51 protein-coding genes (2 of these 51 only partly in view) are annotated in these 57,403 nt (G+C 57.6%); 28 read left to right on the top strand and 23 right to left on the bottom strand.

Annotated features, from left to right (window positions below; all coding sequences use genetic code 11):
• Positions 1-450 carry the 3' portion of an adenine phosphoribosyltransferase gene (locus ABRP31_RS08940; protein WP_027900957.1) on the top strand. 96 nt of this gene lie to the left of the window's left edge, so only the last 450 of its 546 coding nucleotides appear in the window; the start codon falls outside the window, past its left edge; it ends in the stop codon at positions 448-450.
• A gap of 172 nt (positions 451-622) precedes the next feature.
• On the opposite strand, the gene recR is transcribed toward ABRP31_RS08940, so the two are convergent.
• The 4 genes from recR to dnaX form a co-directional block, all read right to left on the bottom strand.
• A complete protein-coding gene (recR, locus tag ABRP31_RS08935; protein WP_027900956.1) occupies positions 623-1,225 on the bottom strand; it encodes a recombination mediator RecR in 603 nt (200 codons plus the stop codon).
• A gap of 74 nt (positions 1,226-1,299) precedes the next feature.
• Positions 1,300-2,334, bottom strand: a complete 1,035-nt coding sequence (locus ABRP31_RS08930) for an NADP-dependent oxidoreductase (RefSeq protein WP_087266376.1) — start codon at positions 2,332-2,334, stop codon at positions 1,300-1,302.
• 321 nt (positions 2,335-2,655) lie between these two features.
• On the bottom strand, positions 2,656-2,982 hold the full coding sequence (locus ABRP31_RS08925) for a YbaB/EbfC family nucleoid-associated protein (RefSeq protein WP_027900954.1): 327 nt from the start codon (positions 2,980-2,982) through the stop codon (positions 2,656-2,658).
• A 64-nt stretch (positions 2,983-3,046) separates the two neighbouring features.
• Positions 3,047-5,176 (bottom strand): DNA polymerase III subunit gamma/tau, encoded by a 2,130-nt coding sequence (gene dnaX / locus ABRP31_RS08920; RefSeq protein ID WP_349970614.1) that lies wholly within the window; start codon positions 5,174-5,176, stop codon positions 3,047-3,049.
• A gap of 174 nt (positions 5,177-5,350) precedes the next feature.
• On the opposite strand from dnaX, the gene ABRP31_RS08915 reads away from it, so the two are divergent.
• Together ABRP31_RS08915 and acpA are read left to right on the top strand one after the other, a co-directional pair.
• The gene (locus tag ABRP31_RS08915; RefSeq protein ID WP_349970613.1) at positions 5,351-6,103 is read left to right on the top strand and encodes a transporter substrate-binding domain-containing protein; all 753 of its coding nucleotides are present in this window, start codon (positions 5,351-5,353) and stop codon (positions 6,101-6,103) included.
• 105 nt (positions 6,104-6,208) lie between these two features.
• Entirely contained in the window at positions 6,209-7,891 is a 1,683-nt protein-coding gene (acpA, locus tag ABRP31_RS08910) for an acid phosphatase (protein ID WP_349970612.1), read from the top strand.
• A 129-nt stretch (positions 7,892-8,020) separates the two neighbouring features.
• Here the strand turns inward: acpA and ABRP31_RS08905 are convergent, their stop codons facing one another.
• Positions 8,021-9,067, bottom strand: coding sequence for a diguanylate cyclase (locus tag ABRP31_RS08905; protein WP_087267354.1), 1,047 nt, complete (start codon positions 9,065-9,067; stop codon positions 8,021-8,023).
• A gap of 203 nt (positions 9,068-9,270) precedes the next feature.
• On the bottom strand, positions 9,271-9,804 hold the full coding sequence (locus ABRP31_RS08900) for a DinB family protein (RefSeq protein WP_349970611.1): 534 nt from the start codon (positions 9,802-9,804) through the stop codon (positions 9,271-9,273).
• Between the two features lie 158 nt (positions 9,805-9,962).
• Between ABRP31_RS08900 and ABRP31_RS08895 the strand changes: the two genes are divergently transcribed.
• From ABRP31_RS08895 to ABRP31_RS08885, 3 genes are all read left to right on the top strand, one after another.
• Positions 9,963-10,847 (top strand): EthD domain-containing protein, encoded by an 885-nt coding sequence (locus ABRP31_RS08895; protein ID WP_349970610.1) that lies wholly within the window; start codon positions 9,963-9,965, stop codon positions 10,845-10,847.
• Between the two features lie 281 nt (positions 10,848-11,128).
• Positions 11,129-12,313 (top strand): MFS transporter, encoded by a 1,185-nt coding sequence (locus tag ABRP31_RS08890; RefSeq protein ID WP_349970609.1) that lies wholly within the window; start codon positions 11,129-11,131, stop codon positions 12,311-12,313.
• Between the two features lie 87 nt (positions 12,314-12,400).
• Entirely contained in the window at positions 12,401-13,075 is a 675-nt protein-coding gene (locus ABRP31_RS08885) for an NAD(P)-binding domain-containing protein (protein WP_349970608.1), read from the top strand.
• Positions 13,076-13,236: 161 nt separating this feature from the next.
• On the opposite strand, the gene ABRP31_RS08880 is transcribed toward ABRP31_RS08885, so the two are convergent.
• Positions 13,237-13,446 carry a DUF2945 domain-containing protein gene (locus ABRP31_RS08880; RefSeq protein ID WP_087267341.1) on the bottom strand — a complete coding sequence of 70 codons (210 nt, stop codon included), beginning with the start codon at positions 13,444-13,446 and terminating at the stop codon, positions 13,237-13,239.
• Between the two features lie 203 nt (positions 13,447-13,649).
• Between ABRP31_RS08880 and ABRP31_RS08875 the strand changes: the two genes are divergently transcribed.
• The 3 genes from ABRP31_RS08875 to ABRP31_RS08865 all read left to right on the top strand — a co-directional run bounded on the left by ABRP31_RS08875 (position 13,650) and on the right by ABRP31_RS08865 (position 18,629).
• Complete coding sequence (locus tag ABRP31_RS08875) at positions 13,650-14,828, top strand: GGDEF domain-containing protein (protein WP_349970607.1); 1,179 nt, start codon at positions 13,650-13,652, stop codon at positions 14,826-14,828.
• 125 nt (positions 14,829-14,953) lie between these two features.
• Entirely contained in the window at positions 14,954-15,289 is a 336-nt protein-coding gene (locus tag ABRP31_RS08870) for a hypothetical protein (protein ID WP_087267335.1), read from the top strand.
• Positions 15,290-15,620: 331 nt separating this feature from the next.
• Positions 15,621-18,629 carry a PAS domain-containing protein gene (locus ABRP31_RS08865; RefSeq protein WP_349970670.1) on the top strand — a complete coding sequence of 1,003 codons (3,009 nt, stop codon included), beginning with the start codon at positions 15,621-15,623 and terminating at the stop codon, positions 18,627-18,629.
• A 288-nt stretch (positions 18,630-18,917) separates the two neighbouring features.
• On the opposite strand, the gene ABRP31_RS08860 is transcribed toward ABRP31_RS08865, so the two are convergent.
• The 4 genes from ABRP31_RS08860 to ABRP31_RS08845 all read right to left on the bottom strand — a co-directional run bounded on the left by ABRP31_RS08860 (position 18,918) and on the right by ABRP31_RS08845 (position 23,206).
• Entirely contained in the window at positions 18,918-20,210 is a 1,293-nt protein-coding gene (locus ABRP31_RS08860) for a sorbosone dehydrogenase family protein (protein WP_349970606.1), read from the bottom strand.
• Positions 20,207-20,635 carry a DUF2231 domain-containing protein gene (locus ABRP31_RS08855; RefSeq protein ID WP_087267327.1) on the bottom strand — a complete coding sequence of 143 codons (429 nt, stop codon included), beginning with the start codon at positions 20,633-20,635 and terminating at the stop codon, positions 20,207-20,209. The genes ABRP31_RS08860 and ABRP31_RS08855 overlap by 4 nt, the downstream gene beginning before the upstream one ends.
• Before the next feature lie 634 nt (positions 20,636-21,269).
• Entirely contained in the window at positions 21,270-21,896 is a 627-nt protein-coding gene (gene yfcF, locus ABRP31_RS08850) for a glutathione transferase (protein WP_349970605.1), read from the bottom strand.
• 365 nt (positions 21,897-22,261) lie between these two features.
• On the bottom strand, positions 22,262-23,206 hold the full coding sequence (locus ABRP31_RS08845) for a LysR family transcriptional regulator (protein WP_087267321.1): 945 nt from the start codon (positions 23,204-23,206) through the stop codon (positions 22,262-22,264).
• Positions 23,207-23,476: 270 nt separating this feature from the next.
• Here ABRP31_RS08845 and ABRP31_RS08840 point away from each other — a divergent pair, with 270 nt between their 5' ends.
• From ABRP31_RS08840 to aldA, 4 genes are read left to right on the top strand one after another with little or no spacing between them, the layout of a single operon-like run.
• Positions 23,477-24,775 carry an MFS transporter gene (locus ABRP31_RS08840; protein ID WP_087267318.1) on the top strand — a complete coding sequence of 433 codons (1,299 nt, stop codon included), beginning with the start codon at positions 23,477-23,479 and terminating at the stop codon, positions 24,773-24,775.
• A 17-nt stretch (positions 24,776-24,792) separates the two neighbouring features.
• A complete protein-coding gene (gene rhmD, locus ABRP31_RS08835) occupies positions 24,793-25,977 on the top strand; it encodes an L-rhamnonate dehydratase (RefSeq protein ID WP_349970604.1) in 1,185 nt (394 codons plus the stop codon).
• 45 nt (positions 25,978-26,022) lie between these two features.
• Positions 26,023-26,823, top strand: a complete 801-nt coding sequence (locus ABRP31_RS08830) for an HpcH/HpaI aldolase/citrate lyase family protein (RefSeq protein WP_349970603.1) — start codon at positions 26,023-26,025, stop codon at positions 26,821-26,823.
• A gap of 18 nt (positions 26,824-26,841) precedes the next feature.
• Positions 26,842-28,275: an aldehyde dehydrogenase gene (gene aldA, locus ABRP31_RS08825; RefSeq protein WP_349970602.1), complete on the top strand. Its 1,434-nt coding sequence runs from the start codon at positions 26,842-26,844 to the stop codon at positions 28,273-28,275.
• Positions 28,276-28,348: 73 nt separating this feature from the next.
• Here aldA and ABRP31_RS08820 read toward each other — a convergent pair whose 3' ends face one another.
• Positions 28,349-29,200 (bottom strand): LysR family transcriptional regulator, encoded by an 852-nt coding sequence (locus ABRP31_RS08820; protein WP_349970601.1) that lies wholly within the window; start codon positions 29,198-29,200, stop codon positions 28,349-28,351.
• Between the two features lie 98 nt (positions 29,201-29,298).
• On the opposite strand from ABRP31_RS08820, the gene ABRP31_RS08815 reads away from it, so the two are divergent.
• Entirely contained in the window at positions 29,299-29,673 is a 375-nt protein-coding gene (locus tag ABRP31_RS08815; RefSeq protein ID WP_349970600.1) for a cupin domain-containing protein, read from the top strand.
• A 210-nt stretch (positions 29,674-29,883) separates the two neighbouring features.
• Here the strand turns inward: ABRP31_RS08815 and ABRP31_RS08810 are convergent, their stop codons facing one another.
• A complete protein-coding gene (locus ABRP31_RS08810; protein WP_349970599.1) occupies positions 29,884-30,864 on the bottom strand; it encodes a tetratricopeptide repeat protein in 981 nt (326 codons plus the stop codon).
• Positions 30,865-31,094: 230 nt separating this feature from the next.
• On the opposite strand from ABRP31_RS08810, the gene ABRP31_RS08805 reads away from it, so the two are divergent.
• Complete coding sequence (locus tag ABRP31_RS08805) at positions 31,095-31,253, top strand: DUF2986 domain-containing protein (protein WP_349970598.1); 159 nt, start codon at positions 31,095-31,097, stop codon at positions 31,251-31,253.
• Positions 31,254-31,348: 95 nt separating this feature from the next.
• Here ABRP31_RS08805 and ABRP31_RS08800 read toward each other — a convergent pair whose 3' ends face one another.
• Positions 31,349-31,975: a glutathione S-transferase family protein gene (locus ABRP31_RS08800; protein WP_349970597.1), complete on the bottom strand. Its 627-nt coding sequence runs from the start codon at positions 31,973-31,975 to the stop codon at positions 31,349-31,351.
• A gap of 212 nt (positions 31,976-32,187) precedes the next feature.
• Here ABRP31_RS08800 and ABRP31_RS08795 point away from each other — a divergent pair, with 212 nt between their 5' ends.
• Positions 32,188-34,374, top strand: a complete 2,187-nt coding sequence (locus tag ABRP31_RS08795; protein WP_349970596.1) for a TonB-dependent siderophore receptor — start codon at positions 32,188-32,190, stop codon at positions 34,372-34,374.
• Positions 34,375-34,656: 282 nt separating this feature from the next.
• On the opposite strand, the gene ABRP31_RS08790 is transcribed toward ABRP31_RS08795, so the two are convergent.
• The 3 genes from ABRP31_RS08790 to ABRP31_RS08780 all read right to left on the bottom strand — a co-directional run bounded on the left by ABRP31_RS08790 (position 34,657) and on the right by ABRP31_RS08780 (position 36,557).
• Positions 34,657-35,352 (bottom strand): tRNA (adenine(22)-N(1))-methyltransferase TrmK, encoded by a 696-nt coding sequence (locus ABRP31_RS08790; protein WP_349970595.1) that lies wholly within the window; start codon positions 35,350-35,352, stop codon positions 34,657-34,659.
• 177 nt (positions 35,353-35,529) lie between these two features.
• On the bottom strand, positions 35,530-35,877 hold the full coding sequence (locus tag ABRP31_RS08785; RefSeq protein WP_349970594.1) for a hypothetical protein: 348 nt from the start codon (positions 35,875-35,877) through the stop codon (positions 35,530-35,532).
• Between the two features lie 50 nt (positions 35,878-35,927).
• The gene (locus ABRP31_RS08780) at positions 35,928-36,557 is read right to left on the bottom strand and encodes a glutathione S-transferase (RefSeq protein WP_349970593.1); all 630 of its coding nucleotides are present in this window, start codon (positions 36,555-36,557) and stop codon (positions 35,928-35,930) included.
• 173 nt (positions 36,558-36,730) lie between these two features.
• Between ABRP31_RS08780 and ABRP31_RS08775 the strand changes: the two genes are divergently transcribed.
• The gene (locus ABRP31_RS08775; RefSeq protein ID WP_349970592.1) at positions 36,731-37,873 is read left to right on the top strand and encodes an HWE histidine kinase domain-containing protein; all 1,143 of its coding nucleotides are present in this window, start codon (positions 36,731-36,733) and stop codon (positions 37,871-37,873) included.
• A 154-nt stretch (positions 37,874-38,027) separates the two neighbouring features.
• Here the strand turns inward: ABRP31_RS08775 and ABRP31_RS08770 are convergent, their stop codons facing one another.
• Together ABRP31_RS08770 and ABRP31_RS08765 are read right to left on the bottom strand one after the other, a co-directional pair.
• A complete protein-coding gene (locus ABRP31_RS08770) occupies positions 38,028-38,339 on the bottom strand; it encodes a hypothetical protein (RefSeq protein WP_349970591.1) in 312 nt (103 codons plus the stop codon).
• A gap of 129 nt (positions 38,340-38,468) precedes the next feature.
• Entirely contained in the window at positions 38,469-39,416 is a 948-nt protein-coding gene (locus ABRP31_RS08765; protein ID WP_349970590.1) for an AraC family transcriptional regulator, read from the bottom strand.
• 236 nt (positions 39,417-39,652) lie between these two features.
• Between ABRP31_RS08765 and ABRP31_RS08760 the strand changes: the two genes are divergently transcribed.
• On the top strand, positions 39,653-40,864 hold the full coding sequence (locus tag ABRP31_RS08760) for an MFS transporter (RefSeq protein ID WP_372489348.1): 1,212 nt from the start codon (positions 39,653-39,655) through the stop codon (positions 40,862-40,864).
• Positions 40,865-40,910: 46 nt separating this feature from the next.
• Positions 40,911-41,399 carry a cyclophilin-like fold protein gene (locus ABRP31_RS08755; RefSeq protein ID WP_349970589.1) on the top strand — a complete coding sequence of 163 codons (489 nt, stop codon included), beginning with the start codon at positions 40,911-40,913 and terminating at the stop codon, positions 41,397-41,399.
• A 138-nt stretch (positions 41,400-41,537) separates the two neighbouring features.
• Here the strand turns inward: ABRP31_RS08755 and ABRP31_RS08750 are convergent, their stop codons facing one another.
• A complete protein-coding gene (locus ABRP31_RS08750) occupies positions 41,538-44,927 on the bottom strand; it encodes a PAS domain S-box protein (RefSeq protein WP_372489429.1) in 3,390 nt (1,129 codons plus the stop codon).
• 447 nt (positions 44,928-45,374) lie between these two features.
• Between ABRP31_RS08750 and ABRP31_RS08745 the strand changes: the two genes are divergently transcribed.
• The gene (locus ABRP31_RS08745) at positions 45,375-46,007 is read left to right on the top strand and encodes a TetR/AcrR family transcriptional regulator (RefSeq protein ID WP_349970588.1); all 633 of its coding nucleotides are present in this window, start codon (positions 45,375-45,377) and stop codon (positions 46,005-46,007) included.
• Here the strand turns inward: ABRP31_RS08745 and ABRP31_RS08740 are convergent.
• Positions 45,963-46,985 carry an AraC family transcriptional regulator ligand-binding domain-containing protein gene (locus ABRP31_RS08740; RefSeq protein WP_349970587.1) on the bottom strand — a complete coding sequence of 341 codons (1,023 nt, stop codon included), beginning with the start codon at positions 46,983-46,985 and terminating at the stop codon, positions 45,963-45,965. The genes ABRP31_RS08745 and ABRP31_RS08740 overlap by 45 nt on opposite strands.
• Before the next feature lie 153 nt (positions 46,986-47,138).
• Between ABRP31_RS08740 and ABRP31_RS08735 the strand changes: the two genes are divergently transcribed.
• The 4 genes from ABRP31_RS08735 (at position 47,139) to ABRP31_RS08720 (ending at position 50,729) form a co-directional block, all read left to right on the top strand.
• Complete coding sequence (locus tag ABRP31_RS08735) at positions 47,139-47,816, top strand: glutathione S-transferase family protein (RefSeq protein ID WP_349970586.1); 678 nt, start codon at positions 47,139-47,141, stop codon at positions 47,814-47,816.
• A gap of 350 nt (positions 47,817-48,166) precedes the next feature.
• Positions 48,167-48,724 carry a type 1 glutamine amidotransferase domain-containing protein gene (locus ABRP31_RS08730; RefSeq protein ID WP_349970585.1) on the top strand — a complete coding sequence of 186 codons (558 nt, stop codon included), beginning with the start codon at positions 48,167-48,169 and terminating at the stop codon, positions 48,722-48,724.
• Positions 48,725-48,958: 234 nt separating this feature from the next.
• Complete coding sequence (locus ABRP31_RS08725) at positions 48,959-49,414, top strand: GNAT family N-acetyltransferase (protein WP_349970584.1); 456 nt, start codon at positions 48,959-48,961, stop codon at positions 49,412-49,414.
• A gap of 259 nt (positions 49,415-49,673) precedes the next feature.
• Entirely contained in the window at positions 49,674-50,729 is a 1,056-nt protein-coding gene (locus ABRP31_RS08720; RefSeq protein WP_087267271.1) for a permease, read from the top strand.
• A 22-nt stretch (positions 50,730-50,751) separates the two neighbouring features.
• On the opposite strand, the gene mnmH is transcribed toward ABRP31_RS08720, so the two are convergent.
• Both mnmH and selD read right to left on the bottom strand, forming a co-directional pair.
• Positions 50,752-51,852: a tRNA 2-selenouridine(34) synthase MnmH gene (gene mnmH / locus ABRP31_RS08715; RefSeq protein WP_349970583.1), complete on the bottom strand. Its 1,101-nt coding sequence runs from the start codon at positions 51,850-51,852 to the stop codon at positions 50,752-50,754.
• Positions 51,852-52,886, bottom strand: coding sequence for a selenide, water dikinase SelD (gene selD / locus ABRP31_RS08710; protein WP_349970582.1), 1,035 nt, complete (start codon positions 52,884-52,886; stop codon positions 51,852-51,854). Before selD ends, mnmH begins: the two co-directional genes overlap by 1 nt.
• A gap of 232 nt (positions 52,887-53,118) precedes the next feature.
• On the opposite strand from selD, the gene ABRP31_RS08705 reads away from it, so the two are divergent.
• The 4 genes from ABRP31_RS08705 to ABRP31_RS08690 all read left to right on the top strand — a co-directional run.
• Positions 53,119-53,847 (top strand): AraC family transcriptional regulator, encoded by a 729-nt coding sequence (locus ABRP31_RS08705; RefSeq protein ID WP_349970581.1) that lies wholly within the window; start codon positions 53,119-53,121, stop codon positions 53,845-53,847.
• A 78-nt stretch (positions 53,848-53,925) separates the two neighbouring features.
• Positions 53,926-54,870 carry a DMT family transporter gene (locus tag ABRP31_RS08700; RefSeq protein WP_349970580.1) on the top strand — a complete coding sequence of 315 codons (945 nt, stop codon included), beginning with the start codon at positions 53,926-53,928 and terminating at the stop codon, positions 54,868-54,870.
• 251 nt (positions 54,871-55,121) lie between these two features.
• Complete coding sequence (locus tag ABRP31_RS08695; RefSeq protein WP_349970579.1) at positions 55,122-56,975, top strand: ABC transporter ATP-binding protein; 1,854 nt, start codon at positions 55,122-55,124, stop codon at positions 56,973-56,975.
• A 154-nt stretch (positions 56,976-57,129) separates the two neighbouring features.
• A protein-coding gene (locus ABRP31_RS08690) for a barstar family protein (protein WP_349970578.1) crosses the window boundary here: on the top strand, positions 57,130-57,403 show its 5' portion. The gene runs 53 nt beyond the window's last position; the window shows 274 of its 327 coding nt (coding positions 1-274); it begins with the start codon at positions 57,130-57,132; its stop codon lies beyond the right edge, outside the window.

Below are 57,403 nucleotides of genomic sequence, written 5' to 3'. Positions count from 1 at the left end.
CAATCTCCCAAAGCCACACGGCTGGTGATGGACAGTTTCGTGCAACGCTATATCGAAGCTGACTTCAGCCACATCGGCGTGATGGACGCACGGGGTTTTCTGATCGGTTCGATTGTGGCTTATGAACTGAACAAACCACTGATCCTGTTTCGCAAGCAGGGCAAACTGCCTGCTGACGTGCTGTCAGAGGGTTATCAGACTGAATACGGTGAAGCGTTTCTGGAAGTGCACGCTGACAGCCTGTGTGATGGCGACTCGGTGGTGATGTTCGACGACCTGATCGCCACTGGCGGAACGCTGATCGCCGCTGCCAACCTGATCCGCCGCATGGGCGCGAAGATCCACGAGGCCGCCGCGATCATCGACCTGCCGGAACTGGGCGGCTCGAAACGCCTGCAAGACCTGCAGATTCCGACGTTTTGCCTGACGAGCTTTGGTTTGACGGAGTAGAAATCTGCGCGGCTGACACCAAGTCTCCCCTGAACAAAAAAGCCCCTGTCCACAGCACAACACTGCCTCGCGGCAGATATTGAACCTGTAGGAACTGCCGAAGCTGCGACGGCGGCGTGTCAGGATGAACGCTTCGCAGCCTTCGGCAGCTCCTACAGATTAGTGTCGATGCTTACAAAGCGATCGGCTTACGCCCTGCAAACGAGTGCGCCAACGTTCCGCCATCCACCAATTCCAACTCGCCACCCAGCGGCACGCCGTGGGCGATGCGAGAGGTGATCAGGCCTTTGTTGGTCAGCAACTGCGCGATGTAGTGTGCGGTGGCTTCGCCTTCGACCGTAGGGTTGGTCGCCAGGATGACTTCGCTGAAAGTGCCCTGCTCGTTGATGCGTGCCAGCAGCTGTGGAATGCCGATAGCCTCAGGACCCAGCCCGTCCAGCGGCGACAGGTGCCCTTTGAGCACGAAGTAACGACCGCGATAGCCGGTCTGCTCCACCGCATAGACATCCATCGGCCCCTCCACGACGCATAGCAGCGTGTCGTCGCGACGATTGTCTGAACATTGTGGGCACAGATCGTCTTCGGTCAGGGTGCGGCACTGCCGACAGTGCCCTACCCCTTCCATCGCCTGGCTCAACGCCAGCGCCAGCCGTGAACCGCCACTGCGATCACGCTCGAGCAATTGCAGCGCCATGCGTTGCGCAGTTTTTTGACCGACGCCCGGCAGGGTGCGCAGGGCATCGATCAGTTGGCGAATCAGTGGGCTGAAGCTCATGGAGAAAGGTCCGACAAAAACACAAGACGCGGTTTATACCCGCGCCCTGCCTGCAGCGTCAATCAAGGGTTACGTCAGGCGTCAGAGACGTGAACCACCAACTTGCCAAAGTTACGTCCTTCCAGCAGACCGATAAAGGCTTCTGGCGCATTCTCAAGGCCCTGGACCACGTCTTCACGGAACTTGATCTTGCCCTGAGTGACCAGTGGCGTCATTTCGCGGAAGAACTCCTCGTGACGATGACCGTACTCTTCGAACACGATGAAACCCTGCATGCGGGCGCGCTTGGTCAGGATCGTGCGCAGAAGCAGCGGCAGATCGTTCGGGCCTTCCGGTACGCCCTGGGCGTTGTACTGCGCAATCACGCCGCACACGGGAATACGCGCACGAGGGTTCAGCAGCGGCAATACCGCATCGAAGACTTTGCCGCCCACCAATTCGAAGTAGATGTCGATACCTTTGCCGCAAGCCTGCTTCAGCTCTTCCGCAAAGTTGTCGCTCTTGTGGTCGATACAGGCGTCGAAGCCCAGTTCATCAACCACATAACGGCACTTGTCCGCACCACCTGCCACGCCGACGACACGCAGGCCTTGCAGCTTGGCCACCTGCCCCACCACTGAGCCCACAGCGCCGGACGCGGCCGCCACGACGAGCGTCTCGCCAGCCTGTGGCTTGCCGATGTCCATCAGCCCCATGTAAGCGGTCATGCCAGGCATGCCCAATACGCCTACGGCCATGGAGTCGCTGGGCAGGTCTTTCGGGATCACTTTCAACGCAGCACCGTCATTGATGCTATGAGTCTGCCAGCCGGTCTGGCCGACTACGCGATCACCGACCTTGAATGCTGGATTACGCGATTGCTCGACGATGCTGACGGCGCCGCCTTCCATCACTGCGTCGATTTCAACCGGGTCGGCGTAAGAAGGTGCATCGCTCATGCGTCCGCGCATGTAGGGGTCCAGCGACAGGTAAAGAGTGCGCAACTGCACTTGCCCTTCCTGAAGGTCCGGCAGCGCTTCGCGCTCCAACCGGAAATTCTCCGGGGTGGGCGCACCTTGCGGACGAGAGGCCAGGACAATTCGCTGGTTAAGAATCAATTCTTGGGTCATCAAAGCGGCTCCTTGGGAATGAATTCTCTGGGGTATGGAGAAGCAGACCATCGTGAGGCGGGGGCGTTCGATTGGATACCGATGGTCATGATCTGTGAGAGCTGAGCTTGCCCGCGAAGAAGGCAACCGGGTCCATCTGCTCCACCGCAGCGTCTGCATCGCGGGCAAGCCCGGCTCCCACAAGATCAACGCCAGTCCCTGTTGGAGCGAGGCTTGCCCGCGGAGAAGGCAACCGGGTTTATCAGACGACCGCTAAAAGCCAGGTCCCTGAAAACAAAAATGCCAGGCACTTGGCCTGGCATTTTTCGGTACACGCTGCAATCAGAACGGCAGCTTCATGCCCGGCGGCAGCTGCATGCCAGCGGTCATGCTGGAAGTCTTTTCCTGGCTGGCCTGCTCAATCTTGCGAACCGCGTCGTTTACGGCGGCGGCGATCAGGTCTTCCAGTACTTCCTTGTCTTCCTGCATCAGGCTGTCATCCAGATTGATGCGCTTGACGTCATGGCGACCGGTCATCACGACGCTGACCAGGCCTGCACCCGATTGGCCGGTCACTTCGGCATTGGCCAGTTCTTCCTGCATCTTGGCCATTTTTTCCTGCATTTGCTGCGCCTGCTTCATCAGGCCAGCCATGCCACCTTTCATCATGGGATATCTCCTCGAAAGTTGATTGTTGTATCAGGTGAGACACCGTCGGGCATCACACCTTCAGTTAATGAGTCTGAGCCACCGGGGCATCCACGGGCTTGATCGTATCCTCCCGGATCACTGCGCCAAACTGTTCAAGCATTTGCTGGATGAACGGATCAGCATGAATCGACGCTTCTGCCTGCCGCTGACGCTCCAGACGCAACCGCGAAGCCGCCTGCGCAGGGGTTTCCTGCTCGGGCTTGATCAACTCGATCTTGAGATTGATCTTACGCCCGGTGAATTGATTCAGGCCATCGTTGATACGGCGCAACTGGGTCGCATTGAACAACGCGCTATGCCCTGGGTCCAGGTGCAGCAACCAGTCATCACCGTCCATCGCGACCAGCGTGCAGTTGGAGGCAATGCTGCTGGTCATCCCGGAAATCGGCAACTTGTTAAACATGTCCAGCCATTCAGCGGCCAACCCCGTCGCCGGTTTTGCCGCCGGAGCAGGTTCAGCTTCGACCGTTTCAGTGACCGTTTCGTGCGCCAGTTCATCAAGGAAACTATAGGACGCCGGATCGATGTCCACATCCGGCTCGACGTAATCATCATCCGGTGGTGGCTCGTCGTCGCGATCCATCGGCGCAGGCACGTAAGCATCGGGGATGGCTTCGAGCATTGCCGGAGTGACCGCCTGCTCGGCAACCGGCTCAGGCTGCGACGCTTCAATCTCTGGTGCATCCGGCACGGGACTGGCTGGCGCCGGGGCTGGCATCGGCGTGAGTTCCGGCTGCTCGGCAACAGTGTCGAGTACTGGCTCGGCAACGAGTTCGTGAGCAGGTGTAGCAAGCGGTTCAGGTTCGTCTTCGACTGGCGGCAATGCCCGTGGCTCGTTCCATGGCAAGTCGACTTCTTCAACCGGCTCAGGCTCAGGCTCAGGAGCGGCTGCCACGGGAGTCGCCGCGGTCACTGGCAACTCAGCCTCGACAACCGGAGCGGCCGCCTGTACGGGAGCAACTGCTACCGGCGCGACAGCTGTCGCACCGGCCACTTGTTGTGGGGAATCAACTGTGGCCGGGTTGATTCCCACTGTCTTTAGCGGCTGTCTTGGCGCGTCGCTGCTGTCTGCGGGTCGGAACGCCAACATGCGCAGCAGGACCATTTCGAAGCCGCCGCGAGGATCAGGAGCCAAGGGCAGGTCACGACGACCTATCAAACCCATCTGGTAGTAGAACTGCACGTCTTCGGCTGGCAATGCCTGAGCCAGCGCAAGTACCCGGTCGCGGTCGCCATGGCCGTTGTCGACACCTTCAGGCAGCGCCTGGGCAATCGCCACGCGGTGCAGCACGTTGAGGATTTCCGACAACACACCATTCCAGTCCGGGCCCTGTTCGGCCAAATGACGGACGGCTTCCAGCAGACTGCGGGCATCGCCGTCGATCAAGGCGGTCAGCACGTCGAACACCTGACCGTGATCCAGCGTACCGAGCATGGCCCGTACATCAGCAGCCATGACCTTGCCTTCACCGAAAGCAATCGCTTGATCGGTGAGACTCATGGCATCGCGCATGGAGCCGTCGGCAGCACGCCCCAACAGCCATAGCGCGTCATCTTCGAACGGCACATTTTCGACGCCCAGCACATGGGTCAAATGCTCGACCACACGCTCCGGCGTCATGTTCTTCAGAGAGAACTGCAGGCAGCGGGACAAAATCGTCGCCGGCAGTTTTTGCGGATCAGTGGTCGCCAGGATGAATTTGACGTACGGCGGCGGCTCTTCAAGGGTTTTGAGCAACGCGTTGAACGAGTGGCTGGAGAGCATGTGCACTTCGTCGATCAGGTAGACCTTGAAGCGCCCGCGGCTTGGGGCGTATTGCACGTTATCCAGCAGTTCACGCGTGTCCTCGACCTTGGTACGGCTCGCGGCGTCGATCTCGATCAGGTCGACAAAACGCCCTTCGTCGATCTCGCGGCACACCGAACAGGTGCCGCAGGGCGTCGACGTGATACCTGTTTCGCAGTTCAGGCACTTGGCGATAATCCGCGCGATAGTGGTCTTGCCCACCCCCCGGGTACCGGTAAACAGATAGGCATGGTGCAGACGCTGGCTGTCCAGGGCATTGATCAGAGCCTTCAGCACATGGGTCTGGCCGACCATTTCGCGGAACGAGCGCGGACGCCATTTACGTGCAAGAACCTGATAACTCATCGAAAACCGTCGCAACTGGGAAGCGGAAGACCGCTAATGCTAGCGGAGCAGGGGCAAAATTGCATCTGGTGTCCTCTTCTATTCTGGCTAAGCTGTGCAAATGGATGTGAAGACACGCATTAATCGGGTCTTTAGAGAGCGTTTTATATATGGCTCGTAGTTGAGGGACCTTCTATGCGACGAACCCGTACCATTCTAATAGCGCTGTTTCTGCTGATTGCCTTGCCGGTTGATGCGAAAGAGCCGCCACTGCGGTTTTCGGTGGCGGAAAGCTGGTCGATGCCGCTTGTTCAACTGGAGGACTATCAGCCCACGTCCGGGATCCTGTTCGACATCATGCAGAGCCTGGCGCGTCAGGTAGGCCGCGAAGCCGAGTATCACGTCTTGCCGCGATTGCGGGTTCAAGCGGCGCTGGAGCGCGGTGAGATAGATATTCGATGCTACGCAGCCCAGGCCTGGGTGCCGAACCTCTCGGGTGATTACTTCTGGAGTTTGCCGATCATCTACCAGCGCGACTTGCTGATCGCCTCGGCCGCAACCGCCGCAGGTCCCTACCCCGAGCAGTTTGATAACGAAACCATCGGCACAGTGCTGGGCTACAACTACCCCGACCTGCAATATCTGTTCGATAACCATCAACTGGTTCGCGAGGACGCCCGCAATCAGGAGCAGACACTTCGAAAGCTGGTTGCGGGCCGCTATCACTACGCAGTGGCCAGCCAGCTGGTGCTGGATTGGCTCAACCGTGATTTGCCCGCCGATGAACAATTGAAATCCATCGCCCTGATCGCTGATCAGCCGGCCGGCTGCATCATCCGTAACGACCCTGATCTGCCCACGCAGAAAATCCTGCGCACATTGGTACGCATGAGGGTTTCAGGAGAAATTCAGCAAATTATCGACCGTTACACCGCCCCTCGTACCTGACCTGTGCCGTACCCCGATCAGACCTGCTGTCGCAATACCGTCATATAGCGCGGATACCCTCGCCTGAAATATTTGGCAACATTTATACCGGGCAGGTAATCCACGATGAGCGACAAGTCAGACGATAACTCGCAGACCGACCCTAGCCGTCGCCGCTTTCTGGGCGGCATGGCTGCATTAGGAGCGGGCGTAACCTTGGGGAGCTACGCGACAGCCCAGGAAAAACAACCTGCATCAGCACCCGATACCGCACCGCTGACCGGCATGGCGCTGGACAAGGCTCTGCGTGAAAACGTCAAAACCGTCGTCGTGATCTACGCCGAGAATCGCAGCTTTAACAATCTGTTTGGCAACTTCCCAGGCGTCGAAAAGCCTTTGTCCTCGCTACAGCCTGCCGACTACCAACAGCGCGACCGCGACGGATCACTGCTGAAGACCCTGCCACCGGCCTGGGGCGGCGTGTTGCAGCTGGGGCCTCAAACGGTTGACGGAGTGAGCTATCCCGCTGGCGGCCAGTTTCAGGAGAACCTGCCCAACGCACCCTTCCCGCTCAAAGGCATGAATGGCGAAGACTTGCCGCTTAGCCTCGTCACCCGGGACCTGTGGCACGTGTTCTATCAGAACCAGATGCAGATCAATGGTGGCAAGAATGACCGCTTCGTGGCGTGGGCCGATGCGGGCGGCCTGCCCATGGGTTACTACGCGCAGAGTCAGTATTCATTGCGTCTGTGGGACGTCGCCAAAGAGTTCGTGCTCTGTGACAACTTCTTCCAGGGGGCTTTTGGTGGTTCGTTCCTCAACCACCAGTACCTGATTGCAGCCACCGCACCGATTTATCCGAACGCGGCAAACTCGGCGGCCAAATCACAGATCGCCCAATTGCAGAGCGACAACCCGAAAGATCCGCGCCTCAAGCCTCTGGAGCAATCACCGGCCAGCGCCATGACCGGTGCGCCGCAATTCGGCCCCAGCGCACTGACGCCCGATGGCTTTGCGGTCAACACGCTGGCACCGCCGTTCTGGCCGACCTGGCTGCGCGACCCGGCAAATCCGGACTATTCCAAACCGGACCTGCCCAATGTGCTGGTGCCACAAACTCACGAACATATCGGCGACAAGCTGTCGAAAAAGCACGTCGACTGGGCGTGGTACGCGGGTGCCTGGCAAGTCACCCTTGATGAGTTCAAGGACTCCACCGGGATCCCGAAGATCCCTAACTTTCAGTACCACCATCAGCCGTTTAACTACTTCGTTCAGCAAGGGCCGCAAAACCCGGCAGAGCGCAAACAGCGTCTGCGCGACGGCGGGCTGGGGGATGAAGTCAGCAGCAATAAATTCCTCGCAGATGCCGAAGCCGGCAAGCTGCCTGCGGTGACGTTCTACAAGCCACAAGGCAACCTGAACATGCACGCTGGTTACGCCGACGTCGCCGCAGGTGATCGGCACATCGACCGGGTGATCAAGGTGCTGCGCAACAGTCCACAATGGGAAAACATGGTCATCGTCATCACGGTGGACGAAAACGGCGGCTGGTGGGACCACGTGGCGCCACCGCAAGGCGATCGTTGGGGGCCGGGCACACGCATTCCGGCGTTGGTAGTTTCGCCCTTCGCCCGCAAAAGCACGGTCGATCACACGGTTTACGACACAGCATCAATTCTGCGCTTGATCACCCGTGTTCATGGGCTGGAAAAGCTCGACGGCCTCAAGGAACGAGATCAGGCGATGATCGCGCGCGGGCAAACGCCCATGGGCGACCTGACCAATGCATTGCAATTTCATGCCTGACGAGTCGACCGGGTTCATTCGTGAGGGCAGTATTTCATGCAGCACAGAGGCTGCGGATGTACCGGCACCTTCGCGAATGAATTCGCACCGGGAGTACGCTTGCAGGTCAACATCGACGGCACCCACTACTCACCCCGCCAGCATCACCTTATTACGCCCCTGTTGCTTACCCAGATACAACGCCTGATCCGCTCGATTAAGAGCGCTTTGAAACGTTTCTCCCGAACGGATTTCGCTCACCGCCAGGGTTGCCGTTACGGTAAGCGGACCTTGATCCACCTGCCCGACCCATTCGCGGATACGCAACAGAATTCGATCGGCAACAACCTGCGCAGCCTGTTCAGAGGCATCCGGCATCAATACCAGAAACTCTTCGCCACCCCAGCGCGACGCCACATCCGAGGCTCGCACGTTGCTATTGATGGCTTCAGCCACCCGCTGGAGGATCAAGTCACCTTGCTCGTGCCCCAGACGGTCGTTGATCTGTTTAAAGTGGTCGATATCCAGCAGGATGATCGCCGCAGGCACGGAGTCAGCCAACTGTCGCACCCCATGCATCACCCTGCGCCGGGTGTAAAGATTGGTCAGGCTGTCGCGATTAGCGGTGTGGAACAGGTTCAGTTGCATAGACCGCGTGAAGCGCACAGACAAGGCCGTGCCATGCAATAACACGCCGACGGCGGTCAGCACGTTGACGATGCCAAATACCTCAAGCAACTGCGGCGCAACACCGGAGTTGATCCCCATCTGCCCGCGCAACGCGAAGCCCCCCACCGATACGACGAGAATTGCCAGGTTAAGCAGCAATCGTGGTCGACGCGCATTTTGAAAGCTGAACGCGATAATCGGGATCACGCAATACAGATAGAAATAGAAGTTGCTGTTCCAACCCAGCACCCATGTCGCCAGCAAGGCATGCAGGATGATCTCCATGCTCATCAGCATGCCGGCAAATCTATAACGCCCGGCCCGGATCGCCCTGAGACACGCCACGTAAACCAGAATGCTGAAACCGTTGCCCACCGCCAGCAAGGGTATTTTCAGTGTGCTGAACAAGACGAACAGGACGAGATGAATACAAAAAGCGATCTGCACGACAGGGACAATGTGCTGCCAGAACTGCGCAGTGGTTTCACGCAACAATTGCGCACGATCACTCGCCGATAGGGTGTTCATCAAGCAGCCTCAGTGGGGTGATGCATCGCAGCCGCGTGGGGCGAATCAGCATTGGATTTATGTCTATATTATCGGCTGACATCGAGTGGCCTTGATGTCGATCCCAGACTGGAGTTGTGTTAATTCGGTTACTACGAGCACCTGATGGCACATTGACTTCCCTGACCGGAGCGTGTCATGCAGTCAGCATACACATGGACACCCTATGCATTGGCAATCAACCCCAGCAAATCCGTAGATCCGACATCAACTCCGGCCTGAGTCAGCAACGTTGTCGCTTGCCCGCGATGATGGGTCTGATGATTGAAAAAGTGGATCAACAAGCCATAGAAATCGCGAGCGGCAGCAATCCCGGCGGTATTGGTGTAATGCAGCACCACGTTCAGGTCGTCTTGTTGCAACTCTGCCGTCCATTCAATGATCGCCTGATCAACCCGTCTGCGCTGCACGGTCAGCTCAGCCAAGTTGTTAAACACTTGCTCATCCAAAGCTTCGGGGTCACGCATACCCCGAATCACATCCAGAGCTGGAAACCCCGCCGGATGCTGTGCGAAGCGCTTGAGCCAGAGAATGTCACCCACCAGCAGATGATTCAGAGTCCCCAGAATCGAACCGAAAAATGCTTTGCGGTCTGCGCTTAATGCCTCGGCATCCAGAGTGCCGGCGGCCGTACAGAGCTTGTCGTTCATCCACTGGTTGTACGTGGCCATTAACTGGAGATGATCAAGACGATTCAAGGTGTGGGCTCGGGTGTAATAGGTGATGCTGGCAAGTGTGCCAGTTTTGATGGTCTTGCAGTCTATCTCGCAGGATCCACCGACAGATAAACCGAACGACTCAACACCTGCCCACTCTCAACTTCATGCCGATAATTTTCTCGTTTAAAGGTAATGACATGATTGAGATCAACAGCTACACCACCGTAAAACGCCGCGAGCGCGTCCCCCATGAAATTTTCGCGACTTACTGGCGCGACGTGCATGGCCCGCTCTGCTCCCGCCTGCCGGGGCTCGGCTTGTATATTCAGCATCACTTTTCGCGAAATCAGGATGCCCATCTGTGGCCCTTGGCCGATGGCGTTGAAGAGATAGCCGATTACGAGCTGGACGGTGGCGTCGAGATCGGTTTCGCTTCAGCCGAGGATCAAAAACAGTTTCAGAACGCCAGCTCGATCCTGTTCTCGGACGAGCAAAACATGTTCGAGGAAACTCTGGCTTATGATCTCCCAGACGGCTCGGCGACCGTCGTCAACCGGCTAAACGACGAAACCTTCAATGGCACGGACAGATCTGACCGGATTCATGTGCATTTCAGCCCGCGCACCAGTCTTGCGCAGTTGCAGCAGTACCTGGCCAATGATCTGGGCGACGTGTTGGCTGGCGCGGACGAAGTCTTGAAATTGCGTCTGCACCTGTGTCAGCCGTTCAACAATGACGGCATGCATCCCCCTGCCCCCAACGTCGCGCACTACGCCAACCCTGCGCGGGCAGAACTGGTGATCATGGAAATAGCCTTCGAGAGTCCGTTAGCCCGGCGTCGCTTCTTCGAAAGCCCGGTATTTCAGGCCACGCTGGCGGGACAGTCTGAACACATTGCCCAGTTGAAAGCCTTCGCGGTATCCGGTCTCTACACCTACGTGCGCGACGGTGAGATCACCACGGCAGGCCTGCGTGGCAGCCGGGCGGCTGAACTGATCGAGTATCTGGGGGCAGCCAATCAGCGGACTCCGGAGGTTGAGCATCTGTTATTGACGGGTGCGTTGGACGCCGTCAGAACTTGACTACCTGACTTGTCATGCATTTCTGTAGGAGCTTACGAGCACAGCGAGGCAGCGATAACGTTATGTCTGATACACCGCTCTCGCGGCCTCGCGGTGCTCGTCCGCTCCTACAGGTCTACTATTTGCAGCAAGACAGCGCGACGCCATGGGCATAAGGGGCCGCTCATGTCCGTCTGCAAAGCATGACCCTATGCCCAACAGTTATTTGACCATTTGATCAACTCTGCCTAGGGTAGCGGGCTTTGTTTCTGCCTGAGATACCTGCACCAGATATGACCAGCATGACTAGCCCTTCCAAATTGCCGCCTACCGTCTACCTGTTGAGTTTGACGATCTTCTCTCTGGTAACCGCCGAGTTCATGGTTGCCGGGATGATGCCCGCACTGGCCGATGCGTTTTCGGTCAGCCTGGCGCAAGTGGGTAATCTCATCGCCTTCTATGCTCTGGGCATGGCCCTGGGCGGGCCTCCTGTCACGGTATTACTGCTCAGCCGGGGCATCAGCAACAAGCGTGCGCTGGTTGGACTGCTGGCTGTCTATGTAGCCGCCGGGATTCTGGCCGCCATTGCGCCCAGCTATCCGGTGCTGGCTTTCGCGCGAATCCTTATGGGCGTGGCAAGCGCCGCGTGTATTGGGCTGTGCCTGACGGTCTGTGCCGGGCTGGTCGCACGCGAAGTTCGAGGTCGTGCCGTGTCGGTGGTGCTGGCGGGCCTGATGCTCTCCCCGGTTGCCGGGGTGCCGTTGACCGCGTGGGTCGAGCAGCATTTCGGCTGGCGCGCCAGCTCCTGGCTGGTCGTGTTGCTGGCGCTGATCTGCAGCGCGCTGGCCGCCGTCCGGTTGCCTGTCAGCGAAGCGGGCAGCGAACCGGCCCTGAGTACGCAGTGGGCCGCATTGAAAAACCGCAGTCTTTGGGCCGCTTATGTCACGAGCGGGCTGATTATCGGCGCGACCTTTGCGGCCTTCAGTTACTGCACGCCGATCCTGATTCAAGAGGTGGGCTTAAAGCCGAGTTACGTAGCGCCCATGCTCGCGTTGTATGGCGTGGCTAATTTACTGGGCAACATGGTGGTGGGACGCGTCGCAGATCGCTATACCTTCCAGGCTCTCGCCTGGGGTCTGCTTCTGCTGGTTCTCGCGTTGACAGGTTTCGCCCTGGCGGGTGAGCACCTCTGGCTGAACCTGACCTGTTTCATCGCATTGGGGCTGACAGGCGTGGCATTGAACCCGGCAATGGTCGCGCGCGTGATGAAAGCCGCCGAGCCAGCTGCGCTGGTCAATACACTGCATACATCGGTCATCACCGCCGGGCTGGCACTGGGCAGTTGGGCAGGAGGCACCGCGATCGATGCCGGGTACGGCCTGCGCGCTCCGCTGTGGGTGGGCGCGGGGCTGGCTTTGCTGGGGCTGCTCAGCCTGGCGCGGCCGATGGCAGCGCGCAGTGTCGTCAGGCCTTGTGCACAAAGCTGACGGTGACGCTGGTCGCTACAACCTTTCGCTCGAGCGCGACGTCTACTACGGTGAATGCTGGACTTTATCCATTCGGGAGTAGGACACATGTTCAGAAAGCTATTACTGGCATTCGCAAGTCTGGTCCTGTGCAGCAGCCAGGTGATGGCAGACACCCTGAAGATCAGCGTGATTGGCGCCGGTAACGTCGGCGGTACACTTGGCACGTTATGGGCAAAGGCGGGTCACTCGGTAATGTTTTCCTCACGGCATCCCGAGGAATTGAACGATTTGGTCAAGACTGCCGGGCCTAACACTCGCGCAGGCTCGGTCACTGATGCCGCCGCATGGGGTGATGTGATTGTGTTGAGCGTTCCCTATGGAGCGATGCCCGCGTTGTCCGAGCAACTGAAGGACGAGCTGAAAGGAAAAGTCGTATTCAGCGCCAGCAATCCATTCAGCGGCCGTGACGGTGAAGTCGGACGCAAAGCTCTGGATCAGGGAGTCGCCCTGGCAGACCAACAGTATCTGCCAGGGGTGCACCTGGTACGGGCATTCAACGCCATCGGCTATGCGTCGATGGAGAGCCAGTCGGGTAAAAACAAGTCGATTGCCACCTTCGCCGATGATGCAAAGGCTCGGGAGGTCGGCGCTCGACTGGTGCGCGACGCAGGTTTTACCCCGGTCATTCTGCCGCTCGCCCGAGCCAATGAAGGCTTACCCGGCGGCCCGGCCAGTGGTGTCTGGACCGAGGCTGAACTCAAGCAAAGGCTGGGCCTTTAGCCGCAAAAGCTTTTATTTTCGATCGTGCCTCTAAGTACCACTGCGCCTGCCAGCAATGCGCTCTTGCAGTGCAGCGCTTTATGCCCCTGCCCTACCTCCTGATCACTACGAGCGGCCGAAACCGGCATCGCGACCTGTTTAAAGTAGCCGGATATATATCCTCAGCCGCGATGTAATGCCCCTGCATGGTGCATTGCCAAATGCCCGGTCTTGTCACTCTTGACCTCATATTGAGGATCATCTTTTGAAGCCGGGCGATGCTTGCCCATGAACTCTACGTCCTTGGTATGGACCTTGATCACCTTGCCGTGGATTTCACCCGCCTCCGAATTCCAGCGCACGGTATCGCCAGCCTTGAATGAATGGGTCATCGAGTTCTCCTGGTAGAAAGCCTAACGGTTGTCGACGTATTGCATCAGCGCCGTTTCTTATCGAGCCAGCCGCGACCGATAAATTCACTTCGATAGCACCAGTAGTCGAACACCCCGCAAATCCTCTACAGAACGCTCTGAAATATCCGCCTGAACGCTTACAATCCTGCCCTTTATTGCACATTGGAAAGGCCAGTCCGTTTATGGCGCTCGACCCACCCACGTTACTGATTCTCACCATCGCCCTTGCAGCGGCTGCGGCCCTGTATCTGGCGATCGAGTGGCGCAGCGTTCGTGAATCTTCACTGCTTTACTGGAGCGCCGGTTTCGCAACAATCAGCGTGGGATCGACACTCGCGTTGCTGCGCATGAGCGGTTTTCTGCTGATTGGTATCTGGTTCGCAAACGGCCTGCTGATCACGGCGCATTGGCTGTTTCTGTTCGGCGTGGCGCGCTTCACAGAGACACGCCTGTCGCGTGCCTGGGTCCTGATCCCTGCCGTCTGGCTGGCACTGCTTTTATTACCGAGCGATCCTTCGTGGTCGAAAGTCATGCTTGTGGTCAACTCATTGCTGATCGCCTTGCTGAGCCTGAGAGCCAGCTTTCTGCTGCGTCCCCATGGCAAGTCCTTGAGTGTCGGAGCGGTACAACTGCGCTATGTACTGTTGATTCACGGGATGTTCTACGCCGCCAAGGCCATACCGGCCGTAGTGCCGGGCACGCTCATTGATCTCGCCGCCTTCCGTGGCGAGATCATTCAGATATCGCTGGTCGAAGGTGCGATGGCGATCATGCTCATCGCACTTTCGATGACCGGAACCGAACGCTATCGCCGGGAGAAACGAATAGCTCGCCTGGCCGCACGTGATCCGTTGACAGCGCTTTACAACCGCCGCGCTTTTGAAGTTCGCGCACAGCGGGTGCTTGATCAAGTGACAGCCCATCGACCGGGCGCCTTGCTACTGATCGACATCGACAACTTCAAGCTGGTCAACGATCTGTTCGGACACACTGCAGGCGACCGATTGCTGGTCACGCTAAGCGAGATGATTCGATCAATCCTGCCCGAAGGCGCGCTGGCGGCACGATTGGGCGGTGACGAATTCGTCATCCTCCTGAGCAACACATCACAAGAGAAAATCCTGACACTGGGCAACGAGTTGCGCAGCCAGTTTTACAACGCTACGTCACACACGTTCGCCACTCCCCAAGCGGTGACCTTGAGTATCGGCGCTAACCTGTTTGACCAACCACCTGCTGACCTGGCGACGTTGATTGAACAAGGCGACGCTGCGCTTTACAGCTCCAAGCGTGATGGGCGCGACAGTATTCGTCTGGTCGACCAGACAGGAGCGCCCCGCGAATCTTTAGCGGCACACTGATCCGTAATCAGCACAAGTGACATCTACTGGCATGGCGCGGCATGGGCGTTTCAATATTCGGGAGGTGCGGTTAGAGTGTCGCCCCCCGAGAAATTGGATCCCGGGTTTTAGGCTATGGAGTTTCTATGAAGTACATCAGCAAAGTCGCGGCGTCTGCCGTTCTGGGTCTGGCTCTGGCGGGTTGCACCGGCACCGCAATCAAATCCCCGCACTACGACAGCAATCAATACACCGTTCTGGGCCACAGTGAGGCAAGCGCCACTGGCCTGATGTTGTTCGGCGTTATCCCTATTCGCCAGAACAACCGCTTCGTGCGCGCCCAAACCTCCGCGATCAACGCCAAAGGCGGCGATGCGATGATCAACACTCAGGTTCAGGAAAACTGGTTCTGGGCGTGGATCCTGAGCGGCTACACCACCACCATCTCCGGTGATGTGATCAAGCTGAAAACCGCGCAATAATCCTGCCCCGATCAAGCAGCGCCGGGCTGCGATAGCGGTATGCCTGACACACCGCTTCGCGCCCGTCGTACCCTCCGAGCGCTCCTACAGGGGCTGATGTTTGACGCGAGACAACGCGGTGCAATGTGCACCGAGGCCAAGTGGAACTGACTGAAGTACCGACCAGTCAGATGCTGGCTCGTTACCTTGCCTACGCCTGCGCCATTCCTGATCGCAATGCCCGGTAACCCGCAACACCGTCAAAGGCTCGCCAGTGCAAAACCCGGTGTTTTCTGATTTGATGCGGTTATAACGGAACGACAATGCGAAAGTGGGAAATGCTTTGAACGATATGACTCGCGAAGAGCTTGAGGCCGAGATCGCGCGTTTGCGCAGAGTCCTCGAGGATGCAGGAATCAATCCACAGCCTCCCGCTGAACTGTCGACCGAGCACAGCGACACTGATCGCCTCAGCCAGACCTCTCTGCGTGCAGCCGCCACCGCGCAAAGCTTTTCAGCCAATACAGTCGTTCCTCCCCAAGCAAGTCCTGCAGCGCTCGCCAACACTGAGACGCGTCAGCAAGCAATCTTCGAAAGCGCCATCGACATCGCCATGATCGTCACCAACCCTGCCGGGCTCATAACCGACTGGAACCCCGGTGCCGAGCGAGTACTGGGCTGGACCGCTGAAGAAATGCTTGGCCAGACCGCCGAGCGATTCTTTACCCGGATCGACCGGGCCAATGGCCAGATCGAGCGCGAGATGCAGCGCGCACTTCAGAGCGGGCGTGCCCTGGATGAGCGCTGGCACCTGCGTAAGGGGCACCAGCAGTTCTGGGCATCCGGCGAAATGATGCCGCTCTATGGTGACGATAACGCCCACTTGGGGTACGTGAAGATTCTGCGTGACCGTACCAGCGAACACCTTGCAGGTGTCGCTATGGAGGAAACCCAGGAGCGCTACCGCTTGGTGGCCAAAGCGACCAGTGATGCCATCTGGGACTGGGACTTGCAGGCTGACCAGATTCTCTGGAACGAAGCGCTGGAAGAGGCTTACGGACACTCTTTGACATCCATCGGCACCACCGGTCAATGGTGGATCGATCAAATACATCCGGATGACCGGATCCGCATTTACAACTCGATTCACGCCGTCATCGACGGGACCGGCAGCGCCTGGACAGACGAGTACCGCTTCCGCCGTCAGGACGGTTCATACGCAGATGTTCTGGACCGGGGCCACGTGATACGCAACGCCGCAGGCTTGGCAGTGCGCATGATCGGCGCAATGCTTGACCTGTCCCGGACACGCACTGCTGAAACCGCCTTGCGTCAAAGCGAAGAACGCTTCCGCACGATTCTGGAGACGATCGAGTCAGCGTTTGCCATCGTCCAGGTGAAGTTTGATGACAACGATCAACCGATTGACTACTGCTTCGTCGAGGCGAACCCTGCCTTCGAACGCCAGGCCGGGGTAAACCTGCGCGGCAAGTGGGTTACCGAGTTTGCTCCGGACCTCGAACGCTTCTGGTTCGAGACTTATGGGCATGTCGCCAAGACCGGTGAACCCGCTACGTTCGAGAATTATGCCGAAGCGTTCAAGCGCTGGTTCGACGTTCGGGCGGTCAGCGTCGGTGACCGGGCCGACAGGCAGATCGCGATCATCTTCAGTGATGTCACTGAACGGCGTAACGCCCAGGAACGTTTGCGCATCAGCGAGGCAGTCGCACGACAGAACGTGGAGCGTGTTCAGTTGGCACTCGCGGCCGGCGCGATTATCGGCACGTGGCACTGGGACGTGCCCAACGACCGCTTCACCATCGACGAAGCCTTCTCCCGCGCCTTTGGCCTTGATCCCGCACTAGGGCTGGAGGGCATGACCATGGCGCAGGTCGTCGAGTCGGTTCACCCTGAAGACAAGGCAAGCCTTGAGCAAACGATCAGTGCCGCCATTGCCAAGGGCGGTGCCTATGCCCATCAGTACCGGGTGCGTCGTGCCGATGGCAAGTATTACTGGATCGAGGCGAATGGACGGGTTGATCTTGCCGAGGACGGTAGCCCGCTCAGCCTGCCGGGCGTCGTCATCGATGTTGAGGGACGTCGTTCCATTGAAGCCGAACGCGACCGTGCGACGGCTGCGTTGCGTGCACTGAACGAGACGCTGGAACAACGGGTTGCAGAGCGCACCGTCGAACTTATGCAGGCAGAGGAGAAACTGCGCCAGTCACAGAAGATGGAAGCGGTCGGACAACTGACCGGGGGCCTGGCGCATGACTTCAACAACCTGTTGGCGGGTATCTCCGGCGCCCTGGAACTATTGGGTGCAAGAATCGCGCAGGGCCGCTGGTCTGAGACCGACAAGTACATTACGACAGCGCAGGGAGCAACAAAACGCGCCGCAGCGCTGACCCACCGTCTCCTGGCTTTCTCCCGTCGACAAACCCTTGATCCACGACCGACCAACGTCAACATTTTGATCGAAGGCATGGGCGAACTTATCCAGCGCACCGTTGGGCCGAGCATCACCGTCGAGATTGCAGGCGCAGCAGGTGTCTGGTCGACGCTCGTCGATGCCAGCCAGCTTGAAAACGCCCTTCTTAATTTGTGCATCAATGCTCGGGATGCCATGCCGGAGGGCGGGCGGATCACGATTGGGACGGCCAATGTGTCGATGGCTCATGACACGGCCCGCACGCACGAAATGCCAGAGGGCGAGTATCTGGCGCTGAGCGTTACGGACACCGGCACGGGCATGACACCGGAAATTATCGCCAAGGCGTTCGATCCTTTCTTCACAACCAAGCCGATAGGCCAAGGCACCGGGCTGGGTCTGTCCATGATCTATGGATTTGCCAAACAGTCCGGAGGTCAGGTACGTATCAATTCGCAGGTAGGACTGGGCACAACCATCTGCGTCTATCTGCCTCGTTACGAAGGCGAGGCAACCGAAGAGGTACGCGAGACGAGCCAGACGCCAGTTGCGCCGGCAGACACGGGAGAAACCATACTGATTGTGGATGACGAGCCTACGGTCCGTATGCTGCTCATGGAAGTTCTGAGCGAGCTCGACTACCGAGTGATCGAGGCCGGCGACAGCATCGCCGGCCTCAAGGTACTGCGCTCTGATGTCCACATTGACCTGCTCATCACCGATGTCGGGCTACCAGGCGGCATGAATGGCCGACAAATGGCCGACGCAGGGCGGGAGGTCAGACCCACTCTCAAGACGCTGTTTATCACTGGATACGCAGAAAACGCCGCCATCGGCGATGAACAGCTCGGCCCCGGCATGCAGGTGCTGACCAAGCCGTTCGCGATCGACACCCTCGCCTCTCGGGTACGTGAACTCATCAAGTTATAGAACGGTCGCTTACGGCGTACCAAGAAACCTGACGGCCTCGGTAACCTGGAAATATTGAGTTGATGCTGCGAGATAGCCCGGTGCGGACACCGCGCTATCTCGCAGCAAACATTGGACCCGGCGTGCACCATCAATCCGTAGGACAGGCTTTAGCAGGGAGGGCGTCATCGGCAACAGCGCCTATGTCGGGCATGGACGCTGCTCGCGGCTGAAGCCGCTCCTACGACATGGACAAGAGCTTTGCATGAGATACCCCGAGGCGACATCACTCACCTCGGGGCACTGGGCTCAACGATTACGCGTTACTCTCCAGACCGTGTTGGCAAGGTCGTCGGCAATGATCAGTGCACCTTTCGGGTCAACCGTCACACCGACAGGCCGACCACGGGTTTTCCCGTCAGCCCCCCGGAAGCCAGTGGCAAAATCAACCGGCTCACCCGCAGGGCTGCCGTTGTTGAACGGCACAAAAATCACTTTGTAGCCCACCGGATTCGGACGGTTCCAACTACCGTGCTCGCCGACAAAAACGCCGTTGGCGAACTTGTCACCCATGGCCGGAATGGAAAAGTCTACGCCCAGCGCCGCGACGTGCGAACCGAGGCTGTAATCCGGCTTGATCGCGGAAGCGACCTTGTCAGGGTTCTCCGGTTGCGCGCGCGGGTCGACGTTCTGGCCCCAATAGCTGTAAGGCCAACCGTAGAAACCGCCCTCCTTCACTGACGTCAGATAATCCGGCACCAGATCTGGCCCCAGCTCGTCACGCTCGTTGACCACCGTCCACAACTTCCCGGTTTCAGGCTGAATGGTCAGTGCCGTCGGGTTACGCAGGCCAGTGGCGTAAGGCTTGTGCGCGCCCGTTTCGGCATCAATCTGCCAAACCATGGCGCGATCAATCTCGACCTCCATGCCACGCTCAGTGACGTTACTGTTCGAGCCGATACCGACATACAGATAACGGCCATCCGGGCTGATCGTCAGCGCCTTGGTCCAGTGGTGGTTGATCTGCGATGGCAGGTCGGTGATTTTGGTTGGGGCGCCGCTGGCCTGGGTCTGCCCGTCCTGATAATCGAAGCGCACCAATGCGTCCTGATTGGCGACATAGAGCTTGCCATCGGCAAACGCCAGGCCATAAGGCGCATTTAGATCTTCAGCGAAAATCTTCTTCAACTCGTAATTGCCGTCGCCGTCTGCATCACGCAACAACGTCAGACGATTGCCGCCTTTGACCTGCGTGTTGCCCTTGGCCTTGATCACACTGGCAATCACGTCCTTGGGTTTGAGCTTGGCCGCGCTGCCGCCACGCCCTTCCGCGATGAGGATATCGCCATTGGGCAGAACGAGGGTCTGACGCGGAATTCTCAGATTGGTCGCAATCGCCGAAATGCTGTAGCCCTCAGGAACTGTAGGCTTCTGGTCCCCCCAAGCCACCGGCTCAGCGATCTTCATGCTCGGCAAAAGCGTGCGTTGTGGCTCCGGAAGTTTCGGATCCGGACCGCGTGCCTGGGTGCTTTCGCCATCGCCACCACATGCGCTTAATACCAGCGACATGCTCAAAATGGTCAGTGCGCCTGAATGCTTCATTCAGCACCTCCCGAACGTAGATTGGTAAGCCCGGTCCACGCGGCAACAACAGATAGCAAAGTCACGACTATCGACAAAATCAGGCCCGTCGGCATCATCGCCCAAGCGTCTTTGGCATGTTCAAACGCGTTGATCAGGCCTAGCGCCCAAGTGACCAGCAGAAGCAGGAAATACGCTACCGGGCGGCCTGCCTTGTGGTCCGCCCGGATCAGATTGACCAGTGCAAACAACAACGCCAGACCACAAAAAAGCAGCCCTCCGGCGATCAGCCAAGCGGCAAAGTTGGCCCACTGAATCTGGTAGGTCTGGGCGTAAGCGATGTCACTCAGCAAGGCGCCGAGAAACAGCGGAACGGTACCGGCAAGCAAGATCGCGTGTAGCGGGCTTGGCGTGCTCCGGTAAAGGGGATGAGTAGTAACGGTCACGGCGGCTCCTTATCGTTGAGCGACCCTGGGCAATACTCAGCGCAAATGCACTGGCAGACAGGGTCGCGCTGACTGCGCAAAGAAAAGGATCGTTGTGAAGGAGCGTTAGTTCAGTGCAGTTCGTGTCGAAATATTTTGAAAAATGACAATGAAGTGCATAGCTCGAATAGCGCGTAAGCGTTGGAGGGCTACACATACGGGGAAGAGATACTTACACCCCGACTGGGCAAAAAATATAAACAGCTGATCTGCAATGCTTTTCTGCAGGAGCGCACGAGCAGCGCGAGGCCGCGATGGCGCTCTGCCTGATGCACCGCTGTCGCGGCCTCGCGATGCTCGTGCGCTCCTACAGGTCCGTGCCGTCGCCGTGCCCAAAGTAGACGCCCCCCTGAGAAAGGAAAATTGCGTTGCAGGTCTGGAATACCCAAACCAGCAGCGCCCCGACATTCACCGCTGCACCCTCAAAACCTGGTTCCAGCGACGTCGTAGAGACCAACAATCGAACGTGGCGAACGTTCGTACTGGATGACACCTAATCCAGTCTCAAACCGGGGCAGACGTGTCCATCTGGAAAATCGTCCGTCTGGTGGGTTGCGCGTAACCCTTGAGATACGCGCGTAAACAGGGAGCAAAGCTAAAGCGGCGGACGCTGCAACCTGACCCACTCCTGCACACTCGCCCGTTGCCACTGGCGCTGGGCGTATTCCACCAATCCGGACGGCATCGAGTCGCCATTGAGTATCAGACGGTTCAGCATCACGGCCAGATCCACATCGGCAATCGACCATTCGCCGAACAGGTACTCGGGGCTATCCTCAAGCAGCGCTTGTGCGGCACTGATCAACTTACGTTTTGCGGCCTCGGCATCGGGCGATAACGGGCCTGCCTTCAGGCCATAGAACACCACCAGCGTGGACCGCTCCTGACGAATCGGCAGCAGGTCGCTGCGGATCCATGCCTGAACCTGCCGCGCTTTTGCGCGCTGCATCAAGTCGCGTGGATAAATCGACGTTTGCGGGAAAACATCCTCCAGGTACTCGGTGATCGCTGAGGACTCTGACAGTGCAAAGTCGCCATGCACCAGCGTGGGTACTCGCTGAGTCAGCGAAAGGCTGGCGTAATCAGCCGACTGATTTTCGGACGCCTCCAGATCCAGAGTGCTTAGTTCAAATTCGACGCCCTTCTCGCGAAGCGCTACGAATACCGACATGGCGTAGGGGCTGGTCAATTGCGAGTCAACATACAAGCGCAGGCTATTCACAGGGTCATCTCCTTATGCAGAAGACGACACGCTACGAGGTTCATTGAGATAAATAAAATTCATGATTTTCATGGGCGTATTCCGGTGCGGAATAGCTTCTGCCTGATGACCCTGATTGTAGAAAACCTGCCTGTTAAAGCTGCATTTCGGCAAGGGCACGACGCAAGGGTTCATCGGATACCTGAATCGGCCCATGAAGGACCTGCGGCGCGGCCTCGCGTAAAGCGGAAAACCTGTAGGAGCGCACGAGCACCGCGAGGCCGCGATGGCGTCCTGCCTGATGCACCGCTATCGCGGCCTCGCGATGCTCGTGCGCTCCTACAGGTTCATTGTTTGCTGAGCGAGTGCATTTTCTGCACGCCGCGTCATGACGTCTCGCGAGCCCGTTTACGCAGCAAATCAATGAAGTGTTGCAGCTCGCGACTGACCGGTTCGCCTTTACGGCGCAGCAGCCCGAACGGCGCCATCTGCGCGTCCAGCGTGACGGGTAGCGCCTTGACCAGCCCCATCTTCAGATAGTCACGCATCGCCGACTCGGAGAGCACCATCAAAGCATCGGTCAGTTGCACCAGTTGCTGCATGGAGTACACCGAGCTGCACTCGATGATGTCGGCCGGTATCGGCAGTTCAAGCTTTTGCAGCGCTTGCTCAATGGCGATGCGCGCCGGGCTGGTTTCGGGTTGCAGGATCCACGGCCAGTCCCTGACCAGTTCTGCCCATTCCAGCTTGCGTCGCCGGGCCAATGGATGCCCGCTGTGGACCACGGCAATCAATCGCTCGTTGCCCAAGGGCTCGAACTCGTATTGCTCACGATCAGTGATGAGGTTGCGACGGGTAACCGCGATATCAACACGGCCTTGTTCCAGTAACTGGACCACCTGATCGCTGGTATCGCCCATGATCCGGATGCGTAATTTCGGGTTGAGCCCTTTGATTTCGGCGACGGCGTTCATCACCAGGTCCGGTGCCGCGCCCATGATCGTGCCAATCGACAAGTACCCGTAACCACCCTGCTTGCGCACGGCAATATCCGCAGCGCAGCGATCCAGCCCACTCAGTGCAGCCTCGGCAAAGCGCAGCAGTTCACGCCCCAATGCGGTCGGGCGCATGCCCCTCGGCAAACGCTCGAATAACTCGCAGCCGAACATGTCTTCGATTTCCTGAAGCATCCGCGTCGCAGCAGGCTGGGACATGCTCATGCTCAATGAAGCGCGGTGCAGATTGAGGCTGGAGCCGAGCACGACCAACATCTGCAGATGCTTGTAACGCAACCGACCAAACAGCTGATGGGGAGACCGCTCGACACTCATGCAGCCCTCTGCAATCGATAACTTTAAGGTATCGACTATAAGCTTAATTCGATTAGTCACGCATCCCAGGTAGCAGTAGAGTCCTCAGCACAAGAAAACAACACCCACCGAGGTGAATCCAATGAAACGCTCTGCCGTCCTTTATTTGCCGCCCGCTTACACCCCTCGCGCTCCGCAACCCAGCCCGTCATCTGCATCCTGTTGAGGCTCAACGCCCTTCACCCGCTTTGAAAATTTACGCAGTCAAATAATTCCAAAAAGGAAACTGACGTGAACACTCTACCCGCGACTTTACTGCGCAAGGTCTCCTGGCGGCTGCTGCCGTTTCTGTTGCTGATGTACATCATGGCGTTTCTTGATCGTGCCAACGTCGGCTTTGCCAAACAGGCATTCCAGGCAGACACCGGTATCAGCGACGCCGCCTTTGCGTTCGGCGCTGGCGTTTTCTTCGCCGGTTACGCGTTGCTGGAGGTGCCCAGCAACCTGATCATGCACAAGATCGGCGCTCGCCTGTGGATGTGCCGGATCATGGTGACCTGGGGCCTGGTCTCCGCCGCCATGATGTTTGCCCACAACGAAACCACCTTTTACATCCTGCGCTTTTTACTCGGCGTCGCTGAGGCCGGTTTCTTCCCAGGCGTGATTCTGTACCTCACCTACTGGTTCCCCAGCGCCTCGCGCGGCAAGGCCATGGGCTTCTTCTATTTCGGCGCACCACTGGCGTTCATCTTCGGCAGCCCGTTGTCTGGCTTACTGCTCGAACTGGACGGTTTCATGGGCACCCACGGCTGGCAGTGGCTGTTCGCAGTCGAAGGATTGATGGCCAGCGTGGTCGGTGTGTGGGCTTATTTCTATCTGGACAATCGCCCGGCCGATGCCAAATGGCTCACGCCTGAAGAACGTAGCCAGTTGCAAGCCGTGCTGGATGCCGAGGATAGCCAAAAACAATCCCATGGCAGCCTGCTGAAAATCCTTTGTCAGCCTGCGGTCCTGTATTTGTGCCTGATCTACATGCTGATTCAGGCCAGCGTTTACGGCGTGGTCTTCTACCTGCCGAGCCAGGTTGCAGGCTTGTTGGGCACCAAAGTCGGCTTGATGGTCGGCCTGGTCAGCGCCGTCCCATGGATATGTGCCTTGCTGGCCGCGTGGAAAATCCCCGGCATCGCTGACCGCACCGGCCAGCGCCGCACGGTTGCCGCGTTGACTCTCGTGGTTTCAGGGCTGGGAATCGCCGCCTCGGTGACTTTCGCCAGCCCGCTGCTGGGCATCCTCGCCCTGTGTTTCGCCGCCTCGGGTTTCATCGCGGTACAGCCGGTGTTCTGGACGTTCCCCGGAAGCTTTCTGGCAGGTGCCGCCGCAGCCGGTGCCATCGCGCTGATCAACTCTTTCGGCGCACTGGGCGGGTTCATCGCGCCCATTCTGAAGAACTGGGCGGAAGCCTCCTTCCACTCTCCGGCAGCAGGCTTGTACGTGCTGGCCTTCACCACACTCATTGCAGCAGCCCTGATCATGGGCATTCGCCCGCCGAGTCAGGCTGTCCCTCGTAAGCAACCGACTTTCCAAGTCTGACCAGGAGAAATCACATCATGGCCATTCCAACCATCAAACATGTTCGCGCCTTTGTCCTGCGCGGCGGTGGCGCTGACTATCACGATCAGGGCGACGGTCACTGGATCGACGACCACATCGCCACGCCGATGAGCAAATACCCGGAGTACCGTCAGAGCCGTCGCAGTTTTGGTATCAATGTGCTCGGTACTCTCGTCGTTGAGGTCGAGGACTCGGAAGGCAATATCGGTTTTGCCGTGACCACTGGCGGCGAACCGGCGGCCTATATCGTCGAGAAACACCTGGCGCGGTTTGTCGAAGGCGCGAAGGTCACTGACATCGAGCGTATCTGGGATCAGATGTACTTTTCGTCCCAGTATTACGGGCGCAAAGGTCTGGTGATCAACACGATTTCCGGCATCGATCTGGCGCTTTGGGATTTGCTCGGCAAAGTCCGTAAAGAACCCGTGCACCAGTTGCTCGGCGGTGCAGTGCGTGACGAACTACAGTTCTATGCCACCGGCGCTCGCCCGGACCTCGCGCAAAAGATGGGTTTTATCGGCGGCAAGCTGCCACTGCATCACGGCCCGGCAGAAGGCGAAGAAGGCCTGCGCAAAAATCTGGAGGCGCTGGCCGTCATGCGTGAACGCGTTGGCAAAGACTTCTGGCTGATGCTCGATTGCTGGATGAGCCTGGACCTCAACTACGCTACACGTCTGGCTCAGGGTGCCCACGAGTTTGGTCTGAAATGGATCGAAGAAGCTTTGTCCCCCGACGATTACTGGGGCTACGCCGCGCTTAAAAAAGCTGTTCCACCCGGCATGCTGGTCACCACCGGCGAGCATGAAGCCACACGTTGGGGTTTCCGGATGCTGCTGGAAATGGGCTGCTGCGACATCATCCAGCCCGACGTCGGCTGGTGTGGCGGTATCACCGAGCTGATCAAGATTTCGGCACTGGCCGACGCTCACAGCGCGATGGTCGTGCCCCACGGCTCGTCCGTTTATAGCTACCACTTTGTCGCGACCCGCACCAACAGCCCGTTTGCCGAATTCCTGATGATGGCGCCCAAAGCTGATGAAGTCGTGCCGATGTTCCATCCGCAACTATTGGGCGAACCGGTACCGGAAAACGGCCGCATGCGCCTTTCAAAACTCGATCAGCCAGGTTTTGGCGTTACGCTGAACCCTGAATGCCAACTGCATCGCCCTTACCAGCACTGAATCAGTCAACCCTGGATGTCGGGTTTGGCTCGACAGGAGTCCACGATGAAAATGCCACGCAACGGCTTCAAGGCCGCCTTGGCCAAAGGCGAGCCGCAATACGGTATATGGGCAGGATTTGCCACGGGATACGGCGCGGAAATCACCGCCAGTTTTGGCTACGACTGGATGCTGATCGACGGTGAGCACGCGCCCAATACCGTGCCTTCGATCCTTGCCCAATTACAGGCAGTCGCGCCCTACTCCACAGCGCCCATCGTGCGTGCCGTCAGTCACGACCCGGTGCTGATCAAGCAGTTGCTGGATATCGGCACTCAGAGCCTGATGATCCCCATGGTCGAAACCGCCGCTCAGGCTCGCGCACTGGTGCAAGCCACTCGCTATCCGCCGCACGGTATTCGCGGCGTAGGCGGCGGTTTGACTCGCGCCACCCGCTGGGACGGCGTGCCGGACTACATCAATACCGCCCATGAAGAGCTTTGCCTGATTGTGCAGGTCGAGTCTCGCGCAGGCGTCGACAACGTCGCTGAAATCGCTGCGGTGCAAGGCGTTGATGCGGTGTTCATCGGCCCGGCAGACCTGTCCACCGGGCTAGGCCATATCGGCAATCCGTCACACCCCGAAGTGCAGGAAAAAATCCGCCACGCCATTGATGCAACTCTTGCGGCTGGCAAGGTCAGCGGGATTCTGGCCCCGGCCGAAGAGGATGCGCGCCGCTATCAGAGCTGGGGCTGTCAGTTCATCGCCGTGGCTATCGACATCAGCCTGATGCGCCAGGCCGCCCTCAGCAACCTGGCGCGCTACCGCGACAGCTGCGAACAACGCCCGGCCTCACGCACCTATTGATTGCAAAGGAGCCCGTCCATGTCTTCAGTACCGGTTTACGAAAACTATATAAACGGCGAATTCGTCCAAAGTGCCGAGCACTTTGACGTGCTCAACCCGGCCACTGGCGCCGTGCTTGCCAGAGTCCCCGCCTCGGATGCCGACCAAGTGGATCATGCGCTGGCCGCGGCACGCTCGGCCCAGTCCGCATGGGCAAAGCGCCCGGCCAACGAGCGTGCAGGTTATCTGCGCAAGATCGCCAGCAAACTGCGTGAAAACGTCGCCCACCTCGCCCGCACCATTACCCTGGAGCAAGGCAAGATCTATGGGTTGGCCGAAGTAGAGGTCAACTTCACCGCAGACTACCTCGACTATATGGCCGAATGGGCACGACGCATTGAAGGTGAAATCATCACCAGTGATCGTCCTGGCGAGAACATCTTCATGTTTCGCAAACCGCTAGGCGTCGTAGCGGGCATCTTGCCGTGGAACTTCCCGTTTTTCCTGATCGCCCGCAAGATGGCTCCCGCACTGGTCACGGGCAATACCATCGTGATCAAGCCAAGCGAAGAAACACCCAACAACTGCTTTGAGTTTGCCCGACTGGTCGCGGAAATCGACCTGCCACCCGGCGTGTTCAACGTAGTCTGCGGCGATGGCCGGGTGGGCGCGGCGCTGACCTCACATCAGCAAGTGAACATGATCAGCTTCACCGGCAGCGTTGAAACCGGCGCACGAATCATGAGCGCCGCGGCACCCAACATCACCAAACTCAACCTTGAACTGGGCGGCAAAGCCCCTGCCATCGTGCTGGCTGATGCGGACCTGGACCTCGCCGTCAAAGCGATTCGCGACTCGCGGATAATCAACACCGGGCAAGTGTGCAACTGCGCTGAGCGGGTGTATGTCGAGCGCCGTGTCGCGGATGAATTCATCGACAAGATCAGCGCCGCCATGGCCGCGACGCGTTACGGCGATCCACTGGCCGACAGCTCGGTAGAAATGGGCCCGTTGATCAACCGACAAGGCCTGGAAAGCGTCGCCGCCAAAGTCAAAAAAGCGCAGGCACAAGGCGCCAACCTGATCACAGGCGGCAACATCGCCGACCTCGGCCAGGGCTTCCACTTCCAGCCGACGGTACTGACCGGCTGCAGCGCCGACATGGAAATCATGCGCAAAGAAATATTCGGCCCGGTGCTGCCCATCCAGATCGTCGATGACCTCGATGAAGCCATCGCCCTGGCCAATGACTGCGAATACGGCCTGACGTCATCGCTGTATACCAAGGATCTGAGCAAGGCCATGTACGCCATCCGTGAAATCGACTTCGGCGAAACCTACATCAATCGAGAGAACTTCGAAGCCATGCAGGGCTTCCATGCCGGCGTCAGAAAGTCTGGCGTGGGCGGTGCCGATGGCAAGCATGGCTTGTACGAGTACACCCATACGCATGTTGTCTATCTTCAGGTTTGAAGGTCTTTTGGGGCTTGCTCATAAGGCTTAGCAGCCCCCGCTTTACCCTCTGAGGCAGCCTGTAAAACGCCCTCTAACGGTAATGTTGGCGAATCGCCTCCCCCATTTCCAACGCACCGCGACTCGCATTCGGCGAGACGTAAAGCTCGATTGCGAACTCTGGCAGCATGGGCAATCCGGACTCTACTCCAATCTCCTCAAGGCCATCGGGCACCAGCGAGCGTAGCCACGGTGTCAGGGCCAGACCGCTGCGAACAGTTGATAAAGTGGTATCAACCGAAGCATTTTCGAATACAACGCGCCAACTGATGTGCGATTCCAGAAGCAATGCAAACACGGTTTTTCGAAACGTACAGGTTGGCGTCACGAAGCATAACGGTAAAGGCCGTTGGCACAGCAGCTCATCCGAGGTGCTCAACCATACCAATGGGTCTATATAAAGCCGCTCCCCGACACCTTCGCTTGCAGGACACTGACGCAAAGTGAGGTCAACAAGGCCCTTCGCGAAATCATTCATCAGATCGATGGACGAGCCCGTCACGATTGTGACCTCTACGTCCGGATGGCTATGGGCGTAGCTCTTGAGGATGGGTGCAAAATGCGCCCCGGCCATGTCGTAAGGCACACCAACCCGCACGCTTCGGGTGTCGACTATCCCTGTCATGTCCTCGTATAGGCTGTCGCTGTGATCAAGTAGACGCCGGGCTTTGGGCAGAAAGTCTGTCCCTCGTTCTGTTAGTTGTGTTCCACCAGGATCACGCACCAGCAACGTGCAATTGAAAAAGCTCTCAAGGCGCTTGATCTGCTGGCTGATCCCGCCTTGGGTAAGGTGCAGTTGTCGCGCTGCTGCGCTGATGCTGCCTGTCTCGGCAACTACAACAAACGTACGGATCAGAGTGAGATCGATAGTGCGAAGTCTGGACATGGGGGCCATTACAAAAATTAATGCCCCCATTATAAACATTCGATATGGTCAGTCATCTCACCGACGTAAATTGACGCTCCCTCACCGGAGTCAGAACCATGATCCCAAGCGGTAATATCATCAACATCGAATCAGCCCTGGCCCAAGTCAGCGACTACTGGTCTCCGCAGGTCATCGGCCAGGTTAACGACCAGTACATCAAGGTTGCGAAGCTGGAAGGCGAATTGATGTGGCATGCCCATGCAGACGAAGACGAGATGTTCATGGTGGTCTATGGGACCCTGAAAATTCAGCTGGAGGACCGCGACGTCATCCTCGGGCCGGGTGAGTTCTGCATCATCCCCAAGCAGGTCAGGCATAACCCAGTGGCTGAAGATGAGTGCGGAATCATGTTGATTGAAACGGTCACGACACGGCATACAGGTGATGAAATCAGCGCCAGAACCGTACCCATTGAAAGGCAGTTGAAGTAGGAATATTCAGCTTCAAGTGACTATCTGAATTTACGCACATCCTGTAGGAGTGAGCTTGCTCGCGATAGCGTCAGGTCAGGCGATGACCTATCGAAAGAGAAAACGAATCGCGAGCAAGCTCACTCCTACAGGGTCCGTGTTTACTGTGCGACAGCGCGGTGTCATCCCAAATCAAGTTGAATAGTGTTTGATCGGACTCATGGATCAAAATCATGCCCCTGACTTGGCCCCCAGTTCTCGCAGCTTCGCCTCAAAATATTGAATCTGCCCCGCATCACCCGGATCAACGTTACGGACTATCTGCAGCGCCTTGGCGTAGGCGTCACGGGCTTTGAGCTTGTCGCCTTGAGCCTCGTAAATTTTGGCCAGATTGAAATAGCGCAGTGACACTTTGGGATGGTTCTCGCCAAAGCTCGCAAGATCGCTGTTCAATGCTTTCGTGAGGAAAACTTCGGCCTGATCGTATTGGCCTAGCCCTCGATAAGCATCACCAATATTGTTCCAGCGCACGGCAATTACCGGATGCTGCACGCCATACAGCGGCGCATCAATATCCAGCGCCTGTTGAAAAAGTGGCAAAGAGGCTTTGTAGTCGCCCTGAAGGTTGTAAGCATTGCCTAGGTTATTCAGTGCCACGGCAACCGAATGGTCACGCTCACCGGATAGCCGTTTTCTCAATGAGAGGTTTTTACGCAGATTATCGAAGGCCTCGTCATAACGGCCGAGCTTGCTCAGTGTCGTTCCCAGATTGTTATAGCTATCGGCAGTTTGCAGGTTGTCCGCACCAAATGCGGAAAGCCGCATCTTCAAGGCTTTCTCATGACAGCTAATGGCAACCTGATAATTGCGTTGTCGCTCGTTGAAATACCCGAGGTTGTTCCAGTAATTCGCCTGCTGGGTGATCGACGCCTGACCGTCCTTTTTAACGATCTCGAGTGCCTGAGTCACCAGCCGTATAGCGGCTTGATCGTCGCCCAGCATCGACACAGCCAAAGCCTTTACATTCAAGGCCTCGGTGTCAGTCGGGTCCGACTTGAGCACCCTGTCTGACTCCTCTATCGACGCCCGGAATTGCTCAGTTGAGAACAGACGTATCGCCTCATCGCTCGCGCCGGGCTTCGCCGCCTGCGCGTAAAGCATCACGAAGAGCATAGGCAGAGTCAGCAAAGTCTTAAAAGCTCGAATACGCATAACGTTCCTTACGACGAACCTGGCACAACATGAGTTTTCAGGGTTTGAGGCACAAAGCTTCAACTTCCAGTTACGCCGCCCCATAAGAAGTATGAAAATACAGCAGTGACAAGTTAGATGGCAGCTTTAGGCCCGATAGGGGATCATGGTCAGCGATTCAGCTAAAGACCAAAGGATTCGCTGTTAGAATTCCCGCCGAATCATTCAAGAATTACCAGCTGAGCAGAAACATGAACCGCCAGAAAAAACTACAGCAGCTATTCAAGGCTAAAGCCAAAAAGGCCAGCGCCAAACTGGCACCCAAAAAGCCTAAATACATCAGCAAGGCTGACCGGTCAAAGCTCGAGGCTGAATCCGGCCAGGAAGTCGGCGCGCCCTCCGAAGGTTGATGGATTGCTGCGAGAGCCGGGCTTGATCATGCATCCGGTTGCGTGATCAAGCCGCGCCGGACTAGCCGGCTCCGAGTCAGTCAACCACTCGACCTTTACTTCGCAAACGCATACTCACCGCCCTGCTCCAGCGCCTTGCGATACGCAGGGCGCTCCTGGAAGCGCTGCACCCATGCTGCCACATTCGGATAAGGCTGCAACTTGCCTTGAGCCTTGGCGAGTTCGCCAATAAAGCTCATCTGGATATCCGCACCGGTCAACTCTTCACCGACCAGAAACGGGGTCAATCCCAGCGCTTCGTTCAGGTATCCGAGATAATTGGCCACCTCCGATTCGATACGCGGATGCAACGGCGCACCCGCTTCGCCCAGGCGCCCGACATACAAGTCGAGCATCAACGGCAGCATTGCCGAACCTTCAGCGAAGTGCAGCCATTGCACGTATTCATCGTAAGTGGCGTTTGCCGGGTCCGGTTGCAGACGACCGTCGCCGTGGCGGCGGATCAGGTAGTCAACGATGGCGCCGGACTCAATCACAACGTGAGGACCGTCCTCTATCACCGGGGATTTGCCCAGCGCATTAATAGCTTTGAGTTCAGGTGGCGCAAGGTTGGTTTTCGGGTTGCGCTCATATCGCTTGATTTCGTATGGCAGGCCGAGTTCTTCGAGCAGCCAGAGGATGCGTTGCGAACGCGAGTTGTTGAGGTGGTGGACGATGATCATGAAAGCTCCGTTAGCTGAGAGTGGGTCTACAGGAAAAGACTACTGCGTTCTTTTGGAGTGCCCTGATTTTTCAGCACTCATCCATGCCCGTTGGCAGTCAGAGTTTCACAAATTTTTCACATTAACCTTTAACGCTGACAAATTTCCTGACACTATAAATAGCAACAATTCTCATAAGCATTACATTTAACTATTTGGTCAGGAAGCCGTTCATGTCACGCTTTGCCCCGCTGCATTGTTTCAGCCCGTCCCGTAATTTATTGGCCATGGCCATCTGCATGGCTACATTGACTCCGGCGATGGCCGATGAAAGCAGCGAGACGAAGACGAAATCCGTCCCGACTACCGTGGAACTGGGCGCCAGTGAAATCAACTCGACGCAACTGCAACTGGGCAGCACCACAGAAGGCAGCAATTCTTACACCACCGGGGAAATGGCGACGGCGACCAAGCTGCCGCTGACCATGCGTGAAACACCTCAAGCCGTTACCGTGATTACCCGTCAGCGCATGGACGATCAGGCCATGACCAGCATCAATGATGTGGTCAGAGCTGCCCCGGGTTTGTTCCTCAATTATGCCAATGGCCCCGGTAGGCAGTCCTACATGTCTCGCGGTTTCGACATCGATAACCTGATGTACGACGGTATCCCCAGCGGCTATAACGGCGTATCGGTGGGTGTTCAGCCTAATCTGGCGATGTTCGACAGGGTTGAAGTGGTACGCGGCGCCACCGGCCTGGTTACGGGCGCAGGTAATCCATCAGCGGCTATCAACCTTGTCCGCAAGCGGCCACTGGCCGAGCAAAAAGTCACCCTGACCGGCGCTGCTGGCAGCTGGGACGATTATCGCGGCGAGCTGGATGCCTCCAGCCCGCTCAACGACAGCGGTACCTTGCGCGGCCGGGTTGTCACCTCCTATCGCGATGCCAACAGTTTCATTGATGGCGTGGAAGAGGATCACGGCCTGTTCTACGCCGTGACCGAGGCGGACCTTAACGAAGACACCACGCTGACAGTCGGCTTCTCCCATCAGAAGGACAAGACCAACTACTTCTGGGGCTCTTCGATGATTGGCGAGAATGGCCATCACCTGGACCTGCCCCGCTCGTACAACCCCGGCACCAAGTGGGAAAACAAGGATCAGGAGACCAACACCGTTTTCGCCGAATTGCGTCATCGTCTGGCCAACGACTGGAAGCTTCAGATCAATGCCAATTATGCCGAACAGAATGCGCTGTTCTCAGGCTCTTACCAGTCGCGCTGGGCCACCGACAGAGAGCTGCAGCGGACGGTTTACCAGGCCGCAAACGATGAAAACCAGGCCGGGCTGGATGCCTTCGCCAGCGGGCCTTTCGAAGCGTTTGGGCGCACACATGAACTGGTGGTGGGTGCGAGCAAGCGTATCTACGACATGACTAACCAGGACTACGACCCGTACAACTTTTTCTACTGGCCGCTCAATGCAGGCAAGCCAAACTTCATCCACACCACAACCACTCGTGAGGTCACCACTCAGGATGGTGTGTACATGACCACACGCCTGAACCTGGCCGACCCGCTGAAGCTGATCCTGGGTGGTCGCCTGGACTGGTATGACTATGACAACCGTGATGGCGACGGCGACTACAAGGTCACCCGCAACGTGACACGCTATGCGGGGCTGATCTACGACCTGGACGATCATCACTCGGCCTACGTCAGCTACAGCGACATTTTCACCCCCCAAAGCGCCAAAGACACTTCCGGCACTCCGCTCAAACCCATCGTAGGCAAGAACTACGAAATCGGTATCAAGGGCGAGTATTTCGACGGTGCACTGAACGCAAGCATGGCTGTATTTCGTGTAGATCAGGAAAACCGCGGCGTGACCGTGGTGGTGCCGGACTGTCCGCAATCCTCTTGCTCAGAGGCTTCCGGCGAAATTCGCAGCCAGGGTATCGACTTCGAACTGCAAGGCGCCCTGACCGAGAACTGGCAGGTTGGCGGCGGGTACACCTACGCCCGCACACACACCATCAAAGATGCCTCTGCGCCACAAAACGTTAATCAGCGCTTTGACACCGACTTGCCGGAGCACCTTTTCAAACTGACCACCAGCTATCACTTCCAGGGCCCGCTGGAAAAACTGCGCGTCGGCGGCAACGTCTCCTGGCAGAGCCGCATGTACAACGACATCGACCTGGCCGACGGTGGCAGCTATCGCCTGGAACAAGGTGGTTACGCCATCACCGACCTGATGGCTGGCTATGAGGTTAATAAAAACCTCGACCTGCAGCTCAACGCCAACAACGTCTTCGACCGCAAATACTACTCGAGCATCGCCAACTCCTCGGATTATGGCGGCGACATTTATGGCACTCCACGGAACATGATGCTGACTGCCAAGTACAGCTTCTGACTTGTCGAGGCGCAGGGATGCGGCTTGGGTGATACAAGAACTCGCCGCAGCTTTGCCTGGCGCCAATGGCACTGCGCTGTTTCGCTTCAAATGGTAGATCTGTAGGAACGCACGAGCACCGCGAGGCCGCGATGGCGGCCTGTCTGATGCACCGCTATCGCGGCCTCGCGGTGCTCGTGCGCTCCTACAGAAAAAAGCATCTCAAATTAGATAGTTGAATTTTGTACGGTAACAGCCACTGTTTACTGCGCTACATCTTCGTTTCGACTATCCCCTACGTGCTCACGCCAGCAATTCAGTAATCCACCGAACCTGCCGCGCAGCGTCCTCAAGTTTCTGCTCGGGGAGCGCCTGCCGAGCCCGGGCAAAGTGGTTCAGGGTCTGTTGCTTATGGCGCAGCATGCGTCGCCACTTGAGCAAAAATGCCGGGCTACGAGCTTTCATCTGTAGCGGGCCGAAGTACAGTTCCTCGGCGGTATAGGTCACCGGCCCAGCGCGTTCGGCGACGATGACTTCATAGTCGAAACGGTTCTCCCGCAGGACTTCCTCACTGAGGATGCAGTAACCGTTGTCCATCAGCCATTGACGCAGTGGCTGCTCGCCGCCGTTGGGTTGCAAGACCAGACGCTCATCACCACTCAAATGCGCTTTGCCACTGTCGAGGATGTCGCGGATCGTTTCGCCGCCCATGCCGCAGATGCTGATTGCGGTTATCCCGTCCTCTGGCTGAATTGCTGCCAGACCATCTGCCATGCGCACGGTAATCAACTGATCCAGATCGTTCTCGCGCACCGTGCGTTCGGCCGAGCGAAACGGCGTCAATGCAACTTCACCCGCCACGGCCGCCACTATAGATCCACGGCGCATCAAAGCCACCGGCAGGTAGCCGTGATCCGAGCCGATATCGGCCAGCCGCGCACCGGCTGGCACATGCGCCGCCACGCGCTCCAGGCGCATGGACAATGTCTGTTCGTTCAACTGCAGCCCCTTTCACCACTCATGTCCGGCGCGATTGGCTGGACAGGGGCGCGATTCTGGCGAGCAATGCCGGGCATATCAACCTTGAACGACAAATGCCTTGGCTCGCTGCCAGCCTGACGCTTGTCTATCAGGCGAAAGCAGACACAAGCTCAGTATCTCGTTTACCAAGCGGCCTTAACAGAATGCAGCAACTCTTGAATTGTCGGATACCGCAAATGCATGCGACTGAAGTTGTTGGCAAAGTGTGGACAGTAGCGCGAGGAACTCCTCGTTGACGGCTTCAGACCACTTGCTGCCAAACCTGAGTGTCAGGTGCACGGAACTGACCGGATCGCCGATCTGAGTGGATTCAACGCTATAGAACTGCCCTGCAGAATACGTACCTTGAGCACAGCCTGGAAAAAACGAATCCAGTGTGGCGTTAACCGAATCCAAAGCGCCGATATCACTCAGGTTTTCGACGGCACTCAAGTCCTCGGCATCAACGTTCGAGGGTCTCAAAATGATAATGTCAAAGCTCATTGCTGATCCTGCTTACGTTTTATCAAATGATGGATATCCCTGCGCACTGGCTAATTCCCCCAATGCCTCTGAAACACCGAACAAACAGCAGCATGCCGATCAATGTCCAACAGCGCCGCATGAAACCCCGGTCGTGACGTTTGCAGGTGTTCACGAGCACTGGCCCAGCGCGTAACGACACAAGCGAGAATCTCGACTGCACCGGGCTCTTCAGGTCGCCACGCCGAGGTGTTTTCAAATACGTCACTGAAAGCGTCCCAGTGCTCATACAGCCGGGACGTTGCACCGTTAACCAGGTGCTGCAACTGATCTTTATTCGCGGCAGGCAACCAGCGCTCCGGGTAATCAATAACGCCAATGGCTGCATAACAGTTGGCGGCGATGTAGGCCAAACCTCGCAGTTGCAGGGCTCGTTCATACGGATTAAAGGACAGCAGTCCCGAGGCAGGAAACTCCAACCCGAGACAGGTCAATATCGCGGCGCTCTCGGTCAGCACGGTGCCGTCGGGTAAAACCAGAGTCGGCACTTGCAGTAACGGATTGAGCCGACGCAATTCATCACGGCCACTGCCCTCCTCCCAGGAACTGGCTGTCACCAAGCGGTACTCGGCGCCGCAATATTCCAGCGCTATCTCGATAGCAGCCGAACCGGACCCCTTTGCCCCGAAAAGCGTGTACATGCTTCAACCCTCAGTTGGCCGAAAGCACGAGGGTAAGATTTGCCCGCCATTGCGTCTACCTGCCGTAGCGAGCGAAGGCAAATACCGACAACTGGCGACTTTCGGGAAATTGTTGCCACACCGGGACAGCCGTATACTGCAGCACATATCTACAATTAAGGACACGTCCTTCCATGCAAGAGCTTCTGGGGCAACTCCTTAATCGTGCGGTAGATGCAATGTCTTCGGGCGCCCCGGCCGTGCCTTTACTCAGGGAGTTCGCCGCTCTCCTGCAGAATGAAATGCCTGGCTGCGTAGTCGGTATCAACGTGCTTGATAAGCCCGGCAAGACCTTTCGTCACGCGGTCTTCCCCAGTTTGCCCAAAGAGTTTGCCAGCAGCCTGGAAAACAACATCATCACCGGCAACAGGGGATCGTGTGGCCTGGGTGTGTTGACTGGCCGATCAGTGATCGTGCCGGACGTAGCCAACGATGAACGCTTTTCAGCGGAGTGGAAGGCGTTGTTCGCGAGGCATGGTCTGACGTCCCTGATCTCCATTCCGGCCCAGACCTCAGACGGAGTCGTGCAGGGCAGCCTGGCCATCATCCATCCCGCCGGGTCACCGCTGACGGATGAGCAAATGATCTTCGCGCAGCAGGCGTCGGCCCTGTGCGCCAAGGTTTGCGCCTACAGCAGGACTCAAGAAACAACGCAGCTGTTGCTTGGCGAGCTTGAACATCGCATGCGGAACCTGTTCTCCACCATGGGTGGAGTCGCCAGTCTGACGATTAAAAGCTACCCGAACCCTTCTGAATTTCGCCAGGTCTTCGGCGAGCGTCTGGTGATGATGCATCGCGCGCATTCACTGGCCTTTAACGCGTCCGAAATCAGCATCAAATCTCTGGTTGAGGAAATGATCGCGCCCTATCGCAAAGAGTGCGACGTCGTCATCGGCGGGCCCAACATTATTCTGACCCCAGAAGCGGCATCGGCGTTGGCGCTGGTCCTTCATGAGCTGGGCACGAACGCCTCGAAATATGGCTCTCTTTCCCGCTCGGACGGCGCTCTCAGTGTGAAGTGGCTGATCGTTCAAGCGGACGAAACCGGCGGACATCCCAGGTTCGAACTGCACTGGACGGAAAGTCGTGGCCCGGAAGTGCAGCCGCCCGCACGCAAGGGATACGGCAGCACGATGATCATCGGCAACCTTCGCAATGCACTGGACGGATCGGCGCTGTTCTTCTTTGACCCGTTGGGATTCAGATGCGAGATTGCTGCGCCGTTTACCCGACGGTTGGGAGTTGAGGTTTCACCTGATGCACACACGAACACGTGATGCGGCAATACGTGCCTCGGTGTTTATCGATGTGGTCCGGATACTGGAGGTTTTGAAGCCCTAAACTAATCGATGCCTTTCCTGAGCATCGATGCAGGCATTACCTGTACTTTTCTACAACACCGCCCCATGGCTGGATCTTGCAACCCGCTATTTATGCCAACTCAATCGACCAGGTGCCCTGCTTGTGTTGAGTACCATAACGTTGATGCCACTGCCCCTCATAAAGATCATCGGCCTGCCGATTAAGCGTCGCAGTGAAAAGATAATCGTCGCCTTCAAGTTCTTGCCGGATGTTGAACTGCCCATCGGCTGTTTGAACCGCCTGATAAGTATTGCGGCTGCCTGCCTCATCAACATATTCAACCACCATTAGATTGTCGCGCATCACCACTTTACAGGCGCTGAACTGCTCATCGCTGATGCCTTCTGTGGTGTGGTACATACGGGAATCCGGAAAATTCATAAAGTCTCCTTACTTTGGGAACACGCGATCGCGGCACTTTACTTTGAATTCATATACGCGAAAACAGAATGAGGAAGCAGCCTGATATCAACCACCTAATCCGCCTGTATCCACGGCATTCAATGGTATTCAAGTACCACTCTCCCGCCCCTCAACCACCTCACCCTGCCCCCTCAATACCGTGATATCGCGCTTGGGCGGCACGCCAAACAGGCGGCTGTATTCGCGGCTGAACTGGGAGGGGCTTTCGTAGCCGACCTTGAAGGCCGCAGTGGATACGTCCTTGTGTTCATTGAGCATCAAGCGTCGTGCTTCGTTCAGACGCAGCCATTTCTGGTACTGCAAGGGGCTCATGGCGGTGAGCTGACGGAAGTGATGGTGAAAGGTTGCGGCACTCATTTGCACACGTGCTGCAAGTTCGTCGACGCGCAGCGCAGAGGTGTAATTCAGTTTCAGCCAGTCAATCGCTTTGGCGATGCGATAGCCCTGCCCGTCAACCGCTGTAATCTGCCGCAGCCTGTTCGCCTGGTCACTCATCAATAGTCGGTAATGAATTTCACGCTTGATCAGCGGAGCCAGAATCGGAATAGCTTCGGGCTCCTCCAGCAACGCCAACAAGCGCTCGAAAGACGCCAATAACGCATCGGTCACAGAGCCGATGCCAACGCTCGCCACAACCGATCGATCCCGAACCGGCGACAGGCCGCCCTGCGCCACCAGTTCAGCCAGCATGCGCACATCCAGCTTCAATGTCAGCCCAAGGCACGGTTGCGCCGGGCTTGCTGCGAGGACCTCTGAATTGGCGGGCAAATCCAGCGAAGTGATCAGGAATCGCGATGTGTCGTACGGATATCCCTCGCCACCGACCCACAACTGCTTCTCGCCATGGGCGACGAGGATGATGCTCGGCTCGACCATGCACACCACCGGTGACGATGGATGTTCACGCCGGAAGAAACCAAGCCCTTCAATGGCTGTGCCGAAATCACCCGGTCTGGCAATCCGGTCGCCAATGATTCGCGCCAGCCTTTCCTGTGTCGATGAGTGTTGAGCAGCAGTGTTCTGATTGATCGCCATATTCGTCTCGCACCTCTTCTCTGAACTCTAACTCGGCGACATTTGGACGTCCTGCAAAAAAACAGAGACTCAGAGGATCGGGCAAGTAACTCATTGGAATGCACTACAAAGCTCGCATGGGGCCCGGGAAAATAGGCCGCCATAAGGTGCTGTGCGCAAAACCTCCAACCCACTGTTCCCCTTTTGCAGCATCGACTCTGCTGCAACGCTTCAAATCTTCAAGGATCCATCAGCCAATGACCGATACCTCTCTCCCAATCCGACAGGACAGCGCGCACTCCTGGGGCTCTGTTCTGGCGATGTCGCTTGCTGCATTTGCGCTAGTGGCCTCAGAGTTCATGCCGGTCAGCCTGCTGACACCTATCGCTGCCGACCTGGGTATTACCGAGGGACAAGCAGGGCAAGGCATCTCCGTGTCCGGCCTGTTCGCCTTGTTCACCAGCCTGTTGATCCCAACAGTGGCGACGCGGGTTAACCGCAAGCCGTTGTTGCTGTCGCTCACCCTGTTGATGATCGTCTCGGGCACCGTCGTGGCGTTTGCGCCTACCTACACAATATTCATGGCCGGACGCGCGCTGATCGGCGTCGCCATCGGTGGATTCTGGTCACTGTCGGCAGCGACCGCAATGCGTCTGGTGCCGGAGGACCAAGTCACACGAGCAATGGCCATCGTTAATGGCGGTAACGCGCTGGCAACAGTCATAGCAGCACCTATGGGAAGCTTTCTGGGCGCGTTGATCGGTTGGCGCGGGGCGTTTTTCTGCGTCGTGCCAGTCGCCCTGCTGGCTTCTGCCTGGCTGCTGTTCAGCCTGCCCAACATCAAATCGGTCGCCAACAAAGGCAGCAGTAACGTCTTGCGCCTGATGAGAAAGATGCCCGTCGCATTAGGCATGGTAGCGGTCAGCGTGTTTTTTATGGGTCAGTTCATGCTGTTCACTTACTTGCGCCCATTCCTTGAAACGGTCACGCATGTCAGCGTTTCCATGCTTTCACTGATGCTGCTCATCTTGGGCCTGTCGGGTTTGGCGGGCACCTTTCTGATCGAAATATTCCTGAAAAACGGCCTGCATCGAACGCTGATTGTTATCCCGATACTGATGGCGGTGATTGCCTTGGCACTGGTTTTATTCGGTAGTTCGGTGATGACGACCACCGTATTGCTGGGTCTCTGGGGTCTGGTTGCCACAGCGGCCCCCGTAGGCTGGTGGACGTGGCTAGCCAAAACTCTGCCCGACGATGCAGAAGCAGGCGGCGGCCTGATGGTCGCTATTGTTCAGTTGGCAATCGCACTGGGCGCCACAGTAGGCGGCGTTGTGTTCGACCTGAGTGGCTACAGGGCAACCTTTGAACTGAGCGCGGCGTTGCTGGTGGTTGCCGCAGTTTTCGCGCTGATGGCGGCACGGGCAGCATCCCGCCAGTCGTTGATGAGCGCCGAAACGGTGAGCTGACTCGTCAGAGCAGTAGAACCTCTGTGCTGACTCGAAGGAGACGTTCATGAGCAAGAAAAACGGTCATCTAAAGTACTTGCGTCTGAGTACCCCGCGCCTGCTACTGGGACTGCTAATGCTCGGCACTACGGTCATTCCAGCCTCAGCCATCGCGCAGACAACCGCGACGTCCACACGAGCAAATGAGCAACGCGTCTGGATGACTGTTGGCGAACGACGGTTCTCAATCATTCTGGCTGACAACGAGACCAGCCGGGCATTCGCGGCGAGACTACCGCTCAGCCTGGACATGCCTGACCTGAACAGCAACGAGAAACACGTAACCCTCGCGCACAAGCTACCCACGCAACCGTACCGGCCAGGTGTGATCCATAACGGTGATCTCATGCTGTACGGCTCGAATACTTTGGTGCTGTTTTATCTGACCTTTGACTCGCCCTACTCTTACACCCGTATTGGCCGGGTTGAAGATGCAGACGATCTGGCTCGGGTGCTTGGCCGACACAGCGCTCGGGTAGTGTTTTCTGCGCAATAGGCCTACCAGGCCAACCCAAAAAAAGCGCACTTATATCCGCCGAATGAATAAAGCCGCAGTTCTTTCAAAACCGTAGTCGGCCATTCTTTGGCAGAGCAGGACGTTGAGACGGCATCTGACTTGAAGCCCCTGGCCACCTCAAGACTCGTCCCCCAGCAGCGACAGGCTTGCCGCAAGCTCGTCCTTGCGGAACGGCTTGGTAAGCCGCGGGATATCCGGATCCAGTCCTTCTCGTTCGGCATAACCAGAAACGAGGAGGATCGCAGTCCCAGGGCGGGAGGTACTGACTGCCCTGGCAAGATCGGTCCCACTGATGCCCGGCATCAGATGGTCCGTAACGAGCAGATTGAATGGCTGCCCGGTGTGCAGCAGGTGCAAAGCTTCCTCGCCCGACGCGGCCTCGATCACGCGGTAGCCCAAGTCAGCCAGCATGTACGAAGTGCTTGCGCGTACAAGCTCTTCGTCGTCGACCAACAGCGCAACACCACGCACCGATTGACGCTCCAGAGTTTCGACAACACGCAAGGCCGCTGTCGGCACGGTCATGCTGCGTGGAAGCCAAAGCTCCACGTTAGTCCCCAGACCAGGCAAGCTCTGAATAGTGAGCGCACCGTTCAACTGGGATGCCAGTCCATGAACCATCGAGAGGCCCAGACCAGTTCCTTTGCCAACGCCCTTGGTCGAGAAGAACGGTTCCACCGCGCGGGCAAGCGTGGCGGCGTCCATACCCGTGCCGGTGTCCGCGACAGACAGACAAAGATACTCGCCCGCCGGAAGCTTCGAGCGGTGGCCATTACCGACCAACTCCGTGATGGCCGATATCCTCATCGTCCCCCCTTCAAGCATCGCGTCGCGCGCGTTCACGGAGAGATTCAGGAGTGCCATCTCGAGCTGGTTCGGATCCGCCATTGCCGCAGGCAGATCCTCCGGAGCATCGACGACTACTCTGATTTGCGGACCGGTGGTGCTGGCTACGAGGTCGCCCATGTCGCTCACCAGCTTCGCGACGTCGACGGGAACCGCCTGGAGCGGTTGACGGCGAGCGAAGGCAAGCAACCTCTGCACGAGCGTCTTCGCACGATCGGCCGACTGCAAAGCTCCAGAGATCAGTCGCTGTTCCCTCTCGCCGCCCACGCCTCTGCGCTGGAGCATGTCCAGCGTGCCGACGATTGGGGTCAGCAGGTTGTTAAAGTCATGAGCTACGCCGCCAGTAAGCTGCCCCATGGCTTCCATTTTTTGACTCTGACGCAACGCCTGTTGGACCTCTTCCCGCTCGGCGATAGCCTGGGCTACCCTCGCCTCAAGCGTGGCATTGAGCTCGCGCAGCTCTTCCTCGGCAGCCTTACGGGCGGTGACATCCACCACCGTGCCGGTAAAGCGCAGGCAGCGGTCAGCCGCATCGAACACTGCCCGGCCCTTGGCCGCCACCCAGCGAACAATGCCATCCTCCCGGCCAATCGTGCGGTAGTCCACTTCGTAGAGCGCGCGGCGCTCGGGGTCGACAGCCGCTGCGAAGGCCTCGGTCGTTGCTTCTCGATCCTCGGGATGCAGGCCTTCATAGAAGTTCTGCAATGTGACCGGCACGTCGGGCGAGATACCGAACATCGCCTTGGTCTGTGGCGGCCAGATAAGCGTGTCATGAACGATATCCACGTCCCAGAAACCAATATCGGCGTTTTCAACGGCAAGGCGCAGTCGCTCCTCGCTCTCGCGCAGACGCATCTCGGCGCCCACCCGTTCGACATGCGCCCAACAGCGCTCGACAACTTCCCTGACCAGTAATATTTCGGACGGCTGCCAGTCGCGAGGCTGGTTTTGATGAACGGCCATCATTGCCGTGAGTCGGCCATCCTTTACAAGCGGGCAGCAGATGATCGCGTCGATGCCGATGGCTCGAAAGGTCTCAAGGCCAGCGCCGCGATCAAGCTCTGCGATGACGTCACGTATGATCAGCGTACAGCCGGCGCGCATGTCATCAGCGGCTCGCGGTCCAAAAAGGTCGAGGCTATAGGTGCCCGCCGAACTCTGGATGCCGGGCGCATTGTAGTCACTGCGAATCCAGAACCGGTCGTGGTCGATATCGACGTCGGCATAGGCGCAGCGCGATACGTTTAACGTCCGTCCCAGCAGCTCGGTCGCCGCAAACATCGCGTCTTCTGCATGGCGGATGTTAAAAAGCCGACTGTCGAGTTCATCAAAAAAGCGCAGTCGCGCCGCGCTCTCTTCCAGCGCAGCTTCCGCCTGGTGCTCGGTCGTGCGGTCGCGAAATATCTTCACAAAGCCGCCATGATCCATGGCGAGCGGCATCATCAGCCCCGAGCCCCAGAAACGCGTACCATCCTTGCGCACGTGCCAGCGTTCGTTGACCGCCCGCCCCTGATCCTGGGCGATTTTGAGCTCGTCGTGGAACACACGCTCAGCCTGGTCCATGTCTGTGTAAAAGAGGTCGCCCTCGCGCCCCATCACCTCTTCGGCGTGGTAGCCGATAATTCCCTGGGCACCGATGCTCCAACTGCTGACGGCTCCTCGTGCATCGAAGGTAATAATCGCGAAGTCCTCGGCGCCCTCGACGATCTGGCGGTAGCGCGCCTCGCTGATCCGGATAGCGGCCTTCGCTTGAACGCGATGGACGACAAGCCCGATCGTCTGGACAACGAAGTCGACGATCTGAATATCCGTCGCCAACAGCTCGCGCGGCTCATAGTGGTACATGACAAAAGTGCCAAGCACTGCGCCCTGCGCCGAACGGATCGGGAATGACTTGCAAACGTGCAGGCCATGTCCGATGGCCTTCTCACGGAACCCGGCCCATAGCGGGTCGTTCGCGATATCGGACACAAGTACCGGCTCGTTGCGCAACCTCGTGGTGCCGCTCAAGCCTGGGCCCGAGCCAATGCTGATATCTTTTATGGTGTCATTGAATGCAGCGGGAAGGCTCGGTCCTGCGCAATGCTGCAGCTGCTGGCCCTGCTCGTTCAGGAGCAAGATGCTTCCCAGAAAACGGGAGGTGGACAGCGCTTCGACCTCGCGGACAATCGCATCCAGCGCGACATTGAGCGGTTTCTCTTCGACGGCCAGTTTCAAGATGCGGTTCTGTGCTGCCCCAAGTGAAGCGGCGCGATTACGTGCTTGAGTAAGCCGTGCATTCTCAATGGCAATCGTCGCCAGGCGCGCCAGACTTTCCAGCCGTTTGATCGTGTCGGGGTCGTGGGTACGGACCTCCGACCAGTAAGCTCCGAGCGCCGCGACCGGAACAGGTCGCCCGATAGGCACCATCACCATGCTACGCACGAACGTCGGCGAATAGGCATCCTGCGGAATGCGCGGGTCGAGGCGGACGTCGGGGATGGCGACCGTCTCGCCGTGGTGCATCACCCACCCCGAAATGCAGTGGTCGGCAGGAAAAGTCTGCCCTTGCCACAGCGCAGACACAGCGTCTTCGGCCACATAAGAACAACGCCCGTCATGCTCAATGACGACTGCAACGCCCTCCGCTCCGACAGCAGCACGCGCCGTGTCGCGAAGCACGGCAACGACCTCTTCCACCGATCCAGCCATAACCAGACGCTCACTGGCATCCAGCACATGGGACAAGCGCTCGTCACCGCCTGGATCGACCGGAAAAGTAGGCAAATGGATCTCCCAACGGCAGCCTCAGAATCTATTTTCCACGGACTGCTTCAAAGTGAATGTAGCAAAAGAAAGATTATATAGAGCATCCCGCCTCGGCATGCCCCGATTTCAGCCACAGATGAAGCTTACTGCCAGCAGCTTACCGACGACGCAGCTATGAAGCGAAGATCCACTCGTCACTGCCTGCCATCTGATTCCACCTCACTGACAGGCTGATCGGTGTATATGCCGGGAAGAGAATCCGGGTAGTCAACAATATATGTATCGATTAGTATTTAAATAACTTTAGTTAGAAAGCCCTATTTAAGTAGCTCCATTGAATAACCCTGAAGGAAATCCGGCATGGCACAGATGGGACGTCCGCGCACGTTTGACCGTGACGTAGCGATCACTCAGGCACTGCATTTATTTTGGGAGCATGGATACGATGCAACCTCTCTTAGCCAACTGAAAGCCGGTATCGGTGGCGGCATCACCGCGCCCAGCTTTTACGCCGCATTTGGCTCGAAACAGGCTCTGTTCAATGAAGTCATGGAACGCTATCTCACGACCCACGGCCGGGTCACTGACAGCCTGTTTGATACGTCCCTGCCGCCCAGGGACGCAATTGAACTCACCCTTCGCCGTTCGGCGAAAATGCAATGTGAGCCCGATCATCCCAAGGGATGTCTGGTGTCGCTAGGCCTGATGAGCGCCTGCACAGAAGAGAGCAAGGCCATCTCTGAACCGCTCGCCAGGGCGAGGAATCTGAACCGTGCGGGCATCGTCGCCTGTATCGATCGCGCCATCGCCGCAGGAGAATTGCCTGCGACGGTGACACCGGAAGCTCTCGCCTCGGTATTCGACAGTTTCATGCTCGGCCTTTCAACGCTGGCGCGCGATGGAGTTCCACATGCCACGCTGGATGGCGCAGTGACTCAGGTGATGGGGCTATGGGACAGCTTGCGCATTGACGCGTCGCCACTGCCCGGGTGAGATATTCTCCCATTGTCGAAAAGCCCGGTAGTAAGAATTGACGTCTTCGTAGCCGAGTAGATACGCCACCTCTTTGAGCTCAAGGGTCGTATCGGCAAGCAGGCTAAATCCGACTTGCCGTCGGGCCTCGCTTAGCAGCGCGCTGAACGTCGTACCTTCTGAAGCTAATCGTCGCTGTAACGTCCGCTCGCTCTGCAATAGATCTCGGGCGAGTTGTTGCAGACTTGGCCGCCCGTCCGCGAGGGCGTGTTTGAGCACTTCAATGACCTGCTCACAGAATTCAACAGGAGCTTCGATCTCTCGCACCGCGGCCGCAAGACCGGGAGTCATCATGTCCAGCACTTCCGGGTTATGTTCAAGAAACGGAAGATCGATGTCGGCGGCGCTCATAGTCAACTCGTCATGGGCTGCTCCGTAGCGGATGGGGCAACCGAAATAGCTCGAGTGAGTATCCAGTTTTTGCGTTGGCCGTCTCAAGCTCAATGCCAGGGGCTCTATGTGTTTACCGGTGCCTCGTCGACCAAGCTCCAGAATCAAAGCAAAACACGCCTCTACAGCGAGATAAGGCGCCGTTCCCGTGCCAGAAGGCCACTGAATCGTGAATGACACATTTCCCTTACGCTCGTCGATGCAAATCATGTCGGGACTGCATAAGCGCTTGAAGCGGGAAAATCTCGCAAGTGCGTCACGAAAATCGGCCGCATATAACGCGGTGAGGAACGCCAGTTTGTGTCTCGCACTCGGGGTGTCGCGAACCATTTTTATCGCAAAGGCGGGGTCTGCTGAAAGCGCCTCGATAGCGTTCCAGACGGCAAAGAGCTGATGCGTACTGACAAAGGCAGCGTCGTTCAGGTGAAGGTCATGGGGTAGTTGAGCGTGCCGTTGAATCAGCGAGGGGTTCAGCCCCAGTTGCTCGACCGATTGCCAGAAAGCTTTGGGCAATTTACACCGCTCAACGCTGATCTGAAGATGGGACATTTCTATGCTCCGAACCGCAGGTGAGCGGCAGTGCTTAACGCAGCGCACCGCTAATGGCGCGTTCCGCAAGTATTCTGGCGGCATCCGCCCACGGGGTAATGCAGCTTCGCTCTTACCATTGGCGTCAATACACAGGGGCAAGAGGAACTAGCGATGACAATGACGTTTTATACCAACCCAAATTCTCGCGGCCGAATGGTGCGCTGGATACTCGAAGAAATCGGCTGCACGTACGAAACGGTGGTTATGGATTACCAGCCCACCAGCCAGGATGATCGCTGGGGCGGTGCTGCACTGGCAGTGCCGTCGGTTACCGACCCAGATGATCTACGCGCTGGTTTTTTTCGCGACGTGAACCCGATGGGCAAGATTCCCGCACTCGTGCATAACGGGCAAACCATAACAGAAACTGCCGCCATCTGTGCGTATCTGGCTGATGCCTTTCCCGAAGCCGGACTGGCTCCCGCCGCCGCGGAGCGGGCGGCCTACTACCGCTGGATGTTTTTCGCTGCTGGCCCTCTGGAGCAGGCCGTAACTAACCACCGCGCAGGCTTCAATCCGACGCCGGATCAGGAGTTCTTTTTCGGATACGGAAGCTACGCGCGCACCGTGGACCAACTGGAACGCGCAGTGTTGGCTAATCCATTCATTGCTGGAGAGCGTTTCACCGCTGCCGACGTTTACGTTGGCTCTCACATCGGCTGGGGGTTGGGCCTTCGTACCTTGCCGCACAGACCAGCGTTCCTTGCGTACGCCGAGCAGTTAATGAACCGCGACGCTTACAAACGGGCAGTCGCGAAGGATGAGGCCCTGCTGGTTGCTGCCGGCTAATCAGCCGATTGAATGTATGGCCAATAGTCCACTGCTCTCATTGAAGTTAACGGACGAGTGATCCTCGCGCACTTTCAAAACTTCGATAGTCATGTGCCGCACCAGGGGCGGAGCGAAGGGAACCATACTGCCCTTCGCTCCATGTTCACGCGGTGATGACTTGTACGTGCCCGATTCTTCCAGCCACAAATGTGAAGCTCCATTTTTCAGCCTTCTCCCCGCGCAACTCTGCTCAGGACAAATCCGGGTGAACTTTCAAAACCGCTCTGACCTCCCATCATCACGCAGCGGATGAATCATCAGCCGCATGTTTCACGTTATCAGCTTGATACGAAGATGGAGTGATCACTATGAGTAACCAACTGGCAGGCAAAAAAGTACTTTTCATCACCTCCAATACCGGGATCGAACGGGACGAACTGGTTAAACCGCTGGAGGCTCTCAAGGCGCAGGGTGCATCGGTTACCCATGGTTCGAGTGACGGCGGTACCACTCAGACATTCGTTCAGGACACCGAGAAAGATCGTACTGTCGAGTCTCAGGTTGCGCTGGCCGAGCTCAAAGCGTCGGATTTTGATGCGCTCGTGATTCCAGGCGGTACGGTAAATGCCGACACACTGCGCCTGGATAAAAACGCCCAGCGCCTGGCCAAGGAATTCGCCGATGCGGGTAAAGTCATCGCCGCGATTTGCCATGGGCCGTGGCTGCTAATCAATGCAGGAGTTGTCACTGGCAAGACCCTCACCTCCTACCCAAGCATCAAGCTTGATCTGGAAAATGCCGGTGCTGCCGGTTGGGTAGATGCTGAGGTCAAGCAATGCCAAGCCAATGGATGGACCCTGATTACTTCGCGTACCCCCAAGGACATCCCGGCGTTCAACGAAGCTATCGTCGCGGCGCTGGCGTAAGGCGCAAATAAGTCAGAGGCTTCAGCCATCCGGTCAATGGATCAGTGGCTGGGGCCTCTGGAAATACCTGCCCTTTCGGCGTCGAGCCGATCTCTGCCAGTGCCGTTAGCGCCATAGCCTGCAATGGGCTCCAGGCGTTCAGCTCAACGAGGGCTAGGTCGCGGCATAGATGTAGATCTGGTCATAACCCCCTCACTCCTCTACGATCAAGTGGCACCGGATAAGAAGATGGGAATGGCTGGCTTGATCAGGACTTCAACGACCGCGGACGCGACGGTTATCAGTCAGGTCATCATTGCGGCGTTGCGCGAGTCCAACGCGCAAGACTACTCACCAGAGATCATCAGGCGAGTAGAGCAAAGCTTTTCCCCTTCAGCGATTCTCGACTTACTTACCCAGCGGCAAGTCTACGTTGCTGCAATAGACGGTCAGATCGTTGCAACTGCAAGTCTTGATCGCAACATCGTTCGAAGCGTATTCGTCGATCCGCCCCACCAAGGGATGGGCATAGGACGTCGACTGATGGTGCATCTCGAGTCAGTAGCCACCAAGGACGGACACGAGCTGATGCGTGTTGCGTCTTCTATTACGGCCGAGAGCTTTTATGCCTCTCTCGGGTTCTCGAAAATTCGGGATGAGTTTCATAACACGGAACGCACAATCGTTATGGAGAAGAGACTGGGCCGATAACACCTCGGAACACCCTTCCACGCGCCAATACTCGCGGATCGTGAAAGCCTGGCTAACTTCTATCGATCAGGCCCCGGTGCGGCCGTACGGCACCGATACGGTGAGTCGGACCAAGACACCTGATCCATAGCAATCAGAGACACCGGGCAGTCACCCTTCGCTTTCGGCCAATTGCCGGGCTTCAGGAACGCAGGCATTGTTGCCAACCGGCAGTCAGCGTTGACGTATCATAGGCGTTCGCTTCCGCACGGATCTCATAATGATTAGCCAGCATCCTCCCTCCACAACTCGCTCTTGGGCATTTTGGTGCAAACCGGCGTTGTTTCTTCTGGTGGCCGTAGTTGGCCTGTACTACGTCAAGTGGTCACCTTATTACCTCAAATCGTTCATCGCCGCCGACACGCATAGCATTGGCGGCTCGATCCTCGACGATAATGTCGCGTCGCCCCTGGTCGCTGCGCTGGCTTACGCTCAAGTGTATTTTCTAGCCATCTGGAAGGCTGCCGTGCTGGCGATCATCCTTGGTTCGTTGGTACAGGTGCTTATTCCCCGCGACTGGTTGCTGCGCGCGTTCGGAAAAGCCGGTATTGGCTCCACGTTGCGAGGGAGCCTGTTCGCCCTGCCGGGCATGATGTGCAGTTGCTGCGCGGCCCCCGTGGCGGCCGGCCTGCGGCGACAGAACGTGTCGCAGGGTGCGGCGTTGGCGTTCTGGATCACAAACCCGGTACTCAACCCCGCCACATTGATTTTCATGGGTTTCGTTCTCGGCTGGGAGTTCACCGCCCTGCGCCTGGTGGCCGGCGTCGCACTTGTGCTGGGTGTCTCAGTCCTTGCCCAGCGCATTTCGCGACCAGATGCCCTGCCGAAAGCGGCCGTGGATGCTGTTGAGGTGGCCACTGCCGCAGATACCCGCAGTCTCCCGGTGCAGTGGTTACGCACGATGTGGCAGTTGTTCTGGACCACCATCCCGATCTACGTGCTGGCGGTGCTGATCCTCGGAGCGGCACGGGTATGGTTATTCCCTCACGTTGATGGAGCAATGACCAATAGCTGGCTATGGCTGGTACCACTGGCTGTCGTGGGCACTTTGTTTGTGATCCCCACCGCAGCAGAAATCCCTATCGTGCAGGCCCTCATGGGCCTCGGCTTAGGAACAGCTCCGGCAGTAGCACTATTGATTACACTGCCAAGCGTCAGCCTGCCTTCGCTATTGATGCTGCGCAAATCCTTTGATCGTCGGGTGCTGGTGGCCGTCGCGTTGCTGACCATGCTGGTGGGCATTATCAGCGGCGTCATCGCGGCGCTGGTCTTCTAGAAAGGCGGAGGCGTCGCTGGGTTCACGCGCGGCGGCGCTGCAATAAATAGTCCCTGACTGCAGCGTGGTCACCGGCAAACTCGATTCGCTTGGACTTGCTGTCCCGCTGGTAGGCGTACATGGGGTCATAGTATTCGTTGAGCAATTGCTCGATCCATTGTCGATGAGCATCCACCTGCCCCGTTTTCTGCTGGGTCTGCAAGGCGCCATCCATAATCACCGCCAGGCGTTGGTAACGCTCACCCCCCAAGCGTCTGAGGTTGCTGGCCAGACTCTGGCGCAACCGCTCAGCGAACGCATTGAATCCTTCCTCCACTCCATGAACTGCGACAAAATCTGCGCACAGGTCGATAACGTAATCCTTGAGGATACGTTCAACCCGGTTCTCAACGCTGTCTTGCAGCCACACCAGAGGCGCGGATTGCATCTGCCGAAACAGCGAAAGAGGCACCGCGCGGCTGCCAATCGCGCGACCTTCATCCTCGAGGACCAAATGATCGGCACCGCGATGACGTTTCTTCAGGATGTCCACAGCCAAAGCATTTTCAAAGTCGATCTGTCCGGGCTGGCCACTGACACGTTTGCCGAAGCTGGAGCCGCGATGGTTCGCATGGCCCTCAAGGTCGAGGCCGTTGCTCAACTCCGCCAGCACTTCAGTCTTGCCGGACCCGGTCAAGCCCCCTACAACGACCAGTTCACAATCCTGAACGGCGCACTCGATGGTGTCGATAAGGAAGGTGCGCATTGCCTTGTAACCGCCTAGCACCCGCGGGTAAGGAATACCGGCGATGTCTTTCAACCACTGCTGGGTGATCTGCGACCGCAGGCCACCGCGAAAGCAATACAGATAGCCTTCCGGCTGACGCCGGACGAACTCCGCCCAGCTCTCAATACGTGCTTCCTTGGTAGCGCCAGACACCAGCCGATGCCCCAACTCGATGGCGACCTGCTGCCCCTGTTGTTTATAGGCAGTGCCGACGGCCTCACGCTCGACATCGTTCATCAGCGGCAGATTAACGGACTGGCCGAAGGCCCCCTTGGCGAACTCCACGGGGGCGCGGACGTCCATCAGGGGAATATCGTTTAGAAAAATATGGCGCAAGTCGGCGCTGTTGTCGCGCATCAGAACACCTCAACGGCGTTGGCCTGGCGCTCGATTAGCGTGCCTATGGGGCGCAAGCTCAGGCCAAGATCGGTGGCGGTCTGCAGAAACTGCGCCTGGCCCTCTGGCGCTACCGCGACCAGCAGGCCGCCACTTGTTTGCGGGTCGCATAGCAGATGCTTTTGCCAGTCGGTCAATTTACCGATGCGGCCACCGTAGCTGTCAAAATTGCGCTGCGTGCCTCCCGGTACGCACCCCCGCTCAAGGTAATAATCAACACTGTCCAGGCGCGGCACAGCGCTCGCCTCGATACGTGCGGTCAATCGGCTGCCGTCAGCCATTTCCACCAAATGACCCAGCAGGCCGAAACCAGTGACATCAGTCATCGCGGTGACCCCGGCAAGCTTGCCGAAGCGGCTGCCGACCGTATTGAGAATGCACATCTGGTCGCGCGCGACGCCTATATCGGCGTCGCGCAACAAGCCTTGTTTCTCGGCGGTGGTTAGCACACCGATCCCCAATGGCTTGGTCAGATAAAGCGTACAGCCTAAGGTGGCGGTGTCGTTACGTTTCATGAAGCGCTTTTCGACCAGCCCCGTGACCGCAAGGCCAAAGATCGGTTCTGGCGCATCGATGGAGTGTCCACCGGCCAACGGGATACCCGCAGCATCACACACTGCTCGGCCACCGCGAATCACTTCGCGAGCAATTTCCGGAGCAAGCACGTTGACCGGCCAGCCGAGAATAGCGATAGCCATGATTGGATCTCCGCCCATGGCGTAGATATCGCTAATGGCGTTGGTGGCGGCAATGCGGCCGAAATCGTAGGGGTCGTCGACGATAGGCATGAAGAAGTCGGTAGTTGAGACGACTCCGCGCTCTTCATCAATCGCGTAAACCGCCGCGTCGTCTCGCGAAGCATTGCCCACCCAAAGCTTTGGATCGAGATTTTGGGCGCCGCTGCCAGCGAGGATCACCTCAAGCACTTGAGGCGAAATCTTGCAACCGCAGCCGGCGCCGTGGCTGTATTGGGTCAAACGGACCGATGCGCTCATTGGATGCCACTCTGCGTGTAAAGGGGTAGCATTCTACCAGAGGCAAGGCACACCTGATTGCGCTGACTCATTAGTGTGACGCAGCCCTGAACGCCATTCTGGTTAAGCACCGCGCCAACGCAGCTTGTATGATTACCAGCTTGATCGACAGGCCTTGGCATAGGGCGTCCTGTGCCTCACTTGCTGCTGAACGCCAGCCCCCGAATCACCAAACTGACCGAATGGTGCGCCAATGTTTCTCAGCCTCGAAGTTCGCAGCTACGACGGAGAAAACCCTTATCACCAGCATGATCATCTTCAATTGGTACTGCCACTGCGCGGCCGAATGGATATCGACGTGGAGGGTCGTGGGGGATGCATCGATCAGTCAATGGCAGCGCTTGTAGCACCTGGCTCGGAGCACTCGCAGCTCACCGATATCGACAGCCGTTTTCTGGTCCTGGACTGTGCGCCGACAACGCTGGAGGCACTACACATGGGGCGTCTGGCTGAAAGAATCTATGTGCCTATTCTTCCGGCAACACGTCGCCTTATCGAGTTCGCGGAATTGATAGGTAGCGAGCAATTGTCCATCAGCGCCCCGCAGTTGGCCCCTCTGCTTCTGTCGTCCCTGGCTTCGGACACACCTCGCGTTTCGCCCCCCATGGAACGGTTGATCAACCGTCTGCGGGCAAATCCTGGAATACACTGGAACAACGAGGCCATGGCTCAAGTAGCGAACATGAGCATGAGTCAACTGCACCAGCGATTCCGGCAATTGTTCAAGATGAGTCCTCAAGCCTGGTTGACTGATTTACGCGTACAAGAAGCTCAACGATTGCTGCGTGGAACCTCGTTACCAATAACTGAAATTGCCTTGCGCACAGGTTTTTCCGACCAGGCATCGCTCACCCGTACCATGCAACGTGTGAGCGCTACGTCTCCGGCGGCTTATCGCAAAACCCAAAAACAGCCTCGGTAAAAAACTCAACAGTTAACGACAATACTCTCCGAGCCTGCTGCTCCAGACTTCGTGTTTTACGTTTGGAGCGGTGGTGAAATGTTTGCTGATCGATCACTGCTGAAAGGCATCGGCTATGGGGTGTGCGCGGGACTGTGCTGGGGCGTAATTTTCCTCGGGCCGCAGTTGACCCCGGAATTGAGCGGCCTGCAGTTCGCAGTGCTGAGATTCCTCTGCTACGGCGCGATCTCGGCAGCTTTGCTTATGCCCCGCTGGCGGCGTGTCTGCATTAATCTCACCATGGCCGATTGGCAGTCACTCTTCTGGCTTAGCCTGATTGGTAATCTCGTCTACTACACGTTGGTGGGCACCGGCGTGCAGTTGGTTGGCATTGCTACGACGTCCCTGATTGTCGGACTCATCCCCGTGCTCGTCACTCTGGCGGGGCGTAACGACGCAAACGCCGTGCCTTTGCGCAAGCTCTTACCCTCACTGTGCTGTGCAGTAGGTGGAGTCTTGCTTATCAGCTGGCATGCACTGATCAATGGCGACAGGCCAGATGCATTGACAAGCATCGCCGGAATTTTATGCGCAACAGGCGCACTGGTTACGTGGAGTTGGTTCGCCGTGAGCAATGCCCGGCGCCTGCTTCAAGTTGCCAGCGTTTCCTCGCATGACTGGGCACTGCTGACAGGGATCATGACCGGCGCTCAGTCACTGCTTCTGGCGGTGCCTGTCTTGGGTTTTCAGACAGATACGCATAGCACCGCCGAATGGCGAGGCTTTCTTTTGGTAGCCGGTGGTGTAGCCCTTTTGTCTTCGGTTGTGGGTGGCGCGTGCTGGAACCAGGCGAGCCGACTTCTACCGTTGGCACTCAGTGGACAAGTGCTCGTGATTGAGACGCTGGCGGCGCTCTTATTTGGCTTTCTATGGAGCCATCGCCTGCCCGACGGGTATGAGCTGGCGGCCATCGCGTTGCTGCTCACCGGTGTTGTCTGGTGTCTGAATTGCTATCGTGCTCCACTCCCCTCCCCGGCTACCTGACTCATGAGTACCCCTTGACGCCAACGTTACCGATTGCAATCGGCTGATTCTGTTGAAAACAGTCGATCCTGGTTCCGCGGCGCAGAGGTCATCGCTCACACAAAGCGTCTCTACTGAAAAAATCGCCCCACCTAAAAAATCGAATCTGCTCTGGCCATTAAGCTGTGCGGAGCAGACATTTATCCCTGCAAAACCCTCAAAGTGGCCTTTAAGTGCCAGAATCTCCCCACTAGCTCGTTTTGGAGATCATCATGCTTCGCGCGTTTGAACAACGGCTCGACCCTTTTCCGCCCGACGAGGCCCCGCCACCGCCTGACGGTTTAGCGCGGTTTTTGTGGGCCTGTACCCGGGGTGCCCGCGGCTATATTTTTGCGTTTGCACTGCTCAGTGCCGGTGTGTCGATTTACGAAGCCTGGCTGTTTTCTTTCCTCGGGCAAGTCGTGGACTTGCTATCGACCTGGCAAGCAGGCGGCGATACCGCCGGGCAGGAAAGTCGAGTGCTATGGGGCATCGGCATCGTCCTCGTGACCAGCATCGGGCTTGTGGCGTTGCGCACCATGGTGCAGCACCAGGTATTGGCGATTAACTTACCGCTACGGCTGCGCTGGGACTTTCATCGGCTGATGCTGCGACAAAGCCTTTCGTTCTTTTCCGATGAGTTCTCCGGTCGGGTGACCACCAAGGTGATGCAAACGGCGTTGTCCGTGCGTGAAGTCCTGTTCACCATTATCGAAATCGCCCCCGGAATCGGGGTGTATTTCATCGCGATCATCGCACTGGCCGGCGGCTTCGACCTGAGGCTGATGTTGCCGTTTATGGCTTGGGTAGTGTTGTTCGGTCTGGCCATGCGCTACTTCGTGCCCCGCCTTGGAAAAGTCGGCCAGGAACAGGCCAATGCGCGCTCCTCGATGACCGGACGGATCTCGGACGCCTACACCAACATCACGACGGTGAAGCTGTTCTCCCACTCCAAACGTGAAGCGCATTTCGCTCGCGCGGCGATGGAGGATTTCAAAATAACCGGCTTCCGTCAGATGCGTCTGGTCAGCCAGTTCGAAATCGTCAATCAGGCGTTGGTGGTTGCATTGATCATGGGCGCAGGCGGTTATGCCCTATGGCTGTGGCACCTGGGTGAAGTCGGTACCGGGGCGGTAGCGGCAATTACTGCCATGGCGTTACGGATCAACGGCATGTCGCACTGGATCATGTGGCAAATGACGTCTCTGTTCGAGAACATCGGCACCGTGCAGGATGGCATGGCCACCTTGACCCAAGGCCCGAAAGTGCAAGATGCGCCGGACGCGACAGCGCTGGTCACCACCGGTGGCGCAGTGACGTTCGACAAGGTGAGTTTCAACTACAACGGCGAACGGCAGGTGCTCGACAACCTGAGCCTGACTATTCGTCCGGGCGAAAAAATCGGTCTGGTTGGTCGCTCAGGCGCGGGCAAATCCACACTCATCAACCTGCTGTTGCGCTTCTACGACGTGGACGAAGGTGAGATTCGCATCGACGGGCAAAACATCGCGCACGTCACGCAAGACAGCTTGCGCAGCGCCATCGGCATGGTCACTCAGGATACGTCCCTGCTGCACCGCTCGATTCGCGACAACATCGCTTATGGCCGCCCCGATGCGACCGACGCGCAAATTCGTACCGCTGCCGCCAATGCCCAGGCCGATGGTTTCATCAGCCAACTGAGCGATAAGCAAGGCCATTCAGGCTACGACACCCTAGTGGGTGAGCGTGGCATCAAGCTGTCCGGCGGGCAGCGTCAACGCGTCGCGATTGCGCGGGTGATGCTCAAAAATGCTCCGATCCTGCTCCTTGACGAGGCCACCAGCGCACTGGATTCAGAAGTCGAAGTGGCCATTCAGGAAAGTCTCGATGAAATGATGCAGGGCAAAACCGTTATCGCCATTGCCCATCGGCTGTCGACGATTGCGGCCATGGACCGGCTTATCGTCATGGATGACGGACGCATAATCGAACAGGGCACCCACGCCGAACTGCTCGAGAAGAACGGTACCTATGCGCGACTGTGGCAGCACCAGAGCGGTGGATTTCTGGGCGAGGATCAGGGCGTGGCTGAGGCGATGGAGTAGCTTGGCAGGTACAAACGTCGCCTATGGATACGCGACGCGAAGGGGTCACGCATGATGCGCGGCCCCTGCACGCGGGCAGTCAGAAGCCCATCAGTCGCAGGCAGGAATATTCAGTTCAACTTCCTGAAGACAGCGCGGTAAAAGGGTTCTATCAATGGTACGAGTGAACGCAGATCTGATTACTGACTGGCAGACATTCCACACGGTTTTTTCGGATGTGTTCGGCTTCCCTGGCTTCTACGGCTGCAACATGGACGCCTGGATTGATTGCCTCTCGTACCTTGATGACCCCAGCGCAGAAATGTCGTCTGTGCATGTTCAATACGGACAAACGCTATCACTGGTCATCGACAATGCTCAGAGCTTCAAGCATCGCTGCCCTGAACAATTTGCAGCGCTGGTGGAGTGCGCGGCTTTTGTGAACTGGC

Source organism: Pseudomonas caspiana, from assembly GCF_040224095.2.
Taxonomy (GTDB): domain Bacteria; phylum Pseudomonadota; class Gammaproteobacteria; order Pseudomonadales; family Pseudomonadaceae; genus Aquipseudomonas; species Aquipseudomonas caspiana.
This window is presented reverse-complemented; position numbering and strand designations above follow the sequence as displayed.

What these genes read in the sequence shown, in the direction of transcription:
- ABRP31_RS08765 (WP_349970590.1), bottom strand. Translation starts at nt 39,416, where the DNA reads ATGGCGATCAATCAGAACACTGCTGCTCAACACTCATCGACACAGGAA.
- ABRP31_RS08830 (WP_349970603.1), top strand. Translation starts at nt 26,023, where the DNA reads ATGAAAATGCCACGCAACGGCTTCAAGGCCGCCTTGGCCAAAGGCGAG.
- ABRP31_RS08895 (WP_349970610.1), top strand. Translation starts at nt 9,963, where the DNA reads ATGATTGAGATCAACAGCTACACCACCGTAAAACGCCGCGAGCGCGTC.
- ABRP31_RS08760 (WP_372489348.1), top strand. Translation starts at nt 39,653, where the DNA reads ATGACCGATACCTCTCTCCCAATCCGACAGGACAGCGCGCACTCCTGG.
- ABRP31_RS08845 (WP_087267321.1), bottom strand. Translation starts at nt 23,206, where the DNA reads ATGAGTGTCGAGCGGTCTCCCCATCAGCTGTTTGGTCGGTTGCGTTAC.
- ABRP31_RS08745 (WP_349970588.1), top strand. Translation starts at nt 45,375, where the DNA reads ATGGCACAGATGGGACGTCCGCGCACGTTTGACCGTGACGTAGCGATC.
- acpA (WP_349970612.1), top strand. Translation starts at nt 6,209, where the DNA reads ATGAGCGACAAGTCAGACGATAACTCGCAGACCGACCCTAGCCGTCGC.
- ABRP31_RS08820 (WP_349970601.1), bottom strand. Translation starts at nt 29,200, where the DNA reads ATGTCCAGACTTCGCACTATCGATCTCACTCTGATCCGTACGTTTGTT.
- ABRP31_RS08735 (WP_349970586.1), top strand. Translation starts at nt 47,139, where the DNA reads ATGACAATGACGTTTTATACCAACCCAAATTCTCGCGGCCGAATGGTG.
- rhmD (WP_349970604.1), top strand. Translation starts at nt 24,793, where the DNA reads ATGGCCATTCCAACCATCAAACATGTTCGCGCCTTTGTCCTGCGCGGC.
- ABRP31_RS08815 (WP_349970600.1), top strand. Translation starts at nt 29,299, where the DNA reads ATGATCCCAAGCGGTAATATCATCAACATCGAATCAGCCCTGGCCCAA.
- ABRP31_RS08905 (WP_087267354.1), bottom strand. Translation starts at nt 9,067, where the DNA reads ATGAACACCCTATCGGCGAGTGATCGTGCGCAATTGTTGCGTGAAACC.
- ABRP31_RS08705 (WP_349970581.1), top strand. Translation starts at nt 53,119, where the DNA reads ATGTTTCTCAGCCTCGAAGTTCGCAGCTACGACGGAGAAAACCCTTAT.
- ABRP31_RS08730 (WP_349970585.1), top strand. Translation starts at nt 48,167, where the DNA reads ATGAGTAACCAACTGGCAGGCAAAAAAGTACTTTTCATCACCTCCAAT.
- ABRP31_RS08795 (WP_349970596.1), top strand. Translation starts at nt 32,188, where the DNA reads ATGTCACGCTTTGCCCCGCTGCATTGTTTCAGCCCGTCCCGTAATTTA.
- ABRP31_RS08720 (WP_087267271.1), top strand. Translation starts at nt 49,674, where the DNA reads ATGATTAGCCAGCATCCTCCCTCCACAACTCGCTCTTGGGCATTTTGG.
- ABRP31_RS08925 (WP_027900954.1), bottom strand. Translation starts at nt 2,982, where the DNA reads ATGATGAAAGGTGGCATGGCTGGCCTGATGAAGCAGGCGCAGCAAATG.
- dnaX (WP_349970614.1), bottom strand. Translation starts at nt 5,176, where the DNA reads ATGAGTTATCAGGTTCTTGCACGTAAATGGCGTCCGCGCTCGTTCCGC.
- recR (WP_027900956.1), bottom strand. Translation starts at nt 1,225, where the DNA reads ATGAGCTTCAGCCCACTGATTCGCCAACTGATCGATGCCCTGCGCACC.
- ABRP31_RS08785 (WP_349970594.1), bottom strand. Translation starts at nt 35,877, where the DNA reads ATGAGCTTTGACATTATCATTTTGAGACCCTCGAACGTTGATGCCGAG.
- mnmH (WP_349970583.1), bottom strand. Translation starts at nt 51,852, where the DNA reads ATGCGCGACAACAGCGCCGACTTGCGCCATATTTTTCTAAACGATATT.
- ABRP31_RS08700 (WP_349970580.1), top strand. Translation starts at nt 53,926, where the DNA reads ATGTTTGCTGATCGATCACTGCTGAAAGGCATCGGCTATGGGGTGTGC.
- ABRP31_RS08880 (WP_087267341.1), bottom strand. Translation starts at nt 13,446, where the DNA reads ATGACCCATTCATTCAAGGCTGGCGATACCGTGCGCTGGAATTCGGAG.
- ABRP31_RS08890 (WP_349970609.1), top strand. Translation starts at nt 11,129, where the DNA reads ATGACTAGCCCTTCCAAATTGCCGCCTACCGTCTACCTGTTGAGTTTG.
- ABRP31_RS08870 (WP_087267335.1), top strand. Translation starts at nt 14,954, where the DNA reads ATGAAGTACATCAGCAAAGTCGCGGCGTCTGCCGTTCTGGGTCTGGCT.
- selD (WP_349970582.1), bottom strand. Translation starts at nt 52,886, where the DNA reads ATGAGCGCATCGGTCCGTTTGACCCAATACAGCCACGGCGCCGGCTGC.
- aldA (WP_349970602.1), top strand. Translation starts at nt 26,842, where the DNA reads ATGTCTTCAGTACCGGTTTACGAAAACTATATAAACGGCGAATTCGTC.
- ABRP31_RS08915 (WP_349970613.1), top strand. Translation starts at nt 5,351, where the DNA reads ATGCGACGAACCCGTACCATTCTAATAGCGCTGTTTCTGCTGATTGCC.
- ABRP31_RS08930 (WP_087266376.1), bottom strand. Translation starts at nt 2,334, where the DNA reads ATGACCCAAGAATTGATTCTTAACCAGCGAATTGTCCTGGCCTCTCGT.
- ABRP31_RS08800 (WP_349970597.1), bottom strand. Translation starts at nt 31,975, where the DNA reads ATGATCATCGTCCACCACCTCAACAACTCGCGTTCGCAACGCATCCTC.
- ABRP31_RS08805 (WP_349970598.1), top strand. Translation starts at nt 31,095, where the DNA reads ATGAACCGCCAGAAAAAACTACAGCAGCTATTCAAGGCTAAAGCCAAA.
- ABRP31_RS08885 (WP_349970608.1), top strand. Translation starts at nt 12,401, where the DNA reads ATGTTCAGAAAGCTATTACTGGCATTCGCAAGTCTGGTCCTGTGCAGC.
- ABRP31_RS08755 (WP_349970589.1), top strand. Translation starts at nt 40,911, where the DNA reads ATGAGCAAGAAAAACGGTCATCTAAAGTACTTGCGTCTGAGTACCCCG.
- ABRP31_RS08875 (WP_349970607.1), top strand. Translation starts at nt 13,650, where the DNA reads ATGGCGCTCGACCCACCCACGTTACTGATTCTCACCATCGCCCTTGCA.
- ABRP31_RS08865 (WP_349970670.1), top strand. Translation starts at nt 15,621, where the DNA reads ATGACTCGCGAAGAGCTTGAGGCCGAGATCGCGCGTTTGCGCAGAGTC.
- ABRP31_RS08740 (WP_349970587.1), bottom strand. Translation starts at nt 46,985, where the DNA reads ATGTCCCATCTTCAGATCAGCGTTGAGCGGTGTAAATTGCCCAAAGCT.
- ABRP31_RS08860 (WP_349970606.1), bottom strand. Translation starts at nt 20,210, where the DNA reads ATGAAGCATTCAGGCGCACTGACCATTTTGAGCATGTCGCTGGTATTA.
- ABRP31_RS08775 (WP_349970592.1), top strand. Translation starts at nt 36,731, where the DNA reads ATGCAAGAGCTTCTGGGGCAACTCCTTAATCGTGCGGTAGATGCAATG.
- ABRP31_RS08770 (WP_349970591.1), bottom strand. Translation starts at nt 38,339, where the DNA reads ATGAATTTTCCGGATTCCCGTATGTACCACACCACAGAAGGCATCAGC.
- ABRP31_RS08810 (WP_349970599.1), bottom strand. Translation starts at nt 30,864, where the DNA reads ATGCGTATTCGAGCTTTTAAGACTTTGCTGACTCTGCCTATGCTCTTC.
- ABRP31_RS08780 (WP_349970593.1), bottom strand. Translation starts at nt 36,557, where the DNA reads ATGTACACGCTTTTCGGGGCAAAGGGGTCCGGTTCGGCTGCTATCGAG.
- ABRP31_RS08725 (WP_349970584.1), top strand. Translation starts at nt 48,959, where the DNA reads ATGGCTGGCTTGATCAGGACTTCAACGACCGCGGACGCGACGGTTATC.
- ABRP31_RS08695 (WP_349970579.1), top strand. Translation starts at nt 55,122, where the DNA reads ATGCTTCGCGCGTTTGAACAACGGCTCGACCCTTTTCCGCCCGACGAG.